This window comes from Pseudomonas sp. MEJ108, assembly GCF_030208985.1.
Lineage (GTDB): Bacteria > Pseudomonadota > Gammaproteobacteria > Pseudomonadales > Pseudomonadaceae > Aquipseudomonas > Aquipseudomonas fragariae.
In genome coordinates, this window is sequence record NZ_JARVSW010000035.1 from 57672 (window position 1) to 114966 (window position 57295).

The 57295-nt window shown below is 60.6% G+C and carries 50 protein-coding genes (1 of these 50 running past the window's edge); 20 read left to right on the forward strand and 30 right to left on the reverse strand.

What is annotated here, in order from left to right:
• The 6 genes from QRN50_RS16780 to QRN50_RS16805 all read left to right on the forward strand — a co-directional run.
• A protein-coding gene (locus QRN50_RS16780; RefSeq protein WP_004417204.1) for a sugar ABC transporter substrate-binding protein crosses the window boundary here: on the forward strand, positions 1-262 show its end. Its footprint begins 674 nt before the window's first position; the window shows 262 of its 936 coding nt (coding positions 675-936); its start codon lies beyond the left edge, outside the window; it ends in the stop codon at positions 260-262.
• A gap of 69 nt (positions 263-331) precedes the next feature.
• Positions 332-1909 (forward strand): sugar ABC transporter ATP-binding protein, encoded by a 1578-nt coding sequence (locus QRN50_RS16785; protein ID WP_024638396.1) that lies wholly within the window; start codon positions 332-334, stop codon positions 1907-1909.
• 47 nt (positions 1910-1956) lie between these two features.
• Positions 1957-2982: an ABC transporter permease gene (locus tag QRN50_RS16790; protein ID WP_003370536.1), complete on the forward strand. Its 1026-nt coding sequence runs from the start codon at positions 1957-1959 to the stop codon at positions 2980-2982.
• A 302-nt stretch (positions 2983-3284) separates the two neighbouring features.
• Positions 3285-3689, forward strand: coding sequence for a TraR/DksA family transcriptional regulator (locus QRN50_RS16795; protein ID WP_002554078.1), 405 nt, complete (start codon positions 3285-3287; stop codon positions 3687-3689).
• Between the two features lie 576 nt (positions 3690-4265).
• Positions 4266-5486, forward strand: a complete 1221-nt coding sequence (locus QRN50_RS16800; RefSeq protein ID WP_412548556.1) for a methyl-accepting chemotaxis protein — start codon at positions 4266-4268, stop codon at positions 5484-5486.
• Between the two features lie 280 nt (positions 5487-5766).
• The gene (locus QRN50_RS16805) at positions 5767-7251 is read left to right on the forward strand and encodes a phospholipase effector Tle1 domain-containing protein (protein WP_054091460.1); all 1485 of its coding nucleotides are present in this window, start codon (positions 5767-5769) and stop codon (positions 7249-7251) included.
• Between the two features lie 19 nt (positions 7252-7270).
• On the opposite strand, the gene QRN50_RS16810 is transcribed toward QRN50_RS16805, so the two are convergent.
• Complete coding sequence (locus QRN50_RS16810) at positions 7271-7510, reverse strand: DUF2789 domain-containing protein (RefSeq protein WP_003397146.1); 240 nt, start codon at positions 7508-7510, stop codon at positions 7271-7273.
• Positions 7511-7953: 443 nt separating this feature from the next.
• Between QRN50_RS16810 and QRN50_RS16815 the strand changes: the two genes are divergently transcribed.
• Entirely contained in the window at positions 7954-8421 is a 468-nt protein-coding gene (locus tag QRN50_RS16815) for a hypothetical protein (RefSeq protein ID WP_003397144.1), read from the forward strand.
• An 18-nt stretch (positions 8422-8439) separates the two neighbouring features.
• Here QRN50_RS16815 and QRN50_RS16820 read toward each other — a convergent pair whose 3' ends face one another.
• The 7 genes from QRN50_RS16820 to QRN50_RS16850 form a co-directional block, all read right to left on the reverse strand.
• Positions 8440-8820, reverse strand: a complete 381-nt coding sequence (locus QRN50_RS16820; RefSeq protein WP_003397131.1) for a Na+/H+ antiporter subunit G — start codon at positions 8818-8820, stop codon at positions 8440-8442.
• Positions 8817-9095 carry a K+/H+ antiporter subunit F gene (locus QRN50_RS16825; RefSeq protein ID WP_002554071.1) on the reverse strand — a complete coding sequence of 93 codons (279 nt, stop codon included), beginning with the start codon at positions 9093-9095 and terminating at the stop codon, positions 8817-8819. The genes QRN50_RS16820 and QRN50_RS16825 overlap by 4 nt, the downstream gene beginning before the upstream one ends.
• Complete coding sequence (locus QRN50_RS16830) at positions 9092-9580, reverse strand: Na+/H+ antiporter subunit E (protein ID WP_003397128.1); 489 nt, start codon at positions 9578-9580, stop codon at positions 9092-9094. Before QRN50_RS16830 ends, QRN50_RS16825 begins: the two co-directional genes overlap by 4 nt.
• Positions 9577-11262, reverse strand: coding sequence for a monovalent cation/H+ antiporter subunit D (locus tag QRN50_RS16835; RefSeq protein ID WP_003397125.1), 1686 nt, complete (start codon positions 11260-11262; stop codon positions 9577-9579). The genes QRN50_RS16830 and QRN50_RS16835 overlap by 4 nt, the downstream gene beginning before the upstream one ends.
• On the reverse strand, positions 11259-11603 hold the full coding sequence (locus tag QRN50_RS16840; protein WP_003397123.1) for a Na+/H+ antiporter subunit C: 345 nt from the start codon (positions 11601-11603) through the stop codon (positions 11259-11261). The genes QRN50_RS16835 and QRN50_RS16840 overlap by 4 nt, the downstream gene beginning before the upstream one ends.
• On the reverse strand, positions 11603-14521 hold the full coding sequence (locus QRN50_RS16845) for a monovalent cation/H+ antiporter subunit A (protein ID WP_096126616.1): 2919 nt from the start codon (positions 14519-14521) through the stop codon (positions 11603-11605). Before QRN50_RS16845 ends, QRN50_RS16840 begins: the two co-directional genes overlap by 1 nt.
• 194 nt (positions 14522-14715) lie before the next feature.
• On the reverse strand, positions 14716-15651 hold the full coding sequence (locus QRN50_RS16850) for a DMT family transporter (RefSeq protein WP_096126617.1): 936 nt from the start codon (positions 15649-15651) through the stop codon (positions 14716-14718).
• Positions 15652-15762: 111 nt separating this feature from the next.
• Here QRN50_RS16850 and QRN50_RS16855 point away from each other — a divergent pair, with 111 nt between their 5' ends.
• Positions 15763-16332, forward strand: a complete 570-nt coding sequence (locus tag QRN50_RS16855) for a helix-turn-helix domain-containing protein (RefSeq protein ID WP_011268307.1) — start codon at positions 15763-15765, stop codon at positions 16330-16332.
• Between the two features lie 42 nt (positions 16333-16374).
• The gene (locus QRN50_RS16860; protein ID WP_024641112.1) at positions 16375-17778 is read left to right on the forward strand and encodes an FAD/NAD(P)-binding protein; all 1404 of its coding nucleotides are present in this window, start codon (positions 16375-16377) and stop codon (positions 17776-17778) included.
• A 257-nt stretch (positions 17779-18035) separates the two neighbouring features.
• Here QRN50_RS16860 and QRN50_RS16865 read toward each other — a convergent pair whose 3' ends face one another.
• Positions 18036-19142: a sigma-54 interaction domain-containing protein gene (locus QRN50_RS16865; protein ID WP_003407646.1), complete on the reverse strand. Its 1107-nt coding sequence runs from the start codon at positions 19140-19142 to the stop codon at positions 18036-18038.
• On the reverse strand, positions 19142-20281 hold the full coding sequence (gene ssuD, locus QRN50_RS16870; RefSeq protein WP_011268305.1) for an FMNH2-dependent alkanesulfonate monooxygenase: 1140 nt from the start codon (positions 20279-20281) through the stop codon (positions 19142-19144). The genes QRN50_RS16865 and ssuD overlap by 1 nt, the downstream gene beginning before the upstream one ends.
• A 387-nt stretch (positions 20282-20668) precedes the next feature.
• On the opposite strand from ssuD, the gene ku reads away from it, so the two are divergent.
• Both ku and ligD read left to right on the forward strand, forming a co-directional pair.
• Positions 20669-21574 carry a non-homologous end joining protein Ku gene (ku, locus tag QRN50_RS16875; RefSeq protein ID WP_011268304.1) on the forward strand — a complete coding sequence of 302 codons (906 nt, stop codon included), beginning with the start codon at positions 20669-20671 and terminating at the stop codon, positions 21572-21574.
• 20 nt (positions 21575-21594) lie between these two features.
• Entirely contained in the window at positions 21595-24195 is a 2601-nt protein-coding gene (gene ligD / locus QRN50_RS16880) for a DNA ligase D (protein ID WP_096126618.1), read from the forward strand.
• Between the two features lie 86 nt (positions 24196-24281).
• On the opposite strand, the gene pssA is transcribed toward ligD, so the two are convergent.
• Entirely contained in the window at positions 24282-25625 is a 1344-nt protein-coding gene (pssA, locus tag QRN50_RS16885; protein ID WP_096126619.1) for a CDP-diacylglycerol--serine O-phosphatidyltransferase, read from the reverse strand.
• Between the two features lie 292 nt (positions 25626-25917).
• Here pssA and QRN50_RS16890 point away from each other — a divergent pair, with 292 nt between their 5' ends.
• On the forward strand, positions 25918-28104 hold the full coding sequence (locus QRN50_RS16890; protein WP_096126620.1) for a TonB-dependent receptor: 2187 nt from the start codon (positions 25918-25920) through the stop codon (positions 28102-28104).
• A 38-nt stretch (positions 28105-28142) separates the two neighbouring features.
• Here the strand turns inward: QRN50_RS16890 and QRN50_RS16895 are convergent, their stop codons facing one another.
• Positions 28143-29285, reverse strand: coding sequence for a glycerophosphodiester phosphodiesterase (locus QRN50_RS16895; protein WP_003407635.1), 1143 nt, complete (start codon positions 29283-29285; stop codon positions 28143-28145).
• Positions 29286-29555: 270 nt separating this feature from the next.
• Between QRN50_RS16895 and QRN50_RS16900 the strand changes: the two genes are divergently transcribed.
• The 3 genes from QRN50_RS16900 to QRN50_RS16910 all read left to right on the forward strand — a co-directional run bounded on the left by QRN50_RS16900 (position 29556) and on the right by QRN50_RS16910 (position 31643).
• Complete coding sequence (locus QRN50_RS16900) at positions 29556-30488, forward strand: 2-hydroxyacid dehydrogenase (protein WP_096126621.1); 933 nt, start codon at positions 29556-29558, stop codon at positions 30486-30488.
• A gap of 109 nt (positions 30489-30597) precedes the next feature.
• Positions 30598-31320, forward strand: coding sequence for a CTP synthase C-terminal region-related (seleno)protein (locus QRN50_RS16905; RefSeq protein ID WP_096126622.1), 723 nt, complete (start codon positions 30598-30600; stop codon positions 31318-31320).
• The gene (locus tag QRN50_RS16910; protein ID WP_096126623.1) at positions 31317-31643 is read left to right on the forward strand and encodes an antibiotic biosynthesis monooxygenase family protein; all 327 of its coding nucleotides are present in this window, start codon (positions 31317-31319) and stop codon (positions 31641-31643) included. The genes QRN50_RS16905 and QRN50_RS16910 overlap by 4 nt, the downstream gene beginning before the upstream one ends.
• Positions 31644-31647: 4 nt before the next feature.
• On the opposite strand, the gene QRN50_RS16915 is transcribed toward QRN50_RS16910, so the two are convergent.
• From QRN50_RS16915 to QRN50_RS16925, 3 genes are all read right to left on the reverse strand, one after another.
• A complete protein-coding gene (locus QRN50_RS16915) occupies positions 31648-33066 on the reverse strand; it encodes a short-chain fatty acid transporter (protein ID WP_003407630.1) in 1419 nt (472 codons plus the stop codon).
• 234 nt (positions 33067-33300) lie between these two features.
• Entirely contained in the window at positions 33301-33957 is a 657-nt protein-coding gene (locus tag QRN50_RS16920) for a CoA transferase subunit B (RefSeq protein WP_003315741.1), read from the reverse strand.
• Positions 33958-33999: 42 nt separating this feature from the next.
• Complete coding sequence (locus tag QRN50_RS16925; RefSeq protein ID WP_003407626.1) at positions 34000-34701, reverse strand: CoA transferase subunit A; 702 nt, start codon at positions 34699-34701, stop codon at positions 34000-34002.
• Between the two features lie 129 nt (positions 34702-34830).
• Between QRN50_RS16925 and QRN50_RS16930 the strand changes: the two genes are divergently transcribed.
• From QRN50_RS16930 to QRN50_RS16940, 3 genes are all read left to right on the forward strand, one after another.
• The gene (locus QRN50_RS16930; RefSeq protein WP_003407625.1) at positions 34831-35721 is read left to right on the forward strand and encodes a LysR family transcriptional regulator; all 891 of its coding nucleotides are present in this window, start codon (positions 34831-34833) and stop codon (positions 35719-35721) included.
• An 89-nt stretch (positions 35722-35810) separates the two neighbouring features.
• Positions 35811-36092: a hypothetical protein gene (locus QRN50_RS16935; protein ID WP_024652159.1), complete on the forward strand. Its 282-nt coding sequence runs from the start codon at positions 35811-35813 to the stop codon at positions 36090-36092.
• A 124-nt stretch (positions 36093-36216) separates the two neighbouring features.
• Positions 36217-36825 (forward strand): LysE family translocator, encoded by a 609-nt coding sequence (locus QRN50_RS16940; RefSeq protein WP_011268298.1) that lies wholly within the window; start codon positions 36217-36219, stop codon positions 36823-36825.
• Positions 36826-36844: 19 nt separating this feature from the next.
• Here QRN50_RS16940 and ssuE read toward each other — a convergent pair whose 3' ends face one another.
• The 13 genes from ssuE to QRN50_RS17005 all read right to left on the reverse strand — a co-directional run bounded on the left by ssuE (position 36845) and on the right by QRN50_RS17005 (position 51876).
• Positions 36845-37426, reverse strand: coding sequence for an NADPH-dependent FMN reductase (ssuE, locus tag QRN50_RS16945; RefSeq protein ID WP_096126624.1), 582 nt, complete (start codon positions 37424-37426; stop codon positions 36845-36847).
• 250 nt (positions 37427-37676) lie between these two features.
• Entirely contained in the window at positions 37677-38765 is a 1089-nt protein-coding gene (locus QRN50_RS16950) for a polysaccharide biosynthesis/export family protein (RefSeq protein ID WP_024652160.1), read from the reverse strand.
• An 80-nt stretch (positions 38766-38845) separates the two neighbouring features.
• Positions 38846-40255 carry an undecaprenyl-phosphate glucose phosphotransferase gene (locus QRN50_RS16955; RefSeq protein WP_096126625.1) on the reverse strand — a complete coding sequence of 470 codons (1410 nt, stop codon included), beginning with the start codon at positions 40253-40255 and terminating at the stop codon, positions 38846-38848.
• Between the two features lie 13 nt (positions 40256-40268).
• Positions 40269-41498: a glycosyltransferase family 4 protein gene (locus QRN50_RS16960; RefSeq protein WP_096126626.1), complete on the reverse strand. Its 1230-nt coding sequence runs from the start codon at positions 41496-41498 to the stop codon at positions 40269-40271.
• A gap of 73 nt (positions 41499-41571) precedes the next feature.
• Positions 41572-42687, reverse strand: a complete 1116-nt coding sequence (locus QRN50_RS16965; protein ID WP_003407613.1) for a glycosyltransferase family 4 protein — start codon at positions 42685-42687, stop codon at positions 41572-41574.
• Between the two features lie 104 nt (positions 42688-42791).
• The gene (locus tag QRN50_RS16970) at positions 42792-43997 is read right to left on the reverse strand and encodes a glycosyltransferase family 4 protein (RefSeq protein ID WP_096126627.1); all 1206 of its coding nucleotides are present in this window, start codon (positions 43995-43997) and stop codon (positions 42792-42794) included.
• The gene (locus QRN50_RS16975) at positions 43994-44995 is read right to left on the reverse strand and encodes a glycosyltransferase (RefSeq protein WP_054091958.1); all 1002 of its coding nucleotides are present in this window, start codon (positions 44993-44995) and stop codon (positions 43994-43996) included. The genes QRN50_RS16970 and QRN50_RS16975 overlap by 4 nt, the downstream gene beginning before the upstream one ends.
• Before the next feature lie 85 nt (positions 44996-45080).
• Positions 45081-45593: a transcription/translation regulatory transformer protein RfaH gene (gene rfaH, locus QRN50_RS16980; RefSeq protein WP_096126628.1), complete on the reverse strand. Its 513-nt coding sequence runs from the start codon at positions 45591-45593 to the stop codon at positions 45081-45083.
• A 52-nt stretch (positions 45594-45645) separates the two neighbouring features.
• Positions 45646-47853 carry a polysaccharide biosynthesis tyrosine autokinase gene (locus QRN50_RS16985; protein ID WP_060406676.1) on the reverse strand — a complete coding sequence of 736 codons (2208 nt, stop codon included), beginning with the start codon at positions 47851-47853 and terminating at the stop codon, positions 45646-45648.
• The gene (locus tag QRN50_RS16990) at positions 47854-48306 is read right to left on the reverse strand and encodes a low molecular weight protein-tyrosine-phosphatase (protein ID WP_011268288.1); all 453 of its coding nucleotides are present in this window, start codon (positions 48304-48306) and stop codon (positions 47854-47856) included.
• Complete coding sequence (locus QRN50_RS16995) at positions 48296-49231, reverse strand: glycosyltransferase family 2 protein (RefSeq protein WP_024638417.1); 936 nt, start codon at positions 49229-49231, stop codon at positions 48296-48298. Before QRN50_RS16995 ends, QRN50_RS16990 begins: the two co-directional genes overlap by 11 nt.
• Before the next feature lie 3 nt (positions 49232-49234).
• Positions 49235-50749, reverse strand: coding sequence for a lipopolysaccharide biosynthesis protein (locus QRN50_RS17000; RefSeq protein ID WP_011268286.1), 1515 nt, complete (start codon positions 50747-50749; stop codon positions 49235-49237).
• Between the two features lie 5 nt (positions 50750-50754).
• Positions 50755-51876 (reverse strand): DegT/DnrJ/EryC1/StrS family aminotransferase, encoded by a 1122-nt coding sequence (locus QRN50_RS17005; protein WP_024642978.1) that lies wholly within the window; start codon positions 51874-51876, stop codon positions 50755-50757.
• A gap of 669 nt (positions 51877-52545) precedes the next feature.
• Here QRN50_RS17005 and QRN50_RS17010 point away from each other — a divergent pair.
• On the forward strand, positions 52546-53736 hold the full coding sequence (locus tag QRN50_RS17010) for a cysteine desulfurase family protein (protein ID WP_024638419.1): 1191 nt from the start codon (positions 52546-52548) through the stop codon (positions 53734-53736).
• A gap of 57 nt (positions 53737-53793) precedes the next feature.
• Positions 53794-55602: an aminopeptidase P family protein gene (locus QRN50_RS17015; protein WP_096126629.1), complete on the forward strand. Its 1809-nt coding sequence runs from the start codon at positions 53794-53796 to the stop codon at positions 55600-55602.
• Between the two features lie 24 nt (positions 55603-55626).
• Here QRN50_RS17015 and QRN50_RS17020 read toward each other — a convergent pair whose 3' ends face one another.
• Together QRN50_RS17020 and rhtA are read right to left on the reverse strand one after the other, a co-directional pair.
• Positions 55627-55941, reverse strand: a complete 315-nt coding sequence (locus QRN50_RS17020) for a hypothetical protein (protein WP_003315720.1) — start codon at positions 55939-55941, stop codon at positions 55627-55629.
• A gap of 166 nt (positions 55942-56107) precedes the next feature.
• The gene (rhtA, locus tag QRN50_RS17025) at positions 56108-56995 is read right to left on the reverse strand and encodes a threonine/homoserine exporter RhtA (RefSeq protein WP_011268284.1); all 888 of its coding nucleotides are present in this window, start codon (positions 56993-56995) and stop codon (positions 56108-56110) included.
• Positions 56996-57295: the final 300 nt, after the last annotated feature.

Here is a 57295-nt window from a genome sequence, read left to right on the forward strand (position 1 = left end):
CATTGGCGCGGCGATGGCGCTGAAGCAGGCAGGCGTCGGCAAAGGCAGTGTTTTCGTCGCTGGTGTCGACGGTACGCCGGACGGGCTCAACGCCGTGACCAAGGGCGATCTGGCCGTATCGGTCTATCAGGATGCGAAAGGACAGGCCGACGGGGCGATCGATGCCGCAGTGAAACTGGCCAGGAAGGAAAAGGTCGAGCCCCAGGCGATCATCATTCCTTATCGCCTGATCACGCCTGAAAACGTCGCCACCTTCAAATAACAACGATCGCCAGGCGCGGGAGGGCCTGCAAATGCTCTCCCGCAGCCTGCCGCTTGAGGAGTTGTGATCATGTTCGGTTCTGCTACTGCCAATCCACCCGCGCAACGCGATCTGCCGTCCGGCGACGGGGGTAGTGAGGCGCCTGATGACCAGGCCCCGTATCTGCTGGAAATCAGCCATGTCAGCAAGGGCTTTCCTGGCGTCATTGCGCTCAATGATGTGCAACTGCGCGTTCGCCCTGGCAGCGTGCTGGCGCTGATGGGTGAGAACGGAGCCGGAAAATCGACCCTGATGAAAATCATCGCGGGCATCTATCAGCCGGACGCAGGCGAAATCCGCCTGCGTGGCAAGCCGGTCCGCTTCGATACGCCTCTTTCAGCGTTGCAGGCAGGTATCGCCATGATTCATCAGGAACTTAACCTGATGCCGTTCATGAGTATTGCCGAAAACATCTGGATCGGTCGCGAGCAGCTCAACGGCCTGCACATGGTCGACCACCGCGAGATGCACCGCTGCACTGCCGAACTGCTGGAGCGCCTGCGCATTAAACTCGACCCAGAGGAACTGGTCGGCACGCTGAGCATTGCCGAGCGGCAGATGGTGGAGATCGCCAAGGCCGTGTCATACAACTCGGACGTGCTGATCATGGACGAACCGACCTCGGCGATCACCGAAACCGAAGTCGCTCACCTGTTTTCGATCATCAGCGACCTGCGTGCCCAGGGCAAAGGCATCATTTACATCACCCACAAGATGAACGAAGTCTTCGAAATCGCCGACGAAGTGGCGGTGTTCCGCGACGGCGCCTACATCGGTCTGCAGCGCGCTGAAAGCATGGACGGCGACAGCCTGATCACCATGATGGTCGGCCGTGAACTGACCCAGCTGTTTCCCGAGCGGGAAAAACCGGCAGGCGACGTACTGCTGTCCGTCAACCAGCTGAGCCTGAACGGCATTTTCAAGGATGTGAGCTTCGACCTGCGTGCCGGGGAGGTGCTTGGCATTGCCGGGCTGATGGGGTCCGGGCGCACCAATGTGGCCGAGACCCTGTTCGGCATAACTCCCAGCGACAGCGGCGAGGTACGCTTCGATGGCAAGACGGTGCACATCGGCGATCCACATCAGGCCATCGAACTGGGGTTTGCGCTGCTCACGGAGGACCGCAAACTGACCGGCCTTTTTCCATGCCTGTCGGTGATGGAAAACATGGAGATGGCCGTGTTGGCCAACTATGCCGGCAACGGTTTCGTGCAACAGAAGGCCTTGCGCGCACTGTGCGAAGACATGTGCAAAAAGCTTCGGGTCAAGACGCCGTCGCTGGAGCAGTGCATCGACACATTATCCGGCGGCAACCAGCAGAAGGCGCTGTTGGCGCGCTGGCTGATGACCAACCCCAGGGTGCTGATTCTGGATGAGCCCACACGCGGTATCGACGTGGGCGCCAAGGTAGAAATCTACCGCCTGATCTCCCTGCTGGCCAGTGAAGGCATGGCGGTCATCATGATTTCCTCGGAGCTGCCGGAGGTTCTCGGCATGAGTGACCGGGTCATGGTCATGCACGAAGGCGAAATGATGGGCATCCTCGATCGTGGCGAAGCGACCCAGGAAAAAGTCATGCATCTGGCCTCCGGCCACAAGGTTCATTGAGTTCGCACTACAGGGCTCGGTAGAAGAAGAACAAGAGGGTAACGAACATGAGCGACGCGATTCTGCAAAATAAACCAGCCATGACGCCGACCAGAAGCAAACGGCGGCTGCCCACCGAACTGAGCATCTTTCTGGTACTGATCGGCATCGGCCTGATCTTTGAGCTGTTCGGCTGGATCGTCCGCGATCAGAGCTTCCTGCTCAACTCCCAGCGTCTGGTACTGATGATCCTGCAGGTGTCGATCATCGGCTTGCTGGCCATCGGCGTGACTCAGGTGATCATCACCACCGGCATTGATCTCTCGTCCGGCTCGGTGCTTGCGCTTTCAGCGATGATTGCCGCGAGCCTGGCACAAACTTCCGACTTCTCCCGGGCGGTGTTCCCGTCGCTGACCGACCTGCCGGTATGGATTCCGGTCGTCGTCGGTCTCGGGGTCGGGCTGCTGGCCGGTGCCATCAACGGCAGCATCATTGCCATAACCGGCATTCCTCCCTTCATTGCCACGCTGGGCATGATGGTCTCTGCGCGCGGTCTGGCACGTTTCTATACCGAAGGCCAGCCGGTCAGCATGCTCTCCGACTCGTACACGGCCATCGGCCAGGGCGCGATGCCCGTGATCATCTTCCTGGTGGTGGCGGTCATTTTTCACATCGCCCTGCGTTACACCAAGTACGGCAAGTACACCTACGCCATTGGCGGTAACATGCAGGCTGCACGTACTTCGGGCATCAACGTCAAGCGCCATCTGGTGATTGTCTACAGCATCGCCGGGCTGCTGGCCGGGCTGGCGGGGGTGGTCGCCTCGGCGCGGGCGGCAACCGGACAGGCCGGGATGGGCATGTCCTACGAGCTGGACGCCATCGCCGCTGCGGTCATCGGTGGCACCAGCCTTTCCGGTGGGGTGGGGCGGATCACCGGTACAGTGATCGGTGCGCTGATCCTCGGCGTGATGGCCAGCGGCTTCACCTTTGTCGGCGTGGACGCTTATGTGCAGGACATTATCAAAGGCCTGATCATTGTCGTGGCCGTGGTAATCGATCAATATCGCAACAAGCGCAAGACCAAGCGCTGATTCAATCATCTGCATCAGAGGGCCTTTTCAGGCCCTTTTGTGCGTTGGATGTTGCAGGAACCGATTCGTTGTCAATGGGTCAGAGCCTCATCAAGCAACCTGCTGGCCAGGTCTTTCGCCCGCATTTCAAGGGTTTTACGGCAATTGTTGTACAAAAACCCTTCAATTGTGTTGCCGAGCCCGCTAGCCGGCCTTAGACTGCCGCCCCTCGTAAATTGAGTGCCAGGTGGCGCTTGGAGATTATTGGTTTGTACGGCAACGTCAGGCCGCTCCTCAATGCACGTTTTTTTATAGAGAAATAAATGACAAAGGAAAAGTTGCTGGCCATGCCGGCCGATGACTACATGAACGCCGAGCAGCACGCTTTCTTCGTCGAGCTGTTGCAGGGCATGAAGGTCGAGATCCACGAGCGTATCGAGCAGAGCCGCATTGCGATCGAGAGCCTGGACACGCCTGCCGACCCGGCTGACGCTGCTTCGGTCGAAGAAGAGCGTCACTGGCTGGTCAACGTGATCGATCGCGACCAGCGCATGCTGCCACAGTTGGAAATGGCCCTTTCGCGCATTGCCGATGACACCTTCGGCTGGTGCGACGACAGCGGCGAGCCAATCGGCCTCAAGCGCCTGCTGATCAGCCCGACCACCAAGTATTGCATCGAGGCGCAAGAGCGCCACGAGCAGATCGACAAGCACCAGCGCCAGGCCTGATACGCAGGCAGCCGCGACTGAGTGACCAGACCGGGAGGCAAGCAATTGCCTCCCGGTTTTGTTGTGCCCGGAATTTGTCGAAAACACTTTGATCGCCACCGCTCGGTCGCTACGACCAACAGCGCATGGCACAAGGCCGTTATCTGGCGTTTAATAGCGTCATAACGACAATGACAGACGGGGTGACGCAACATGGCCGAGAACCTATCCATGGCAGCCGGATTGCCGCTGGCCGATACGCCCGACGCTGCATCCAGGTGGTGGGTGCCGGCGGTGCAAAGCGTTGTCCTGTGCCTGCTGTTCGGCGCCATGAGTGTTGCGGGCCTGTCGCTGTATGTTGTCGTTCCTCTGGCCTTGCTGGTGGTCTGGTTGCCGCGCCTGGTGCGCAGCCGGCCAACGCTGCCGCAACGCGCGTTGGCTGACAGCGATATCGCCTTGCTGACCCGCGACCTGTCGCGCACTACCAGTCATAACGCGCTGTCCGCGGCCCAGGTGGCATTTTCGGTCGGGCACCTGGCTGGCAAGGTGCAGTCGCAACTGGGTGCTGCCGAACAGATCGTCAGCAGTGCCGAGCAGATGATCGCCACCGAACAACAGACGGCCCAGTTGAGTCAACAGGCGTTGGTTGCCGCCAGCGAGGCGCGGCAGCGCAGCGAATCGGGCAGCGGCGTGCTGAATGAGTCCATCGAACGCATGCACCGCCTGAGCAAGCGTGCCGTCGGCAGCCGCGAGTTGATCGAGGCGCTGAGCCAGCGCAGCGAAGAGATCCAGCGTGTGACGCTGGTCATTCAGTCGATTGCCAGCCAGACCAACCTGCTGGCGCTCAATGCCGCCATCGAAGCGGCGCGGGCTGGCGAGCACGGACGCGGTTTCGCCGTGGTTGCCGACGAAGTCCGTGGTCTCGCTGGCCGCACTGCCAGCGCCACAGGCGAGGTAGGGCAGATGGTCGCGGATATTCAGCAGCGCACCGCCCAGGTCGTGGAGCAGATTCGCGAGCTGTCGTCCGATCTGGATATGGGGGTCGAGCAGATCGAGCTGACCGGCGAGCACCTGGGCAATATCGCCCGGCTTGCGGTCGAGCTGGAAAGCCAGGTTGGCGAAATCGCTCAGGGCGCGCGGAGTAATCAGGATCAGTTGGCGAGCCTGTTCGACGCTGTCGAGCATATGCGCAGTGATCTTGCCGTCAGCGATGAGCAGACCCGGCAACTGGCCAGGTCCGCAGTACAAATGGAGGGGCAGGCCGAGACCATCAGCCAGCGTCTGGCGCAGGTTGGTCTGGATGAATACCACCAGCGCATTTATGACCTGGCCCGTGAAGGCGCGCGAATGATCAGCGAAAAGTTCGAGGCCGATATCGAACAGGGGCGGGTCAGCCTTGATGACCTGTTTGATCGTAACTACAAACCCGTCGCCAATACGTCGCCCACTCGGTTTACGACGCGTTTCGACCGTTACACCGATCAGGTATTGCCAGCACTGCAGGAACCGCTACTGTCTCGCCATGAAGGTCTGGTATTTGCCATCGCCTGTACCCAGCAGGGCTATGTGCCGACGCACAACAATGCCTTCAGTCAGCCCTTGACGGGCGACGCGACGTTGGATAACGCGCGCAATCGAAGCAAGCGCAAGTTCGATGATCGCACCGGCATTCGCTGTGGCAGCCACCAACAGCCGGTCCTGCTGCAAACCTACACGCGAGACACCGGCGAACTGATGCACGACCTGTCCGTGCCGATCATGGTCAACGGGCGACACTGGGGTGGTCTGCGCCTTGGGTACAGGCCGCAAGGCCGCTGATGTGTAAGCGATCATTCAGGTCGGTAAGCCCGGCAAGGGAGCTGGCCTTTTAGTTGGTCTTTTTAACGCAAGAACGCATCAAAAAAGTTATCGCTGCGTGTGTGTAGGTTTCTATTCATAAATAATAAATTCATGGCTACAGATGTTGTAGGAGTTGTCTGAAAAGACGCAACATGACTTGACTGCTCACTGTCTTTAAGCAAGCTGTTTAAATCAACGTTATTTACGTTTTGATTTAAGTGCGGCCTTTTCTTGGCTTGCCTCTAAGGACGGAAAAGTTATGAGCGATAAACGGAGTTTTCAACAGTCAGCAGTCCTTTCAGATGTGGTCACGCGGCGCGTGACGGCGCGAGTAGGCATTTTCTTCGACGGTACGGGAAATAATCGCTTCAATAGTCAGATCGGGGCCGACTGCCAGGCATTGATCGAGATCAATGAGGGGCAGCACATTAAAGCGTGTGCGGGTCGTCATGTTCAGCCTGGCAGTAGTTACAATAATGATCCGAGCAATATAGCCAGACTGGTCGATATCTACCGCCTGCAACCTGTTGCCGAAAATGACGGTGACGGCCTGAAGGTGTATTACCCGATCTATGTAAGCGGGGCCGGCACTACTTCCGGTGGACGTGATTCGGTATGGCCGGGGCAGAGTTTCGGTCGCGGGGCAACCGGTGTGATCTCCAAAGTGGAAAACGCATTCAAAAAGCTGGCGTCGGTATTGAAGGCGTTCCCCCGCGACAACCCCGATTGTGTGCTGGACGCGCTGGAACTGGACGTGTTCGGCTTCAGTCGAGGTGCAGCGTCGGCCAGGCATCTGGTCAATGAAATTCTCAAGCAGCGTTCGGGCATGCTCGAGCCGATACTCGAAAGCCGCAAGGTCAGGTTGAGCGACCGTTTCAGCTGGAGCAACGGCAGCGTACGGCTCAAGGTTATCGGTCTGTTCGACACCGTTGCAGCCATAGGCAGCTTCAAGGACATGGGCAATACCCGCGATGCGAGCAACAGGAGGGTCAATCTGTACCTGCCTCCAGGGTGCGCGCAGCAGGTGTTGCATCTGGTGGCCCGCGATGAATCCCGGCGCAACTTTGCGTTGAACAGCGTCCTGCCAGTGTGGCCCCGGGAAATCGTTCTGCCCGGTGCACATTCCGATATCGGTGGTGGTTATCCTCCACAGATGGAAGAAAACGTACTGCTCACGCGCCCTCGCGGCAGTGTGGTCAGCCGTGGCAGCCCGTACGAGGCGGCACCGAGCTGGAAGGAGGCACAGGCTGAATTAAGCCGAATGAATCGCGATCACTGGATCGACCCGCTCGATAGCCAGGCCTGGCTGAGGGTTCAGGCATGCGAGAGCAAGTGTTATCCGTGCAGGAAAAGTTTGAATGGCATGAGTACGGTCGTTGCCGCAGTGGGCATGAGCCGTCAGGTGTTTGGCCACCTGTCGAGGGTGTCGTTACTGATCATGCACACACTGGCGTGTGACGAGGGCGTGCCTTTCGACCCGGTGCCACAAGCACCTGAATTCCAGCTTCCTCCCGAGCTTGAGAACATTTCTACCCGGTTGATTGATTATGCGCGAGGCGGGTCTTACCTGCTGGACAGCCATGAAGAGGCATTACTGCGCTGGCGCTACATCCATCAGTCTGCGCACTGGAATGCAGTCGTCGGCAGAGTGGGTACTTTTGGCGACGCTGTTTTCGTCCACGCACCACAGCCAGGCGGCCGGATATTGCATCCCAATATCGGCCAGCCCGGTTATCCGCAATAGGTATCAACGCCCGAGTGGCTCACTCGGGCTTTTTGTGAAGGCGCACGTTGAGTTCGTCGACCACCATCGCCCATTCGGCATCTTCGTGCAGCTGTTCCTTGAGAAAGTCAGACTGACGCGGCGTCCAGAACTCTGCGTCGATCAGTTTGACGTCGTCGGGCAGAGGATGGCTGGCGATAAACTTTTCGATGCTCTCATCATCGGAGTCAAGCCCCAACTGTTCGAACAGGTCTTTGATGGTAGTTGTAGTCTGTTCCATGTCATCTCCTCGCCGGGGGGTATCCCCGTATTCATCAGTTCTTATGGGAGTGGTGGGTACGTGCAAGAGTTCGATGCATTTGGCTGTGCAGGAAAAGATGGCTTTTTCTACAGTGGATATAAATGCTATGTTTCCGCTATCGCAGGATGCACCCAACGCAGGCTGGAACCCGTCCAGCCTTTGCGCCGTGCCCGGGCTGGCCGCTATTTTCAGGGCCCCAGCGCTTGCGCGACACTGCTGTGTACAAAAGGTATATATCCCGTAGCAGCCATGAGCCGGTAGAATCCGCCACCCGCCTGCACAAGGTGTGCGGCGGCGCTGTCTGCGTTTCTGCGTGCAGCATGCCGGACAATCTCCGGCCACATGAAGCGGTCTATGGATGAATCACTTTCTCGACTGCCCTGACATCAGGCAGCCTCATTTCATGTTTGAGGGTTTGTACTTTGGCTGTAAGTAATCTGGATACCCACGCCTTGTTCGTGCTCGGCGACCTCCGCGCACAATTGGTCAAGCAGTTCCAATCCCGTTTTGTCTACATCACCGAGCAATCAGCCGAAGGCATTTATATCGCTGAAATCGACACCGAAAGCGCCTTGGTCGTCGACGACAAACCTCGCCTTGAGCTAAAGGTGGGCGACCATTTTCGCGCGTCTGTCCTGCCCAGCCGCGAGGGCGGCAAGCTTGAATTGAAATTTCGTGAAATCAAGACCACCGTGTACGGGCTGGGTGAATATGCCTTCATCGATATTCCCGAGGGCCACGGTATCGTGTTCAAGGAAGGTCAGACCGTCTTCATGGTCTTCGCTGCGAAAGAGCAACTGCAGATCGGCATGAGCAAGCTTCTCAAAGGCGCCGTCGGCAAGGCCGCCAAATGGCGCAAGGGCGAGCTGACATTCAAGGCCAGCGAGTAACACTGGCCGGGCATCGACTCAGCCGCCTGCTGATTCTCCATTGCCGTTACCACTGCTGACCTCCGCGGGCACGTCGTCACCGGCCATACGCTTGCGGAACAGCGCGGTGCGCGCCAGCAGCAGAGTGGTCACCGGTACCGTGATCGCCAGCAATACCGGGATCAGCCAGGCGTGGATCACCGGTTCCGACTTCAGCGCCGAGAAGTAGATGATCGACGCCAGCGCAACGCACCAGGCACCCAGCGTCGACGCCAGGGCGGGCGGGTGCATGCGCTGGAAAAAGTCCTTGAGGCGCAGCAGCCCGAGCGCGCCGGTCAAGGCGAACAGGCTGCTGGCGATCAGCAGCCCGGCGGTCAGTATTTCCACCCAGAAGGGCACTGTATTCGGCAGTCCGATCATTCGATCACTTCTCCGCGCAGCAGGAACTTGGCCAGAGCGAACGAGCCGACGAAGCCGAACAGGGCAATCAGCATGGCCGCTTCGAAGTACGTGTCACTGGCGTAGCGAATGCCAAGCACCAGCATCATCAGCATGGCAATGATGTACAGATAATCCAGCGCCAGTACCCGGTCCTGGGCCGAAGGTCCCTTGAGCAGGCGCAGCAGGGTGATCACCATCGCCAGGGCGAAGATCAGCAGGCTGATCAGGATGGCGTTGTCGAGCAGTGCACTCATTGAAAGATCTCCATCAACGGTCGCTCATAGGTGGTTTTGAAGTGCTCGATGAATTGCGCTTCGTCCTCCAGATCGAAGACATGCATCAGCAGCACGCTGCGATCCAGTGCCAGCTCCGACCACACCGTTCCCGGCACTACCGTGGTGACCATCGCCAGCGCGGCGAGGCCGTGGGCGTCGTGCAGGTCCAGTGGAATGCGCACGAAAGCCGAGCGTGGCGGACGGCTTTCGAGCCGCCAGACGCTCAGGCCGACCTGCACGTTGGAGACCACCACGTCGCGTCCCACCCGCCATAGAAACTTCAGGATCGTGCCGGGTTTGCGAATACGTACCGGCAGCGGGCGCAAGGGGGCCATCAATATTGGGGCGAGAAACCCCAGCACCGCGCCCAGCAGCAGGTGACCGGGGCTGATCGACAGATTCAATACCAACCACAACAGCCAGAGTGCCAACGAGAGCAGCGGGGCGGGAAACAGGCGCTTCATGGCTGCTCCTCCGGATCTGCTTGCTGGCTGGTGGGGCCGGGTATCGGGCGTGTGGCGAGCACTGACTGCACATACTGTTTGGGCTCATGCAGCGCTGCGGCGGTGTCCTGGGTGTAGCGCAACAAGGGTTCGGCCTTGAAGGTCAGCGCGATGCACAGACCCAGAAGAATGATGATCGGCAGGCATTCGTTGCGACGCAGCATCGGCGAAGGGCGCTCGTGTGGCGTCCAGAAACGTTGCGTGCCGAGCCTTGAAAAAGCGATCAGCGACGCCAGCCCGGAAAAGATCAGCAGGCCGATCAGCATCCATGCCTGAGTGGAAAGCGCCTCATCCTTCGCGACGTCCAGCCCCAGCGGGTTCATCAGCGCGCTGATCAAGGTGAGCTTGCCGATGAACCCAGAGAGCGGCGGCATGCCGATGATCAGCAAGGCGCAGGCGATAAAACTCAGGCCCAGAAAAGCCATGGTCATGGGAATGACCTGACCGACCACGACCTTCTGTTCGTCGTCCAGGTTGGCACCGGGCGGCGGATGCAGGGACTCCAGGGTACGAGGCAATTGATCCACGTCGTATTCCAGAGGGATCTCGTTGGCCGAGCGGGAGCGTTCGATCAGTTCGCCCAGCAGGAACATGGCGCTCAATGCCAGCGTCGAGCTGACCATATAGAACAGCGCGCCCGAGGTCAGGCTCGGTTGGGCGAAGCCGACGGCGGACAGCAGAATGCCCGCTGACACCAGTATGCTCAGGCTGGCGAGGCGTTCCAGGCGCTGGGCGGCGATGATGGCGATGGCCGCGGTGAAAATCGTCGCCATGCCGCCGTAGATCAGCCAGTCGCCGCCGAAGAATGCCGACGCACCGGCCTGACCGGAAAACAGCAGGGTCCACAGGCGCAGCAGGGTATAGACACCCACTTTGGTCATGATCGCAAACATTGCCGCCACCGGCGCGCTGGCTGCCGAGTAGGCGGGAACCAGCCAGAAGTTCAGCGGCCACATACCGGCCTTGGCCAGGAACGCCGTGGCCAGAATCGCAGCTCCGGCATGCAGCAGGCCCAGATCGGACTCCGCCACCTGCGGGATCTTGATGGCCAGATCGGCAAAGTTCAGCGTGCCGGTCACCCCGTAAATCAACGCAGCACCAATCAGAAACAACGACGAAGCCAGCAGGTTGATCGAAATGTAATGCAGCCCCGTCGACACCCTTGCCCGGCCAGAGCCATGCAACATCAAGCCGTAGGACGCTGCGAGCAGTACTTCGAAGAACACGAACAGGTTGAACAGGTCAGCGGTCAGGAACGCACCGTACAGCCCCATGAGCTGGATCTGGAACAGCGCGTGGAAGCTGGCACCGGCCCTGTCCCAGCGAGCCAGCGCGAACAGCAGGGCGCAGACCCCGACGATCCCGGTCAGCACCAGCATCATCGCTGAGAGGTGGTCCACCACCAGCACGATGCCGAACGGCACGCCCCAGTTGCCCGGCAGGTAGACACCGATCGAGCCGCTGCTGCCGCTGTGTTGTACCCAGAGAAACAGCACCACGGAAATGCCCAGCCCGAGGATGCTGGAAAACAGATTGATACGGCCCTTGAGCGGCCGGTGCTTTTCACCCAGCCAGAGCATCAGCCCGGCGGTCAGCAGCGGCAGCAGGATGGGCGCGATGATCAGTTGGTTCATCCAGCTCATGCCTTGGGCTCCCGGCCATCTACGTGGTCGGTGCCGGTCAGGCCTCTGGAGGCGAGCAAGACCACCAGAAACAGCGCGGTCATGGCGAAGCTGATGACGATTGCGGTGAGCACCAGCGCCTGTGGCAACGGGTCAGTGTAATTGAGCAGGTCCTGAGGAATACCATCCTTGATGATTGGCTCTCTGCCGATGAACAGGCTGCCCATGCTGAAGATGAAAAGGTTGACCCCGTACGACAGCAGGCACAGACCCATGATCACCTGAAAGGTACGTGGCCTGAGGAGCAGCCAGACGCCCGAGGCGGCCAGTACACCGATGGCGATTGCAATGACTTCTTCCATCAGAGGATTCCTTGCGGGTTGGCGACAGGCTTGGGCAACTGCGTCGGCCGATGGCTGCGCACCGACTGGTGCGCCAGTGCGGTAAGAATCAACAGCGTCGAGCCGACCACCACGGCGTACACGCCGACATCGAAGAACAGCGCGCTGGCGATGTGAATGTCACCCAGGATCGGCAAATCGACATGGGCGGTGTGGGTGGTCATGAACGGATAACCCAGCAGCATCGAGCCCGCGCCGGTCAGCACCGCGCATAACAGGCCTGTGCCCATCCAGCGTAGCGGGCGCAGGCTCATTTGCGCCTCGACCCACTGGGTGCCTGCCACCATGTATTGCAGGATGAACGCCACCGACATCACCAGCCCGGCGACAAACCCGCCGCCGGGCTGGTTGTGGCCGCGGACGAACAGGTACATCGAGATGATGAAGGCAATCGGCAGCAGCAATCGAACCAGCGCTGCCGGAACCATCATGAAGCCGAGCGCGGTATCGCTGGCGCTGCGCGGGTTGACCAGATCCGTCACCACGTCACGGGCCAGCAGGCGCTGCTGGGCGGGCAGCAGAATGCTTTCCTTCGGTGGACGGAAGCGTCGCAACAGGGCGAACACTGTCATGGCGACTGCCGCCAGCACGGTGATTTCGCCAAACGTATCGAAGCCGCGGAAATCCACCAGCATCACGTTGACCACGTTGGTGCCGCCGCCCTGGGGCAGCGCGCGACTCAGGTAGAAGGACGAGATGGCGTTGGGCGTCTGGCGGGTCAGCATGGCGTAGGAGAGTATCGCCATGCCCAGCCCCACGAGCACTGCCAGGCCGAAGTCGCGTATGCGCCGGGTACGGGCACGCAGGCGTGCGCTGAGCGGGGCGACGTCTTCATTGCGTCGTGGCAGCCAGCGCAGACCGAGCAGGATCAGCACGGTGGTCACCACCTCCACGACCAGTTGCGTCAGCGCCAGATCAGGGGCCGAGAACCAGACGAAGGTGATGCAGGTCATCAGCCCGCAGACGCTGACCATGACCAGTGCCGCCAAACGGTGATATTTACCTTGCCAGGCCGCACCTATGGCGCAGGCAATCGCGATCAGCCACAGCGTGACAAACACCCCGGAACCCGGAATCTTCGGTCGGTCGCCCCAGGTCAGGCCGCTGAAATACATCGGAATGAAACCGCCCAGTACCGCCGCGAGCACCAGCAGAAACAGTTGTGGCTGCAGGCGGCGAGTGCTGACCTTGCGTTCGAAACGGCGTGCCCAGTGCATCATCACTACCTGACTGCGCTCGAAAAAGCGCTTGCCATTGAGGCGTCCCACCAGCGGCGGGGCGGTGATGCGCTCGTGCTTGAGCGGCTTGCGCAGCAACAGGTACAGAATGATACCGCCCGCCATCGCCACCAGGCTCATGACCATCGGCAGGTTCCAGCCGTGCCAGATCGCCAGGCTGTACTCGGGCAGTGTTCCACCGACAACGGGGCGCGCAGCGGCGGCGAGCAGGGGAGCGACCGATTGCGCCGGGAAAATCCCCACCACCAGACACGTCAGCACCAGCAGTTCGACCGGCGCACGCATCCAGCGCGGCGGTTCGTGGGGCAAGTGGGGCAGATCCTTGGCCGCCGGACCGAAAAACACATCGACAGTGAAGCGCAGCGAATAGGCAACGCTGAAGATCCCGGCGATGGTCGCAATCACCGGCAAGGCAATCTCGACCCAGGCAGTGGCGGAAATGAACACGGTTTCGGCAAAGAACATTTCCTTGGACAGAAAGCCGTTGAGCAGCGGCACGCCGGCCATCGAGGCGCTGGCGACCATCGCCAGCGTCGCGGTGTAGGGCAGCAGCCTTATCAGGCCACTGAGACGGCGGATATCGCGGGTCCCGCTCTCGTGGTCGATGATGCCGGCGGCCATGAACAGCGACGCCTTGAAGGTCGCGTGGTTGAGAATATGGAACACCGCGGCCACCGCAGCCAGCGGGCTGTTGAGGCCGAGCAGCAGGGTGATCAGGCCCAGGTGGCTGATGGTCGAGTAGGCGAGCAGCCCCTTGAGATCGTTCTGGAAGATCGCCGCGTAGGCGCCGAGAATCAGCGTGTAGGCACCCGCGCCACTGACGATCCAGAACCATTGCTCGGTGCCGGATAGCGCCGGCCACATGCGCGCCATGAGAAAGACCCCGGCCTTGACCATGGTTGCCGAGTGCAGATACGCCGACACCGGCGTGGGCGCGGCCATCGCGTGCGGCAGCCAGAAATGGAACGGGAACTGGGCGCTTTTGGTCAGTGCGCCGATCAGAATCAGGGTCAGTAACACCGGGTACAGGGCGTGCGCACGAATCGCGTCGCCGGAGGCCAGAACACGGTCAAGATCATAACTGCCGGCCACATGGCCGAGGATCATCATGCCTGCCAGCAGCGCCAGACCGCCCGCGCCGGTAACCATCAGCGCCATGTAAGCGCCGCGTCGGGCATCGGCCCGATGGTGCCAATAGCCGATCAGCAGGAACGAGAAAAGACTGGTCAGCTCCCAGAAAAATACGATCTGAATCAGATTGCCGGACATCACCAGACCGAGCATGGCACCCATGAAGGCCAGGAAAAACGCAAAGAAGCGCGGCACCGGGTCGTCCGGCGACATGTAATAGCGGGCATACAGCGAAACCAGCGCACCGATGCCCAGTACCAGCATCGAGAACAGCCAGGCGAAGCCATCGATACGCAGAACGAAGTTCATGCCCAGGCTTGGCAGCCAGAAATACTCTTCACGAATCACGCCGCCGTCGGCGATCTGCGGGAACCACAAGGCCATCTGCACAGCGCCGATGAGGGCGATCAGACCGGCCAGAAATGATTCCGCGTTACGCGCGTTGTGCGGCAAAAAGGCCGCCAGACAGCTGCCGATGAAAGGCAGAAGCAGTAGAACTATCAGGGACATAGGCTTCTAATCTGCAGGGGAATGTCAAGCATCATACGTGCCAGACACTCCGATACCAAAGGGACGGTTTCCGAAATTTCCTACAAAAAGTGTCTGCTTTTTTAATTCAGTAAATAATTGCTTCTAATACAACGAAAGGTCGTTGACGCAGTTTCGAGGAAACAAGGTGCTTCATGGCTGGCAATACCCGCTGTTCATTCAGCTTTGCGCGCGCCTTGTTGTCCTTCCTCTTCGTCGACAGTGTTGTGTTCATCAGGCGCAGAACGCCGTTTCATTTCGCTGACGATCACCCCGGCCACGATCAATGCCGCACCCAGCAGGGCGATGCCCGGCAAACGCTCGCCGGCGAGTCTTCCGACAATTCCGGCCCAGACCGGTTCACCGGCATAAATCACCGTGGCGCGGGTCGGCGAAACACTTTTCTGTGCCCAGTTCATGGCGATCTGGATCGCCGCACTCATGGTCCCAAGCCCCACAGCGCTGAGCACCAGCAACCAGGAAAACTCCGGCAAGTGTTCCTGGTTGGGCACGATCATCAGAAATGCCAGCGCCGATGCGGTGGCCAGTTGCACCACGGTGACTCGACGCACATCGACCTCACCGGCATAGGCACTGATCATGATGATCTCGGCGGCGATGGCCACCGTGCTGATCAGTGTCACGATCTCGCCGGAACTGAGTTGCAGGGACGCTCCCTGCGGCCCTGCCACCAGCATCAGCCCGGTGAAGGCGAGGATGATGCCCAATGTTGGCATCAATCCTGGTCGCCGGCCCAATACCAGCCATTGCAACAACGGCACGCAGGGCACGTAAAGTGCCGTGATGAACGCCGACTGACTACTGGGGATGGTCTGCAGTCCGATCGTCTGCAGGCCGTAGCCGAGCATGATCGCGGTGCCGATGAAGACACCGGCCTTGAGTTCGAGAAAGGTAAGACCGCGCAGCACCTGCATTGAAAACAGCGCTACGATAAGCGCTGCGGCGGCAAAGCGCAGACCGACGAAGAACATCGGCCCGCTGACAGTCATCGCATGCTGGACCAGCAGAAAGGTGCCTCCCCAGAGCATGGTGATCAGAATCAGTACGGCTTCTGCCTTGCTGATGCGGGGTATGCGGCTGATAGACTTCATGTCAGCTCCGGATTCCTGTTAATTGCCATGTGCGCGATGAGAGGCTGAACACCCTGACAGTGTCCCTGGGCTGGGCAGTATAATGCGCAACGGTTTGATGTGAGCACCAGCATGCACAAAGAAAATTCCCAGCGCCCTCCGGTGCTGCAGCACGTCAGCCAGAACGTGCGGCGTCTGCGTAACAGTGCGGACCTCAGCCAGACGGCGCTGGCGGAAAAGTCCGGAGTCAGCCGACGCATGCTGGTCGCTATCGAGGCCGGCGAGAAAAACGTCAGCCTGGCGACCCTGGACCGCGTGGCCGAAGCCCTGGAAGTGGCGTTCAGCGACCTGATCCAGGCGCCCGAAAATCGCGATTACAGCCGCATCAACGAGCTGGCATGGGCCGGTACGATTGCCGGCAGCAAAGCGGTGTTGCTGGCCAGGGCCGTTGCCCGGCGCGAGGTGGAGTTGTGGGAATTCTGTCTGCAGCCTGGGGACGCCTATGTCTCGGAGGCCGATCCCGATGGCTGGAGTGAACAGGTCTACGTCGTCGAAGGGCATCTGACGTTGCGCTTTGCCGACCCTGCGGCCATGCAGCAGGTAGGGGCGGGCGAGTTCTTCATGTTCCCCAGCAATCAGCCGCACCGCTACTGCAACGACGCCGATGTGCCCCTGCGCTTCGTGCGTAACGTCGTGCTCTGACCTTCCCATTCTTTTACAGCCACCCCAGCGAGGCACTGTTCGATGATCGAAGATTCCCACCAGACGGCTGACATTCTGATCATCGGCGGCGGTCTGAGCGGGACCATGCTGGCGGCGCAACTGCTGCGCAGACCGGGCCGGCGCCGAATCCTGATCATCGAAACCCGCAGCGAACTCGGCAGGGGCGAGGCCTACAGTGCGACGGAGCCGGGCCATACACTCAATGGCAACGCTGCACGGATGAGCGTCGATCCGGACAACCCGGATGACCTCACCCAGTGGCTGACTGACTATCTGGCTGCCGGGGGCTGGCCTGAAGCCGCCGAGCAGAGGGTCCCGGTCGCCGAGCTGTTTCCGCCGCGCGGTGTGTTCGGGCTTTATGTCCAGCAGCGACTGCGTGAAGCCCGAAGCGCTGCTGAAGCCTTTGGCTCGACCGCCGTGCATGTGCCCGGCGAGGCAGTGGACCTGCAGGTCGATGCAGATGGCGTGAGTGTCTCGCTGGCTGACGGTCGTAAGGTGCATGGCAGCCGGGCTGTGCTGGCGACCGGCATGTACGCGGCTTCACGCACCCCGCGACGTGATTCGAACGAGCTGAACACGGCAGCACTGGACCCCTGGGATGTGGCGGTGATGAGAAAGCTCGATCCGCAGTCGAGGGTGCTGATCATCGGCTCGGGGCTGACCATGGTCGATGCGCTGGTTTCGCTGGAAACGGCCGGACATCGTGGGCCCATCCAGATATTTTCCCGGCACGGCCTGTTGCCGCATGTCCGGCGTCAGCCGCCGGAATGGTCTGATTTTCTCGCTCAGGACCCGAGTATCCGCAGCACTCGGCAACTGGTGCGCAAAGTGCGCGAACAGTGCGAGCTGGCCATCGAGAGCGGCATTGACTGGCAGGCCCCGCTGGACACCGTGCGCGCCAACGTCGGCAGGCTGTGGAATCAGGCCAGCGATCAACAGCGCCGCCAGTTCGTCCGTCATGTAAGGCCTTGGTGGGAGAGCCACCACCATCGCTCCCCGCCACCGAGCGCTGCGCTGCTGGCGCGGCTGATCAGGCAAGGGCGGTTGAGCATTGACGCGGCCTCGTTGCAGGGCGTGGCCAGCCTGCCCTCAGGTCAGGTACAGATCAGCGTGCGTCGGCGCGGTGAGAGTCAGCCGACGCAGATCAGCGGCGATGCGCTGATCAACTCCACCGGCATCGAGTACGACTGGCGACGCGTGGATCGCCCGTTGCCCCGGCAGTTGCTGGCACGCGGGCTGATCCAGCCCGGCCCGCTGGCACTCGGCATCGCTGCCGACGCTGCGGGCGCAGTACTTGACGCACACGGTCAGTACTCGGCACGCCTGTTCGCCATGGGCCCGCCATTGCGCGGCATGTGGTGGGAAAGCACCGCAGTAACCGACGTGGCGATCCAGGCCAAGGCGCTGGCGATACATTTGTCGTAAGGCGCCGCCTGCTCAGAAGAGGACGCAGAGCGTCCGGAAAGGCATACCCACGCGGAGCATGGGTACGATAGTGTTCTCGCGAGCACCTCTCGTTCCTCACGCTCCGGCGTGGGAATGCCGTTCATGGCGCTCTGCGTCAGCTCTTGGCGCAGCGCCGCGGAGCATGGGCACGATGGTGTTCTTCCGGACAGCTATCGTTCCTCACGCTCCAGCGTGGGAATGCCGTTCGTGACGCTCCGCGTCATCGGTCTGCGCCTTCACACCGACAGGTGCAGCATGCGGTCGCCCTGGACATTTTCACCCGGCCTGCGTTTGTTGACCGCCAGCTCGCCAATCTTGATCAGACGTGTGCGCGTCACGTTGCGGGTCAGGCCCAGCAGGCTGGCCGTGTGCACCTGGTTGTGGTGGCAGAAGCGATAGGCGGTTCTGAGCAACGTATCTTCGACCTTCTCGTGCAAGGCACCGGCCTGTTCTTCAAACAGTTTCTGAAACGCCCGGTTGAGCAGTTGCTCGGCGGATTCGTCAGGCGGGTTGTGTTCATCCTGACGCTCGATTCTAAGGTTCGACATGCGCAGGTCATCACGCTGAATGACACCTTCACGGCACACCAGCAGGGTGTGATGGATGACGTTTTCCAGCTCGCGAATATTGCCTGGCCAGCTGTAGGTCTTGAGCTTGTGCTCGGCTTCGGGGCTGATCCGCACCGGACCATGCCGCAGCCGCTGGCTGTAGACCTCTATGAAGTGCCGGGCCAGGGGCAGGATATCGCCCGGCCGCTCGCGCAGCGGGCTCAATTCCAGATTAACCACGTCGAGCCGGTAGTAAAGGTCCTCGCGGAAATGCCCGGCGTTGATGGCCTTTTCCAGTTGCACGTTGGTGGCTGCGAGCACCCTTACATCAATGGGCACACTCTTTCGCGAGCCCAGACGCACCACTTCACGCTCCTGAAGCACGCGCAGCAATTTGACCTGCAAGGTCATGGGCAGGTCGCCGATCTCATCGAGAAACAGCGTGCCGCCGTTGGCCTCTTCAAACCAGCCGGCCTTGGCGCTGATCGCTCCGGTGAACGCGCCTTTTTCGTGGCCGAACAACTCCGCCTCGATCAGGTTCTCGGAGAACGCGCCGCAGTTGACCGCCACGAACGGTTTGTCGCGGCGGGCGCTCAGTTCGTGGACGTGGCGAGCAACCAGTTCCTTGCCGGTGCCGGTCTCGCCGATGATCAGCACACTGGCATCGCTGGGCGCAACCTGGCGTACGTGAGCGAGCAGGGCTCGCGACTTGGGGTCTTCGAACACCTGCGCAGTGGCCCTGATCGAGGTGGCCAGCGCAGGCGAGTGGGGTAAGGTCAGCAGTTGCCCGGACATCACTTGGCCTGCGGGGGCAGATCGTTGGCGATCATTTCGCCGAACGGGCCCGTCAGGTTGGTGATGCCGCGCCCGGCGAGGCTGGCGTAAGGCTCAGGCAGCAGCGGGAAGACCAGTTCGGCGAAGCGGTAGGCTTCTTCAAGATGCGGATAACCCGAGAAAATGAAGCTCTCGATGCCCAGGTCGGCGTATTCCTTGATGCGTGCCGCGACCTCTTCGGGATTGCCGACCAGCGCCGTTCCTGCACCGCCGCGCACCAGGCCGACACCGGCCCACAGGTTGGGCGCGATCTCCAGGTTGTCGCGGCGCCCGTCGTGCAGCGCGGCCATGCGCCGCTGACCTTCGGAATCAAAACGCGAAAAGGACTTCTGCGCTGCAGCAATGGTGTCATCGCTGATGTGTTCGATCAGCGTGCTGGCAGCTTTCCAGGCTTCTTCGCTGGTTTCGCGCACGATCACGTGCAGGCGAATGCCGAACTTCACGGTGCGTCCCTTGCGCGCTGCCCGTTCACGTACATCGGCGAGCTTCTGCGCTACGGCTGCCGGAGGCTCGCCCCAGGTCAGGTACACGTCCACCTGATCGGCCGCAAGGTCATGCGCCGCGTCGGAGGAACCACCGAAGTACAGCGGCGGGTAGGGTTGTTGAATCGGCGGGTAAAGCGCCTTGGCGTTCTGCACGCGCAAGTGCTTGCCTTCGAAGTCGACCGCTTCGCCCTGCAGGACGCGGCGCCAGATTTTCAGAAATTCGTCGGTAACTTCATAGCGCTCACTGTGGTCGAGAAAGCTGCCATCGCCACGGTTTTCGTCCGGGTCGCCACCGGTCACCACGTTGATCAGCAGCCGGCCGCCGGAAAGACGATCCAGCGTGGCGGCCATGCGTGCCGAGACGGTCGGCGAGATGATCCCGGGGCGGATCGCCACCAGATACCTCAGGCGCTCGGTCAGCGGCACCAGCGCCGAGGCGATGACCCACGAATCCTCGCAGGAGCGACCGGTGGGGATCAATACACCGTAATAACCCAGATCATCGGCGGCCTGCGCCACCTGTTTCAAATAGTTGAGGGTGACGGGACGTGCGCCCTTTGTCGTGCCCAGATAATGGCCGTCGCCGTGAGTCGGAAGAAACCAGAAAACGTTCATGACAAATCCTTGGAAGTAATCAGCCAGGTGAAAGCTGACGGGACCCGCTGTCGGTTGGCAGACACCTCACCAACAGCGTTCGGGGTGGGGCCATTTATAGAACGTCTTTTTTATTCCGCAAAAGAACGTTAAACCATATTTTTAGACCCTAAATGCATATAAGGGCCGGGCAAATTTGCATAACCTCGCGCAGCCCTTGCACTACGAGGCTTTGACGGAGGTACGACCCGGATCCCTATCCCGGCTATCAGGAGCCAAAACGTTGACAGTTGATTCTTCAGGATAAAAAACTCGTTCAGCACAGCGGGTTTCCCGGCGCTCGTCAGGCGGCCGAAACTTTTCTCCGACCGGCCCTGTCACCTTTCCAGGACCAACAGGAGTCAGACCATGGCAAGGGCAATCTGGAAGGGCGCAATCAGCTTCGGGCTGGTGCATATACCGGTCGCGTTGGTTTCGGCGACAACGTCGACCAGCGTCGACTTCGACTGGCTCGACAAACGCAGCATGGACCCGGTCGGCTACAAGCGAATCAACAAGGTCACCGGCAAGGAAGTCACCAGCGAAAACATCGTCAAGGGCGTGGCATACGAGAAGGATCGCTATGTGGTACTCAGTGAGGAGGAAATTCGTTCCGCGCACCCCAAATCGACGCAGACCATCGACATATTCGCCTTCGTCGACAGCCAGCAGATCCCTTTGCAGAACATCGACACGCCTTATTTCCTGACGCCCGACAAGCGCGGCGAGAAAGTCTATGCGTTATTGCGCGAAACCCTGGTCGATACTAAAAAGGTCGCGCTGGCTAACGTCGTGCTGCATACCCGCGAACACCTGGCGGCGGTCATGCCGCTGGAGTCGGCGCTGGTGATGGTGATCCTGCGCTGGCCTGCCGACGTGCGTGAACTGGACACACTGGAACTGAGCGACGCGGTGACCGACGCCAAGTTGAACAAGAGCGAACGTGACATGGCCAAGCGTCTGGTCAAGGACATGAGCGCTGACTGGCAGCCTGAGCAGTATCGCGACACCTTTCAGGACAAGATCATGCACCTGGTCAAGACCAAGGCAGACGAAGGCGAGATCGAGGATGTCGAGACCGATCCGGCCGAGGAAGAACGCAAGAGTGCCGATGTCATCGACCTCACCGACCTGCTGCGACGCAGTCTGGCGGGCAAGGGCGGGGCCGGTAAAGCCAAGACGAGCAAGCCTGCGGCGAAGGAAAAACCGGCCGACAAGGACGGTGCCAGGCCCAAGCGGCCGGCCGCACGCAAGAAAACCAGCAAAGCCTCTTGAGCCCTACGGAGTGACCGGTGATGGCCAAGCCCGCCAGTGAATACACCCGCAAGCGCAATTTCGCCATCACCTCCGAGCCTGCGGAGAGCAAGCGTAAGGGCAAAGGCAAGTCGCAGCCTGGCGCGCTCGGTTTCGTGATCCAGAAGCATGACGCACGGAACCTGCACTACGACTTTCGACTGGAGCTGGAGGGCACGCTCAAGAGCTGGGCCGTGCCCAAAGGTCCGAGCCTGGACCCCACGCAAAAGCGTCTGGCAGTGCATGTCGAAGACCATCCGCTGGACTACGCCGGCTTCGAGGGCAGTATCCCGCAGGGGCAGTACGGTGGCGGCGATGTGATTGTCTGGGACCGGGGTGTCTGGCAGCCGCACGGTGATCCGCAAAAGACCTACGAGGAAGGCAAACTCAAGTTCACCCTGGTCGGCGAGAAACTCAGCGGTGACTGGGCGCTGGTGCGTACCCGGCTCAAGGGCAGCGGCAGCAAGGAACAGTGGCTGCTGATCAAGGAAAAGGATGACGTCGCGCGACCTGCTGCCGAGTACGACATCACCCATGAGCAGCCGCAAAGCGTGATCAGTGGAGCTCATGTCGGCAAGCAACGCGGCACCTCGAAAAAGTCCGGGGCCAGCGCCGCCAAAGCCAAGGCCGCGGCACCCGCCGCAGCAAAAGCGTCAATGCCCGCTGCAAAGCCGGCGCGCAGGAAGGCGAAATCGGCTTTCCTGAACACGCTTGTGCCGCAACTGGCGACGCTGGTGGAGGCGCCGCCAGCCGGTGACTGGCTGTACGAAATCAAATTCGATGGCTACCGCATGCTGACTCGTATTCAGGGCGACGATGTGCGGCTGTTCACCCGCAACGGGCATGACTGGACCGAGCGGCTGCCGGAGCTGGTCAAGGCGCTCAAGGGCATGAAACTGCGTGACAGTTGGTTCGACGGCGAAGTGGTGGTTCTCGATGAGCAAGGGCTGCCCGACTTCCAGGGCTTGCAGAATGCCTTCGACGCGGGGAACAGCAAGGACATTCTGTATTACCTGTTCGACATGCCGTTTCTGAGCGCGGAGGACCTGCGTGAAGTGCCGCTTGAGCAGCGTCGGGATGCCTTGAAACAAGTTCTCGACGCACAGAAAAGTCGCCTGTTGCGTTACTCGGATGCCTTTCAGGCAGGCCATCAGGACATTGTCGCGAGTGCTGCGGCAATGGGCCTGGAAGGGGTGATCGGCAAGCGTGCCGGCAGTGCCTACGTCAGCAAGCGCAATGCCGACTGGATCAAACTCAAATGTCGCTTGCGACAGGAATTCGTGGTCGTCGGCTACACGGCGCCGCAGGGCAGCCGATCGGCGTTCGGGGCCTTGTTGCTTGCGGTCAATGCCGGTGAGGACGGGTTGATCTACGCCGGGCGGGTCGGCACCGGATTCACTGAAGTGAGCCTTGAGCAACTGCATAAACAGCTGAAGAAGTTGCAGCGCAAGGATTCACCGTTGGCCAATAAGCTCTCCGCGTCCCAGGCGCGTGGCGTGCAGTGGGTGGCGCCGCAACTGGTCTGCGAAGCCGAGTTCGCCCAGTGGACCCGCGAAGGCATCGTGCGCCAGGCTGCCTTTGTCGGGCTGCGCAGCGACAAGCCCGCCAAGGACGTGGTGCGTGAAGACGCTCAGCCTGCCAAAGTGGCCAGCCAGCCCCCAACCACAACGGCAGCGCCCAAGGCACGCAAAAAGGCCGCGCAGGGAAAGGTTGATGTAGCGGGCACCGGCATCAGTCATCCGGACCGCGTCATCGACAGCAAGTCCGGCACCAGCAAGATCGAACTGGCGCAGTTTTACCAGTCCATCGCCGACTGGATTCTGCCCTACCTGAACAAGCGTCCCGTGGCTCTGCTGCGCTGTCCGGAGGGCATAGACGGTGAGCAGTTTTTCCAGAAGCATGCCGAACATCTGGCGATCCCGCACATCAGGCAACTGGATCGTGCCCTGGACCCCGGGCATGCCGCGCTGATGGAAATAGATTCGGTGCCGGCACTGGTCGGTGCTGCGCAAATGGGCGCCATCGAGCTGCATACCTGGGGCGCGACGCGTGACAGAATCGAAACGCCGGACCATTTCGTGCTGGACCTTGATCCCGATCCGGCACTGCCCTGGCGCAGCATGATCGAGGCCACGCAAATGGTGCTCGCCGTGCTGGAAGAACTGGGGCTGGAGGCTTTCCTCAAGACCAGCGGTGGCAAGGGCATGCACATCATTGTGCCGTTGGCGCGCCAGGCAGACTGGGACACGGTAAAGGCGTTCGCCAAGGCCATCGCCGAGTTTGCCAGCCGTCAGCTGCCGGAACGCTTCACCGCCACCATGGGGCCGAAAAACCGCGTCGGAAAAATCTTCATCGATTACCTGCGCAACAGCCGCGGCGGCAGCACCGTAACCGCCTACTCAGTACGCGCCCGGCCCGGGTTGCCGGTCTCGGTGCCGATCGCGCTGGATGAGCTGGCGGGTCTGAAGTCTTCGGCACAGTGGGACATCACCAACCTTGAGCAGCGTTTGAAGCGGCTCAAGGACGACCCGTGGGCCGGTTACAGCAACCGGCGCAAAATCACGCAGAAGATGTGGAAGCAACTGGGTGCGAAACGGCCTTGAGGCAAGGCCACTGTCCGGGTTTTGCAAGGGGATACGTGGGCCGGCACGCCTGATCATAGCTCGCATGCCGGCCGCACGTTGAGTGCTCAGAGAATCCGGTACAGCAGTCGCTCGACCCGCACGCGGCTGACACGCTTGAGAAACTTGCGCACGCCTTCGGGGTAGTTGGCCAGTGTGTCGAGCTCGTCATACTGGTTGACGCGCTGCGTGTTGCGCATCAAATGCGCGATTTCCGCTTCCCGTGGCTCGCTCCACTGGCCCTTCGGATCGTCGATCAGCAAGGCGTTTTCCAGGTCCAGATTGAAGGCGCGAGGGTTCAGGTTGTTGCCGGTCAGCAGGGTGTAGCGCTGGTCGACCCAGATGCCCTTGAGGTGGAAGGTGTTATCGCCGTGTTTCCACAGGTGCACATTGAGGCGATGCTGGGCGATTGCCTTCTGATGCTTGTGGGCAAAGCGCCGCAGGCTGATCTCATAGAGATAGGGCAGGGCCGAGATCACCTTGAACGGCTCATCCGGATCGATGAAGAAGTCGTTGGCGGTCTTGTCGCCAATGATGATGTCGACCTGCACGCCGCGCTTGAGCGCCCGATTGATTTCGCGAGTGACGGCCACCGGCAGGTTGAAGTATGGCGTGCAGATGGTCAGCTGAATCTTGCTCGACGCGATCAGATCGCAGATGGCGCGGTTGAGATTGTTGCGCGGGCCGACGCCAAGCAGCGGAACCACGCGCATGTCGCCGTTTTCCTTTTCGCCCGCCGAGGTGTCGTAGGCGGCGCGTTTCAGGTCGCCACGAAACGCGCGGATCTCGCTGCGCAAACTGCGTGAGCTGGGCGGCGATTGCAGATCGAGGCGGTGCACGGCCGGCGAGGAGAGTATTTCCCGCTGCACCAGATTCTGGAAAGCGTCGGCCAGTGCTGCGTTTTCGATCAGGTGATAACGGTCCAGACGGTATTTATCGAGTTTGTGCAGGTAGACGTTGTTGATGCTGGCGCCGCTGTAGATCACGCAGTCGTCGACCACACTGCCCTTGAGGTGCAACACCCCGAACAGTTCGCGGGTCTGCACCGGCACGCCGTAGATCGGCACTTCTTGATCGTATTCGAGGTTCTGCGCCTGGTACCAGGTCGAGTTGCCGGGCTGGCGTCCGGCACCGATCAGGCCGCGTTGCGCGCGGAACCAGTCGACCAGCACCACCACATCCAGCTCCGGCCTCGCGGATTTGGCAGCGTACAGCGCGTCGAGAATCTCCTGGCCGGCTTCATCCTGTTGCAGGTACAGCGCGATGATGTAGATGCGCCGGGTGGCCGAAGCGATCTTTTCCAGCAGGCAGCGTCGATAGTCGGCGGCAGAAGGAACAATGGAGATTGCATCGCTCTGCAGGGCAAAACCGCGAAGTGCTGCCAGGGTCGAGCGTCGGAAAGTGGACTGCATAGGCCTCTCGATGGGAAAACCAATAGCCTGTGAGCTTACACGACAGTCGCCCTCCTGTGGCTGTCGCCAACCTGTTTCAAGGCATTGCGGAACGCCACGGGTCGCCATTCGCGCTGATTTTTAACGCCGGGCGCGGGAACGACCCGCGTGGCGTTGCTCGCCTCTCACTTTTCATGCGTAAACAAATGATAATCATTACCAGTAACATCTGATATCATTTCGCATCCACCCGATCGGTGATGTCCAGGACGGTTACTTCCGATCTCGTTCAACTTGTCTGCAGGACCTATTGATGAACTCCCCATCGTTCCCGATGCGCCTCACGTTGCTCGCGTTTTGCTGTTCCATTGGATCTCCGGCCTGGGCCGCTGCAGAGGCTGCCGGTCGGCAGGACGGCCCTGTGGTGTTGGGCGAGACCGACATCAGTGCCGACAAGGCCGATCCTCACGCGCTACCGCCGGTTTATGCTGGCGGGCAGGTGGCGCGCGGCGGGCAACTGGGTGTTCTGGGTAATGCCGACATCATGGACGTGCCGTTCACCATGAGCAGTTACACCGAACAGTTGATCGAGGACCAACAGGCCGAAACCGTCGGCGACGTATTGCTCAATGATGCATCGGTGCGTCAGTCGAGTGGCTATGCCAACGCCTCGAGCATCTTCGTCATTCGCGGCCTCAAGCTGACCACCGACGATATTTCCTACAACGGTCTCTACGGCGTACTGCCGCGCCAGATCATATCGACCGATGCGCTGGAACGCGTTGAAGTGTTCAAGGGTCCCAACGCCTTCATCAACGGCGTGACCCCGACCGGCTCCGGGATTGGCGGCGGCGTGAACCTGCAGCCCAAGCGCGCGCAGGATACGCCGACGCGTCGTTTCACCACCGACATCAGCAGCGACGGTCGGGTCGGCGAGCATCTCGACCTGGGGCAGCGCTTTGGCGAAGGCAATCGCTTTGGCGCGCGTCTCAACCTGTCGCAGCGCGAAGGCGAGACCGGCGTCGAGGATGAAGAGCATCGCAGCAAGCTGTTCGCGCTGGGGCTTGATTACCGAGGTGACAACTTCCGTCTGTCCGGCGATTTTGCCTACCAGAAGCAGCGCATCAACCAGAGCCGCAATACGGTGTTTGTCGACAGCGCCCTGACCAGCGTGCCGCATGCTCCGGACTCGGATACCAATTACGCGCCGAACTGGACCTGGACCGAAACCGAAGACACCTTCGGCATGAGCCGCGCCGAGTACGACCTCAACGAAGACTGGACGCTGTATGCCGCAGTGGGCGCGAAGCACACTCGCGAGGTCGGCGTATATGGCTCGCCAACCGTCCACGATGCCGCAGGCAATACCACGGCCGCACCGTCCTTTATCCCGCATGATGAAGACAACAAGACGGCCATGGCCGGCATCAACGGCAAGCTGCAGACCGGCGCGGTCAGTCACAAGCTCAACTTCGGGCTGTCGGGCATCTGGACCGAACAGCGCAGTGCGTATCTGTTCGGCGGCACCTCCAGCAACAACCTTTACGAGCCTGTCTCCCAAGAGCGCCCGGCACTCGACAGTTTCACCGCAGGCGATCTGAACGATCCCGGCATTGTCGGCAAGAGCCGTATGCGCAGTGCGGCGTTCTCCGACACGCTGGGCTTTTTCGATGATCGCCTGTTGCTGACCGCAGGCCTGCGTCGCCAGCAACTGCGTGTTCAGGGGTATGAATACGGCAGCGGCCCGCGCAATGCGCTGTACGACGAAGCGATCACCACGCCGGTCTACGGGGTGGTATTCAAGCCCTGGCACTATGTGTCGTTCTACGCCAACCGCATCGAGGGCCTTGCCCAGGGGCCGACGGCTCCCGACACGGTGACCATCAACCCCGGTGAGGTCTTTGCGCCGGCGCGCTCCAAGCAGGTCGAGGCAGGCGTCAAGCTGGACATGGGCACGTTCGGCGCGAGCCTGGGCGTGTACCGCATCGAGCAACCGTCTGACGGCTACCAGGTTCTGGAAGGCACCGGGTCGCGTTATGTCCGTGATGGTCAGCAGCGCAACCGCGGCGTGGAGATGAACGTCTTTGGCCAGCCAGTCAGCGGCCTGCGTCTACTGGCCGGCCTGACCCTGATGGACACCGAGGTGAGCGGTACGGCCGGCGGCAGCAACGACGGCAATCGGGCCATTGGTGTGCCGACCTTCCAGTTCAACGCCGGTGCCGATTGGGATATTCCCGGCATCGAAGGCGCGGCCATCAATGCGCGCATGCTGCGCACCGGTGGGCAATATGTCGATGCTGCCAACAACCTGAGCATCCCGACCTGGAACCGCTTCGACCTGGGCGCACGCTATACCTTCAACGTCGCACAGAAGGACGTGACCCTGCGTGCCAACGTCGAGAACCTGATGAACAAGGATTATTGGGCATCAGCCAATGGCGGTTACCTGACTCAGGGCGAGCCGCGTACCCTCAAGCTGTCGGGCACTGTCGACTTCTGATTGACTGGCCGCATCGCAGGATGCGGCCAGCCGCTGAATCAGTAACCGTTGCGCTTCAGAATCGTTTCAATGCTTTCTTTCGCTGGCCGCCCGTAGAACTTCAACAGTTCGGCGGTGCGGTTGGTGAAGAAGCCGTCCGCGCCATCATGGCTGATGCGCTTGAAGTCCTCTGCGTCGTCCACCGTGTACGGATGGATCACCATGCCTTTCTCGTGGGTCAGGTTGTTCATCCAGGGTTTGACCAGGTCCATGTAGCTCTGGTCGCCACCCTTGGCCAGTTGCGACGAAGGGCCGGTGCCGATGGCGCCGTGGGCCTTGGCCCAGTCAATCCACTGCTCGAACTCCTGCGGTGATTTGACTTCCTGGGTCGCGTAATAGCTGGCCTTGTCCTTGGCCCCCGAGTCCTTGAACGCGACGCTGGATTTGGGCTCTATCGAGCCTTCGCCAATCCACAGCAGCATGACCTTGGGCACTTTCGGCATTTCTTTCTGCAGCAGTTCCAGGCTTTGCTTCTCGAACGTCTGCAGGACCACGCGTCCTGGCATGTGCGCGACGTTGACATGGCCGGCCGCTGCCGCAGGCCGCTGTTCGAGCCAGCCGCGTTTGGCCAGCAGTTTTTTCAGGTCGGCTTCGACACCTGGAAACTTGTTCGGCACCTTGGTCTCGATGTACAGCCCCGGCTTGTTGGCGCCGCCCTCGGCGATGTCGATGACCTCATCCAGCGTCAGGATCTGCAAGCCGTTGTAACTGTCGCGAGCCCTGTCCGGGTAAGCCTTGTTGAACCACGAACCGGCGTCCAGTTGCTTGAGCTCCGCCAGAGTGAACGTGCTGACCGGGTCTTTCACCCGTGTCGGGAACACTTGAGCAATGTTGGTGGTGCGTTCCAGCACGTCATCGTGCAGCGCTATCAGCACGCCGTCCTTGGTTCGCTGGATGTCCATTTCCAGGTAGTCCGCGCCCAGGTCCCGCGCCAGGGTGTAGGCCGGGGTGGTTTCTTCCGGTGCGTCGAACGAAGCACCGCGATGGGCGATCACGGCCGGCCAGGGCAGGCCGTATTTCTCGCTCAGCACCTTGCCTGGGGCGTCCGCCGCCGCTGCCATGCCTGACGACAGCATCAGGCCCGACATCACAGCCGCAGCCAATAGGGTCTTTTTCAACAGGGTGGTGGGAAATCCTTGCATGGGCGGGTGTTTCCTTGTTTTTTGAGAAAGCCTGTTTTATGAACAGCGTGCGCGCCAGCCCGAGCCGCTGGTTGCGTCACTGCACGCAACGATAGCGCACCTGGGTGATTGCCGGGTCAGCTTGCTCATGAGTCTGTCCGGCAAATGCGTCCACTTTATGAACGCCCGGCGTATTCGGGAAGGCTTTTTTCAGTTCCGGCGTCAGCGACGCTGCACAAGCGCGTCGAGTCGCGTTAAGGTCAGCGTTTTGCTGATCGAACGGGAGCGCGCATGACAACGGTATTGGTGCTGGTGGAAAACCTGGACACGTATTTGCCGATTCTTGAAAGCAGCAGTTTTCAGTTGATTCGCGCCCCGACGGCCGAACTGCGCGCCGCGGCGATTGCCACGCACGGGCAGCGCATCAGCGCGGTGGTGACACGCGGGCCGCTGGGATTTTTCGCTGAGGAAATGGATGCACTGCCGCAGCTGCGCATCATTTGCGTAAGCGGCGCCGGTTACGAGAAGGTCGATCTGCCTGCCGCGCAGGCGCGGGGCATCGTCGTCACCAATGGTGCAGGGGTCAACGCCGCCACGGTGGCCGATCATACGCTGGCGTTGCTGCTGTCTTTGGTGCGCGACATTCCGCAGGCCGATGCCTCGGTGCGCCGCAGCGAATGGCGCAAGGTGGTACGCCCGTCACTGGCAGGCAAGCGTCTGGGGATCGTCGGTCTGGGAGCGGTAGGGCTGGCGATTGCCAGGCGTGCAGCCGCTTTCGATATCGTCATCGGTTACCACAACCGCAAGCCGCGCAGCGACTGCGATTACACCTGGCATGCGACGGCGCAGGCACTGGCGGCCGCGTCGGATTTTCTGGTCATCGCCACGCCCGGTGGCAGCGGCACGCAGCACCTGATCGACGCCCGGGTGCTTGAAGCACTGGGCCCTGAGGGGTTTCTGGTCAACATTGCCCGCGCCAGCGTGGTGGATACCCAGGCGTTGGTCAGTGCACTGCAGCATGAGCAGATTGCCGGTGCTGCGCTGGACGTGTTCGACGATGAACCGACTGTGCCGGATGTGCTCAAGACGCTGGACAATGTGGTGCTGACACCGCACGTGGCAGGTCTGTCTCCCGAGGCTTCGAGAGACAGTGTGCAGAGGGTCAACGATAACCTGCTGGCGTTTTTCGCCGGGCAACCGGTGCTGACGCCTGTGACTGAATGAGCAACCGTGCACAGTTGCACGCGAGGCGTTGCTGTAACGCCCATTCTGCTGGTTTTGCTGCCTGTTTATAGTCCGCCCGGGCTGTACGACATCAAACAGGGAGCAGGGCATGGGCAAAGCAGATAACACACGCAACGGGATACGGATTGGTCTGGTCGGGGACTTCAGTGCGGATGTCCCCGCGCATCAGGCCATTCCATTGGCCTTGCACAGGGCGGCGGCGGAGGTGCAGGTAGCGGTTGATATCGAATGGCTGCCGACCCCGCAGATCGGCAGCGGTGCGCACCTCGCGGAGTTCGACGGCCTGTGGTGCGTCCCGGCCAGCCCTTATCGGGACATGCAGGGCGCGCTGACCGCCATCCGTTTCGCTCGCGAGCATCGGGTGCCGTTTTTGGGGACGTGCGGCGGCTTTCAGCACGCGTTGCTCGAGTACGCCCGCAACCAGCTGGAATGGGCAGACGCCGAGCATGGCGAAACTGCGCCGGACGCGGCAAACGTGATTATCGAGCCACTCAGTTGCTCGCTGGTTGAATCGGTGGCAGCGATCCAGTTGCACCCCGACACGCTGATTGCCCACGCCTATGGCAGGCTCGACATCGACGAGCGCTACCACTGCCGCTACGGCCTGCGCCGCGAGCTGGAGTCGGCGCTGTTCGGCGAGCACCTGAAGGTCAGTGGGCGCGGTCCCGAGGGCGAAGTGCGCTGTATGGAGTTGCAGGGGCACCCGTTCTACGTCGCCACACTGTTCCAGCCGGAGCGTGCTGCTTTGCAGGGCCAGACGCCGCCTGTGGTGGCCGCGTTCGTCCGCGCCTGCATGAGCAACCCGGCATGATGGCCGCCCGGTTTGCCACGCCTTACTTCGCCGTGGTGTTTACCTCGCTGCGTACGCCTGACGATGATCAGGCGTATGCAGAGGCGGCGCAGCGCATGGTCAGCCTGGCCCGACAACAGCCCGACTTTCTGGGTGTGGAGTCGGCGCGCGGTGACGACGGCCTGGGCATCACCGTGTCCTACTGGAGCGATGAGGCCGCGATTCTCGCCTGGAAACAGCAGGCCGATCATGCCCAGGTCCGCGAGCAGGGACGTTCACGCTGGTATCAGGCGTTTACCACGCGAATCTGCCGGGTCGAGCGTGACTACGCGTTCGACGCATAGGCATTCAGGGCATTACCGGTGGCACATAGGCCAGCGTGGTGCCCAGTGCCCAGAGCAGAAACAGCACCAGCGGCGTGTGGACCAGCAGCTGCACGAACGAGAAGCCGATCAGGTCACGCGCCTTCAGGCCCAGCACACCCAGCAGCGGCAGCATGTAGAACGGGTTTATCAGGTTGGGCAAGGCTTCGGCTGCATTGTAGATCTGTACTGCCCAGCCGAGGTGGTACTGCAGGTCGTTGGCGACCTGCATCACGTAGGGCGCTTCGATAATCCACTTGCCGCCGCCTGACGGAATGAAAAAGCCCAATATGGCTGAATAGACCCCCATCAGAATCGCGTAAGTATCGTGGGAAGCAATGCTGGTGAAGAACGTCGAGATGTAATGCGCCAGGGTTTGCGCATCGCCGCCCTTGACCGTGGTCAGTAGCGCGGCGATCGAACCGTACAGAGGGAATTGAATCAGCACGCCGGTGGTGGTGGGCACCGCCCGCGCGACGGCGTCGAGAAAACTGCGCGGCCGCCAGTGCAGCAGGGCACCGAGCATGATGAACAGGAAGTTGTAGGTATTGAGCCCGGAAATCGCTGTGATCACCGGTTTGCTCGAAAACTCGTTGAACAGCCAGCCAACCCCCAGCAGCACCATGAGGATGATCAGCAGCGGGCTGTATTCCAGCCATTCCCCGGGCCGTGTGCGGGGCGGCAGCGGCGGCAGGTTGAAGGCCGGGTCGACACCGCAGGCCTTGGCGTCGCGGGCGCTGTTCGGGCCGGGCGCGGTGGCGTAGGCAACGATCAGTGAGATGACCACCAGCGCGGCGAGCATGACCCCGGATTGCCAGAGAAAGATGGTTTCGGTGAACGGGATCACCCCGGTAATCGCCAGGATCGACGGCGGCAGACTGGCCGGGTTGGCCTGCAATTGCGCGGCCGAAGACGACAGCCCCAGCGCCCAGACCGCGCCCAGGCCCAGATAGGCCGCGGCGCCAGCTGCACGGTAATCCATGCGCAGGTCAGTGCGGCGGGCGAGGGCGCGCACCAGTAGGCCGCCGAACACCAGCGACAGGCCCCAGTTGAGCAGCGAAGCGAGCATGGAAATCAGCGCCACCCAGGCCACCGCCGAACGGCCGTTGCGCGGTACCCGGGCCAGGCGGTCGATCAGGCGTACCGCAGGCGGTGAGCTGGCGACTACGTAACCGCCGATGACCACGAAGGCCATTTGCATGGTGAACGGAATCAGGCTCCAGAACCCGTCACCGAACGCCTTGGCGGCCTCGACCGGACGTGCGCCGATGGCCAGCGTCGCCAGCGTGACGATGACCACCGCCAGTGCGGCAAATACCCATGAATCGGGAAACCAGCGTTCAGCCCACGCAGCACAGCGCAAGGCAAATCGGGCGGAGCGGCTTTCTTCTATGTTGGCGGCCATCAGGGGCACCTCTTTTTGTAATTATTATCGGGGAGTGACTTCAACAGCCGACTATTGCAGACGCAGAGCATTCAGAACGGCGTTCCCACTCTGGTGAACTGACCCCAAAAGTTGGGCGGTTGACTCTCGTTCCCATGCTCCGCGTGGGAATGCAGTTCGTGACGCTCCGCGTCACACCGTTACGCAGGCCACACGGGCGTGTGGCAACGAGAGACGCATCAAGGATGTCCGCACTCAGAAACTCATCTCGATCACGTCATCCGGCACGATCAGCTTGCCTGCGGTTTTGGCCACGATTTCTTCCACGCTGACCCCCGGCGCGCGTTCGCGGAGGATGAACGCGCCGTTTTCGATTTCCAGGTAGGCCAGATCAGTCAGCACCTTGCGGATGCAGCCTGCGCCGGTCAGTGGCAGGCTACAACGGGTGAGCAGCTTGGATTCGCCGTCCTTCGACGCATGGGTCATGGTGACGATGATGTTGTCAGCGCCCGCCACCAGGTCCATCGCGCCACCCATGCCCTTGATCAGCTTGCCGGGGATCATCCACGAAGCGATGTTGCCCTCGATATCCACCTCGAAGGCGCCGAGCACTGTCAGGTCGACATGGCCGCCGCGGATCATGGCAAAGGATTCGGCCGACGAGAAAATGGAGGCGCCAATGCGCGCGGTGACCGTCTGCTTGCCGGCATTGATCATGTCCGCGTCGATGGTGTCTTCGGTCGGGAAGGCGCCCATGCCCAGCAGGCCGTTTTCCGACTGGAGCATGACGTCGATGTCATCGGGTACATAGTTGGCCACCAGGGTCGGAATGCCGATGCCAAGGTTCACGTAATAACCGTCCTTGAGTTCACGGGCGACGCGTTGAGCCATTTGTTCGCGGGAAAGTGCCATCGTCTGAAGCCTCTTTATGGTTGTAGGGCCAAGGCTGCGCTGTCAGGATTTTCTGACGGTGCGCTGTTCGATGCGCTTTTCGAAAGTGCCCTGAATGACCCGGTCGACGTAGATGCCAGGGGTGTGGATCTGGGTCGGCAGCAGCACGCCGGGCTCGACGATTTCTTCGACCTCGACCACAGTGATCCGTCCGGCGGTGGCCACCACCGGGTTGAAGTTCTGTGCGGTATGACGATAGATGACATTGCCGAAGTGGTCGGCTTTCCAGCCCTTGATCAAGGCGAAGTCACCGGTGATGGCCTCTTCCAGAATCACGTTGCGGCCGTTGAACTGGCGGGTTTCCTTGCCTTCGGCGACCGGCGTTCCGTAACCGGTGGCGGTATAGAACGCCGGAATGCCCGCGCCGCCGGCGCGCAGTTTCTCCGCCAGAGTGCCTTGTGGCGTGAGTTCGACTTCCAGCTCGCCGCTGAGCAACTGCTTTTCGAACAAGGCATTCTCGCCGACGTAGGACGAAATCATTTTCCGGATCTGCCGGTCTTCAAGCAGGATACCGAGTCCGAAGCCGTCAACGCCGCAGTTGTTGGAGACCACGGTCAGGCCCTTGATGCCCATGCGCCTGATCTGCGCGATGAGGTTTTCCGGGATGCCGCACAGGCCGAAGCCGCCGCAGAGTACCGTCATGTCGTCGGTCAGCCCGGCGAGGGCTTCTTCGTAGGTCGCTACTCGTTTATCGAGTCCAGCCATGATGATCCGCCTTTTATAGTTGTTGACCGACAGTCGCGCTGCCGGAGGATCGGGTGACCTGCATCTTCTCTCGGTGCGACTGATTTGTTAATTTTGTTTTTCTGATCAATTCATAAGAAAAGCAAATATATGAACGTCAAGCAGCTTCGTGCTTTTCTGGCCGTCGCGCAGTACCTGAGCTTCGCTCAGGCCGGCGAGCGACTCAACGTGTCGCAACCGGCCTTGAGCCTGACGATCAAGAGCCTTGAGGAGGACCTCGGCGGACAGTTGTTGACGCGCACCACGCGCAACGTCGGTCTGACGCCCGAGGGCGAAACCCTGTTGCCGCTGGCGCGCCAGTTGCTGGCCGACTGGGACAACACCGAAGAACTGCTGCGCCAGCGTTTTACGTTGCAAATGGGCAGGGTGTCGGTGGCCGCCATGCCGTCGTTTGCCGGCAATCTGCTGCCCGCGGCCTTGAAGGTGTTTCGCGGGCGCTACCCGCGCGTCAATGTGGCGGTGCATGACGTGATCAATGAGCAAGTGCTGGAAATGGTTCGCCATCGCCGTGTCGAACTGGGTATCGGCTTTGAGCCCGAGTCGAACAGTGCCCTGTCGTTCACCCCGTTCTATATGGACCGCTTCGTCGCCGTGGTGCCCCGGGAGTCGCCGCTGGCCGAGCGGCGTGAGGTTACCTGGGCAGAACTGCTGCGTGAAGATTTCATCGCCCTGCAACGCCCGTCGGCAGTGCGTTTGCTGCTGGAACAGGCCATCGAGCCGCGCCACGGCAAGCTGGCGGTCGCGTTCGAGAGCCATCAGTTGTCGACCATCGGGCGCATGGTTGCCAATGGCCTGGGCGTCAGCGCGGTGCCGTCACTGTGCATCGGGCAGATGCAGGAACTGGGGGCCTGCTGCGTGGCGCTGGTGGAGCCGCTTATCGAGCGGCGTATCGGCCTGATGATGCTCGCCGATCACAAGCTTTCAACTGCGGCTCAGGCGTTGCGCGAGGTGTTGATCGAGAATGCTCGCAACAGTCGATAGCGACTATCACGGCGGATGATTTTTGCTGTGTCAGGGGCAGGCGTAACCTTGCTTCATTCCTGAAATGAAGCCCCCACCGGAGGCCCCCGATGAACCGTATGCTTGCCCTTGCGCTTGTCCTGACATTCACTGTTGCGCTGGTTTCCGGCTGCTCCACTCACCATGCTGTCGAGCAGCGGCCGTTCAGCGCTGAAGAAAGCCATCAGTTGGCCCTTGAAGACCTCAACCGTCGCGGCCTGTCATTTGATGAGTACCAGGCGCGCAAGGCGCAATTGATGGCAGATCCGCAGATCCAGCAGGCGCGGGACTTCGATGAAAAAGGCGAAACGAGCGTCGATCTGGGTGTCACCGGTCAGCAGCCACAAGGTTAACAGTCTGATTGAAAAGTGCTTTGCGTAAAAACTGTACTGCAGTAATTGGCTGTCAACTGTCCGTGTGTTTCCTGCACCGCCTTCGATAGGGTGAGTACCTGACTCACTAACCCGGACAGGCAGCATGGTTCTCTCTTTCGATTTGCTTCTGGCATTCACACTCTTCGCGTTCGTCACCTCCATTACTCCCGGCCCCAACAACATGATGCTGCTGGCCTCGGGCGTGAATTTCGGTTTCAGTCGCACCCTGCCGCACATGCTGGGTATCAGTGTCGGTTTTTTCGTTCTGGTGCTGGCTGTCGGCTTCGGTCTGGGCAGTGTGTTCAAGGCCTGGCCGGTTCTCTATACGATCCTGCGCTACGTGGGCGCTGCCTATCTGCTGTACCTGGCCTGGAAAATCGCCACCTCGGGGCCGGCCTCCGATAGCCTCGACAGCGAGGGCAAGCCGCTGAGTTTCATGAGCGCCGCGCTCTTTCAATGGGTCAATCCCAAGGCCTGGATCATGGCGATCGGCGCGATCAGCACGTACACCCCCATGCAGGGCTACTTCTACAACGTGGTGGTGATTTCGGCAGTGTTTGCGCTGATCAACCTGCCCAGCGTGGGCGTCTGGGCAGGCTTTGGCAGTTTGCTGCGCAATGTGCTGCGCGATCCGCTCGGGTTACGTATTTTCAACGGCGTCATGGCAGCGCTGTTGGTGGCCTCGCTGTATCCGTTGTTTATCGAACATTGATTCCGGGGATATTCCGGGGCTACAACGCCAGCTGCAAATGTCCGCCAGCCTGCTTGTGACGCGCCAGCAAGCGGCGTTGCAGGCCGTGATGGAAATGCTCCAGCCCTTCATGCAGGCGCTCGGTGAGAATTTCGTCCAGCGTACCGCCTAGTTCGTTGTCGTCGTAGCTGACCTGGGTATCGATAGCGAAGATGCCGTGCAGCACTTCCTGCGACTTGAGCGCCGACAGCACCGGTTTGAGCGCGTAATCCACGGCCAGCATGTGCGCGATACTGCCGCCGGTGGCCAGCGGCAAGACCACTTTGCCATGCAGCGCGCGCTCGGGTAGCAAGTCGAGCAGGGTTTTCAGTGCGCCGGAAAATGACGCCTTGTACACCGGCGTACCAATCAGCAGGCCATCGGCCTGGCTGACCGCTTCGATCAATTCCAGCACCTGCGGGCTGTCGAAACGGGCAAAAAGCAGGTCCTCTGCATTAAAGTCGCGTATGCGCAATGTGGTGACTTCAACGCCGTGACTCTGCAGCCAGCGGCCGGCGTGGGCCAGCACAACGCCGGAACGGGATTTGGGGGAGGGACTGCCTGAAAGTGAAACGACGCGCATGTGGGATGTCCTTGCGATAAGCGTAAATGTGCAAAGCAGCTTATGTGCCAGCCTTCTTGTGTGTCTGGCTATGGCCCGCAGCCGTTGGGCGTGCGTGTGTTTCCTGCTGCGGGTGCGGGTTCGCCGCGCTGATGCAAAAGTCGTCAACTGTTGAACAGCTGTTGCTCCGGCAACAGTCTGACGCGGTGCGACGGGCAAAAAAAATCCCTGCACAACGGCGTGCAGGGAGATCGGCGAATGGCCGCCCGGGTCAGTTGCGAAAGGCCGCACCGGTCTGTATCACGCTGGCCGAGCCGAGCAACTGGCTGATGAAGCGGCTCCAGCGGGTGATATCGGCGGGGCCGACGAATACCACGTCCTGCGCCTTGAGTTCGAACTGTCCCGCCAGCAGGTAGGCGGTGGGCTTTTTGGCATTGAGGTGGTAGACGGTGGAGGGCGCCTGGGCAAAGTTTTCCGCACCGCGTATGACGTACACCGCATCGCCGTCTGCGCTGTCCGGGCTGAGGCCGCCGGAGTTTCCCAACGCTTCGAGCAGGGTCAGGCGCGTGGTGCCGAACGAGATCACCTGAGGGTTACGGACCTCGCCCAGCACGTAGATCTTGTTTCGCGAATTGCTGTTGAGGTGCAGGTAATCGCCGTCCTTCAGGAAGATCCGGCTCAGTTGCGAATCGCGGCGATTCAGCGAGTCGATGTCGATCAGATAGTCCTTGCCCTCGCGGCGCAGGGTCAGCCCGGCCAGGTTGGCATCGGTCAGGTCGACACCGGCGACACTCACCGCCTGCACCAGGCTCAACGGAATATTGGTAATCGGTTGCGGGCCGGGAACCTTGAAAGAGCCGGACAGCAGTATTCGCTGGCTGTTGTAGCGCAGCACTTTGACGTCGACCTTGACCTCGGTGTATTGCGGCGCCAGGCCCATGCGTAACTGCTCACGAACCTCGCTGACCGTTCTGCCACTCGCGCGGATTCTGCCTACATAGGGGAAGTAGAGCGTGCCGTCATTGAGCACTTCCCGGGTGTTGGCATCCAGCTGGTCCTGTGAGCCCGGCGCGGTCAGTTCGGGGTGTTCGAACACGGTGACCAGCAAGGTATCGCCAGCACCGATCACGTATTCCGGAGTCCTGTAGTCGAGCAGCACCTGCGGCAGGGCCTTGGCCTCTGCGGTGGCGCGCAATTGCTGTTGCTGCAGGGTTTTCGGGGTGACCTCGATCAACTGTGCCCGGGGTTCGTCCGGCGTGTCGAGGGTGACGTCATCCGGCGTCATATGTTGCCCCGGCGCGAATGCACAGCCTTGCAGCGCCAGGCTGACCAGCAGTAACGCAGTAAAGCTTCGATTCATGACGTTTTTCCTTTCATGGCATTGCTCCTTTCGTGTTGCGTACCGAGGGTGTTCGGTGGGTGCTCAGGTCAGCGCTGGCATCAGAAGGCGTTCTTGTTGACGAACCCCTTGAGCAGCGTCAGCAGAATGATTTTCAGGTCCAGCCAGATCGACCAGTGCTCGATGTATTCCAGGTCGAATTCGACACGCATGCGCATCTTGTCCAGTGTGTCGGTTTCGCCGCGCCAGCCGTTGATCTGCGCCCAGCCGGTGATGCCCGGCTTGACCTTGTGGCGCAACATGTAGCCGCTGACCTGCCTGCGGTACTGTTCGTTGTGGGCAATGGCATGGGGGCGTGGGCCGACGATGGACATGTCGCCGAGCAGCACGTTGAAGAACTGCGGCAGCTCATCCAGCGAAGTCCGGCGTAAAAAGCGGCCCAGCGGTGTCACCCGTGCATCGTTGCGCGTCGCCTGCAGCACCACATCGGTGTTTGCCTGGACGCTCATGCTGCGGAATTTCCAGACCATGATCGAGCGACCGTCCAGCCCGTAGCGGCGCTGGCGGAACAGCACCGGCCCGGCGGAGGTGAGCTTGATGGCTGCCGCGATGATCAGCAGCGGCACAGCGATCAGCAACAGAATCAGGCTCGACAGCACGATGTCTTCGGCGCGTTTGGCCAGGCTCCAGGCGCCGTCCATGGGCGAGTCGAAAATGCTGATGCTGGCCAGGCCGTTGATGCTTTCGCTGCGCGCATGCAGCAGGTCGAACATGAACACATCCGGAATCAGGTACACCGAGGCGGTGGTGTCGCTCAGGCCGGTAATCAACTCGCGCAGTTGCGGTTCGGCGCTGAAGGCGAGGGTGATGTACACCTTGTCGATGCGGCCTGCGCGGGCATCGTCGATCAACTGCTGCAGGTCACCCAGTACTCGCGGGCGGCGCTTGTGTGCCTGCAGATTCATCTGCTGCGGGTGCGCGTCGTAGAAGCCGAGCAGGATCAGGCCCATCCAGGGCGCCAGGGCGATGGACCGGGCCAGCCGCTCACCGACCTGCCCGGTGCCGACGATGGCCACCCGGCGCGTGTTGAAGCCACGCCGACGCAGGGTGTGCAGGGCCAGACGGATCAGCAGCCGGTAGCCGCACAGCACGGCGAGTGCCAGCGCGAACCAGCTCATCTGGCCGTTATCGGGCAATTGCGTCTGGTTGAGCAGCAGGCTGTTCAGCGACAGCAGAGTGATGAAGGTCATCGCCCAGTAACTGAAGACCTTGGTCAGCTCGCGCAGAATGCGCTCGCCACGCCATGAGCCATACAACTGGTGATACTCGCTGACCCAGTGAAACACCAGAACCGCGAGGAAAATGTGCGACCAGGCCTCTGTGCTGTCGGTGACCGTCAGCCCGGTTTGCCAGTAACCGATCAGCACGATGACAGCCAGGTCCAGCAAGCGGTGGGCGAGCGAAAGCGCTGACTGGTGGGCGCGCAGAATGCCGCGGACTGAAGTACGCATGGGAAGGGCTCGCTCAGACGATTTTCAGGGGGACGACACGGTTCGGCAGCTCGCTGCCGAGGCCGGGTGATGCCTGGGCGACCCGTTGCGACTGAGGCGGGCGCGCCAGATGAACCCCGTGTGAGAGGGCCAGACGGTCTTCGACGAAGGCTTTGATTTCCTGCTCGAAACGCGCGACCGAAAACCGCTCGGCATTGGCCCGGCAGGCCTCGGGAGAAATGCGCGATTGCGCCGCTTCGAATTCGCCGATGGCGGCGATCAGTGACGCTACCGTTTGCTCTCGGTAGAACACGCCGGTCGGCTGCGGGTGATCCAGGCCGCGCACGGTCTCCATGACGCCGCCCTTGGCGAAGGCGATGACCGGCGTACCGCAAGCCTGGGCCTCGACCGGGCTGATGCCGAAATCCTCCTCGGCGGCGAAGACAAACGCCCTGGCGCTGCGCATATGCTCGAGCAGCACGCTGCCTGGCTGAAAACCCAGCAACGTCACGTTGCTCACTTGGCTGGCAATGGCCTGCGCCTTGGGCAGGTCCGGTCCGTCGCCGATCATGATCAGGCGTTTGTCAGGCATGGCGGCAAAGGCTTCGACGATCATCGGCATGCGTTTGTAAGGCACCATTCGCGAGGCACAGAGATAGAAGTCCCCGCGCGCGCCCTGGGCGGTGAAGCCGAGCGTGTCCACCGGCGGGTAGATGACGGTGGAGTCGCGACGATAGGCCTTGATGATGCGCGCGCCGATAAACCCGGAGTTGGCAATGAAGGCGTCCACGCCGGTCGATGTGCGCTGATCCCACAGGCGCATGTAATGCAGGATCAGGCGTGCCAGACCGCCCTTGGCTCCCTTGTTCAGCCCTGATTCCTGGAGGTACTGGTGCTGCAAGTCCCAGGCATAGCGGATCGGCGAGTGCACATAGCTGATGTGCAGTTGGTCCGGGCCGCACAGCACGCCCTTGGCCACCGCATGGCTGCTGCTGATGATCAGGTCATAGCCGGACAGATCCAGTTGCTCGATGGCCAGCGGCATCAGCGGCAGGTAGCGCGAATAGTGTTTGCGCGCGCCGGGCAGCTTCTGGATGAACGTCGTTCTGGCGACCTTGCCATGCAGGTGCGCGCGGTCCTGATCGCTGAGGAAGTCGATGACCGCAAACAGGTCCGCAGCGGGCCAGACGTTGATCAGTGACGCGAGCACGCGCTCGGCGCCGGCGTAACTCACCAGCCAGTCGTGGACGATAGCGATTCTCATGGGCGTTCCTTGCTGTAATGGCCCGCGCTACTGCGGACGCGACGGCGCGCATCCTGGCGTTGCTGTTGTGGGTTCAGGGTTTGCCGCTGGGCGAGTCGGCAGCGACGTGCAGCTTGCTTTGCTGCACGGGGTCAGACGCCAGCAACGTATCGATGCGCTGGGAAAGGCGTTGCGCGGAAAGCTCCCAGGAAAAGCGCTGCACGTTTTGCAGGCCCTGGACGCGCAACGCCTTGCGCAAAGGCGCATCCAGCAGAATGCGCTGCATGGCTGCGGCCATGTGGCTGACGTCCAGCGGGTCGAAATACAGCGCACTGCCCTGCAGAACTTCGGGGATCGATGCGGCATTGGCCGCCAGCACCGGGCAGCCGCAGGCCTGGGCTTCGAGCGGCGGGATGCCGAAGCCCTCGTAAAGCGACGGGAACACGAACGCGGTCGCGCCCTGGTATTGCGCGATCAGCTCGGCGTCACTGAGGCGTCCCAGAAAACGGATACGCGGGTCACGGCAGGCGAGGTGTTGCAGGTTCGGGTCGGCGAACAGCGCGCTGGCTGCGCCGACAATGTGCAGCTGCAGATCCGTGTGGCCACGCAGGCTGAGAAAGGCCTGAATCATGCGTCTGAAATTCTTGTGCACGGCCGGCGAAGACACGGCCAACAGGTATTTCGGACGATTCACAGCGGTCGGCCCCGGTATGAAATCGTCGCTGACCGCAGCGGGGACGACGAGCACCTTGTCCTCGGCGTAGCCATAGAACGAGGATATTTCTCTGCGCGAGAAGCTGCTGCCGGTGATCAGCGTTCTGGCGCGCGCCAGCAGGATCGGGGTGATGGTCCGATAGGCCAGCCGGAACAGCCGGGTGTAACTTTGCGGGTAGCGCACATAGTTGATGTCGTGGTGAGTCGCAATCTGGTTGCCATACAGCATGGGCCCGGTGTTGCTGATCGAGATCAGCAGCGGACTGCCCCGACGTTTCAGGTACAGCGGCAGGTCGATCTGCTCCCACGCATGCCCGGTGGAGCGCCCGATGCAGTGCGCCTCCAGTGCGCTGGCGCAGTCATGCAGTCTGATGTTGTGCGGGGCAACGAATACCAGATCGTCGCGCAGTCGCTTCAGCGCTCGGCACATCTGCTCTGCGTAGCGCTGTACACCACTGATGTCCTGGGTAAGAAACCGTGCATTGATGAAAATCATCTTGAGCGTCCTGCTGATGAAAGTGGGCTGGCGGGTGCCACACCGTGTCCTTGATGTCGTCAAAGGGGGCAATTGCGCCCGTTCGCCGTGTTTTGTGCCAGGTGCTACGTGCTGCGGTCCTGCAAGGTCTGGGCGAAGATGCTTTCGTACTGGTCCAGCATCAGGTCCAGGTTCATCAACGACGCGACGCTGCTGCGTGCCTGGCTGCCGAGGCGTGCCAGCAGTTCGGGCTGCTGATGCAGCCTGAGCATCGCCAGCCCCAGTGAATCGGGGTCATCGGGGCTGCACAGCAAGCCATTGAGCGGTTCCTGAATGATTTCCGTGAGCCCGCCCATGCGGCTGGCGATGACCGGCAGCGAGTGCGCGCACGCTTCGACCGCGACCATGCCGAATGGCTCATTCCACAGGGAAGGCACAATCGCCACGTCGATCTGGCGATAGAAATGCTCGGGCCTCTGAAAACCGACGAAGCTGATGTCGGGGGACGTGACCATGGCCCTGAAGCGCTTTTCGTCGGATGGCTGTCCGCGCCCGGCAATCTGCAGGGTGGCTTTGAACGGCAGGTGCTGGAACTGCTTGATCAACCACTCCAGCCCCTTGTTGGTCGACAGTGTGCCCAGGTAACCGAAGCGCAACGGCGCGGTATCGACAGGCGCTCCGGGTTGCTCGCGAGGCGCTGGCGTAAACGGGCTGGCGTTATGCACCACATACCCTCTCGCGCCCTTGAAATAACCCTGCGCCTGCAGCGTGTCGAGCATGAAGCGGCTGACACCGACCACCGCGCTGACCTGTTCCGACTGTTGTGCATGATGGCTGCGCAACCGTGTGCACGTCGTGCACTGGCGCTGACAGCTTTTGCCTTTTCTGAACATCGTGCTTGCCGGGCAGAGCAGGTAGAAGTCATGCAGCACCTGCACGATCGGGCAATCGGCCTGGGTGATCTGGTCCCATGCCGAGACCGACCAGCCTGTCAGGTTATGGCACACCACCAGTTCCGGCTGCTCCAGTTCCATCACGCGCTCCACGTACTCGCGCATGTCCGCGTTGTAGCGATCACGCCAGTGCCAGGCAAACCGCGCCAGTCGTCCTGGGCGCTGGGCCATGAAGTGCCAGTAGCGGTTGAGCAGGCCGGCCCGATAGACCTTCACCCGATTGACCTCCGCCAGCTGCAAGCCAGGCTGGTCGGTGGTGGCCAGTACCGCGACGCTGTGCCCACGCTGCTGCAAGCCCTCGACGGTACGTTGCAGAATGATTTCTGCGCCGCCGCCGATATCGGGTGCGTAGAGGCTGTTGATGAAAAGGATTTTCATAGCGGGTAGGCCCTGTTCAGGCCCAGCCTGCCGTCTTCGCCCTCGCGAATGGCGTCGTTGAGCAGGTCCAGACGCTGGGCCGCGCCATAGCGCCAGGCATACAGGTTCAGCAGGCAGAGAAAGACCCGGCGATTGAGCCGATAGCTGAGTGTGGAAGCTGCCCAGACATGCCTGTCGAACCAGGCCTGATTGCGCGCTGCGTAGTAAGCGCGCAGATCCGATCCGCCCAGCAGGTAGCTTTCATAGACATTGCGGGTCCGCGCCTTGATGTTCCAGGAGTCTTCCAGATCGTCCAGCCGCGCGTCGGGCACCAGAAACAGCTTTCCGCCGCCGTCGGTGATGCGCCAGGTGTATTCGCTGTCATCGCTGTACAGCTTGAGAGCATCCAGTGGCAGGCCGATCTTTTCGTAAAGGCTGCGATGGGCAAGCAGCCCGCCGTAAGTGGCAAAGGGCAGTTGCACGCGCTGTGGCATCAGCCGGGTCGCGTCGGGCTGGCCCCAGGGCAGACGCCGCCAGATCTTGTACGGCAATTGAGCGATGTGAAAACCGAAGAAGCTTGAGCGCCGCTGGATCGCGTATTGCAGCGGTACACCTGCGGCGATGTCGGCTTGGTGGGTGGGGCGAAAACCGAGCACCGCGCAGTTGTCCTGGCCCTCGACTGTTTGTCGTTCCCACAAGGATCGATGCAATACCTCGATGGCCTGCGCGGTCGGTGCGTTGTCATCGTCCATCAGCCATATGCAGTCGTCTCCGGCTTGCAGCGCGGCCTTGATGCCTACCGAATAGCCATTCGCCGAGCCTGTGTTGTGCGCCAGCCAGATCACCTCAACCCGATCAGGCCACTCATCGCACAGCGCTTGCAGCGGCGCGGTGGAAGCATTGCTGACAACGATCACACGGCCGATCAGCGGGCTTTCCAGCGAGCGGCTGATCAGGGTGTGCAAATAGCTGAAACGGTCACCATAGGTGAGCGTCACCAGGGTGGTCTGGCGCGGCATGGTGTGGTTCCGAGGCTGGTGGAGTAGGCATGCGACACATGTTTTCAGGCACACGTCGTGCGGCAGGTTTCTGCGGATTCCAGTGCTAGGCGCGGGCTTCGATTCGCGACAGGCTGCTGATGGGAAGCACCACTTTTTGCTGGCGATGCAACATATTGAGCAGAATAACCGCCCGCTGCGTGCCGTCTTTGCTCAGAAAAATGGCCTCGACGTCACCCCAACTGGCATGCGTAATCAGCACGGTGTCGCCTTGGGCAAACTGAGTTTTCGGTGCGGGCGTGGCCAGTCGTTGGCGGATCTGCTCGATCAGATGATCCCGAACCGGCACCGGATGACCACCGAAGGTCACGATGCGCGAGACGCCGCGGGTGGAGCGAATCGGGTACCAGTTGTCTTGCACCTGATCCATGTGAATGAACAGATAGCCGGGGAACAAGGGCTCGCCGGCCTGAACCCTGGTACCGGTTTTTTTTGCATCGGCCTGTAACGGTCGATAGCACTCGAACTGCTGACGCCGCAAATGTTCTTCGGCGCGGGCTTCCTGCCGTGGTTTGGTCTGGATCAGGTACCAGCGGACATCCTGGTCGGAGTGGGACATGATTAATTCCTTTTAAATGAAACAGCTCGGTCAGCGGCAGGCAGCGTCCCTTCTATCGGGGCGCGGGGTGGTAGTTGTAGCCGTAGGCGGCGCAGTCGTAGTCGGACGTTGTGGCCTTGCGCACCACCGCGTTGAAAATGGCGCCCTTGATCAGGATTCCGTTCTGACCCAGACGGCGTTTGCTGGCTTCGATTTCCTGAACGGTGGTCATGCCAAAGCGCGCCACCAGCAGGCAAGTGCCCGCCTGACGGCCGACCAGCGTCGCGTCGGTCACGGCCAGAATGGGCGGGGTGTCGATCAGAATCAGGTCATACAGCGGCGACAGTTCGGCAAGCATCTTGTGGAAGTTGTCATGCATCAGCAGTTCCGAGGGGTTGGGCGCGGCGAAACCACAGGAGATGAAATCCAGATGCCGGACACGGGTGGTGTTGATGACCTCGGTACAGCGCAAACGCGCCGCCAGTGTGTCGGACAGCCCGTGTTTGGGTTGTAGCCCGAAGAGGCGATGCAGATAGCCTTTGCGCATGTCGGCATCGATCAGCAGGACCCGTTTGCCGGTCTGGGCAATGATGGTCGCCAGATTGCTCGATACAAACGATTTGCCGGCACCCGGTGTCGGGCTGGATATCATCAGCACGTTGTTGCGTGCTTCAAGCATGGCGAAGTGCAGGCTTGTGCGCAGGCTGCGCAATGATTCAATCGCCAGCTCGGCGGGCGCCGCGATGCTCAGCAACTTCGACTCCTTGCCGGCATGGTCGCGCTTGTCCAGATGCTCCTGTTGACGAGAGTGGGGCAGCGACGCGTAGACCGGCATACCCAGATTTTCGATGATCTCGGCGCTTTCGACGCCGCGGTAGAACGCCTGGCGCACGAATACCATGGTCATCGCGACCAGCGCGCCGAGCAGCGTGGCGATCAGCACAATCAGCGTCTTCATCGGTTTCACGGGCCTTTCGACATTGGTGTCGGCGTTGTCAATGACCCGTACGTTGCCGATGTTGCCGGCGCGCAAAATGTCCTGCTCCTGGCTTTTGTTGAGCATCAGCGTGTAGGTCTGGCTGATGACCTGCATATCGCGGGTCAGACGCAACAACTCCTGCTGGGTCATGGGCAGCGCGTCGATTTTTTTCAGCAGGCCCTGGCGCTGTTGTTCCAGCTGGTTTATCTGGCTCATCAGACTGCGATAGGTCGGGTGTTCACGGGTATACAGCCGTTCCAGTTCGACGCGTTTGAGTTTCAGCTCAGACAGCATCGAGTCGAGACTGACCACCTGGTCAAGCACCCCCTTGGTTTCGATACTCAGGTCCACCGATCGGGCGCTGGTCTGGAAGGTATTCAGTGCGGTTTCCGATTCCTCGAGCTGCTTGCGCACGGCCGGTAACTGCGAGCGCAGGAACTGCAGCCGTTGGGCAGCTTCAGCCGAACTGCGCTCGACGTTCTGACGTACGTACAGATGGCTGACCTCATCGAGAATCCGGTTGGCCCTTTGTGCGTCCTGGTCCTCGATCGACAGATAGATGATGCCCGAGTCCCTGCCGGCCTCGGCGATCTTCAGGCGGTTCTGATAGATCAGCGCGGTGCTGAGTGTGCGCTGTCTGGAGACAGTGAAGTCGGTACCGGGCCGGGCCTGCAGCGTAGCGACCTGAATCTTGATGCCGTGGCCTTCGACCACGCGATTGATCGCACCACCGAGCAGCAGAGTGTGTTCGCTATCGTAGAGCGTGAACTGGCCGGGTTTGCCTGCGGTCAGGGTGAGTTTTTCACCCAGCAGGTGCTCAGGCACTTCCAGTTGGAACACCTCTATTTTTTCGCCGCCCCACGCATATTGGGTCAGGCCGAACAAAGGCTGCGCCAGTTCACCGTCGCGTGCGGGCTTGAAGGTGCGATACAGATACGGACCGATCACAGGAAACAAATCAGGTGTCTGGAGCCTATTGAGCTGCAGATCGTCGACGACCTTGCCCAGCAGTGCGCGGGACTTGATCAGCTCGATCTCGGTGGTCGCCTGCGACACCGAGAGTGGCTTGGCACTGACCTCCGGCGTGCCCTCGATGCCGATTTTCCGGGGCTCTATCTGAATCATGGCGGTGGCCTGATACACCGGCGTGGCCAGAATGGCATAGCCCAGGCCGATCAGAAAAAACACGCCGACGGTCCACAGGATCAGGGCTTTGTGATCGAACAGCATGCGCAGGACCGTTGCCAGATCAATCCGGGAGTCCGGTTGGAAATTCAGGGAAGGATGGTTAATGGCGGTCATTTATCCTGTTGCTCCTGACTGAAAATGGGGAAGCCAGTCGTCAATGCAGCGTGAGAGCTGCGCGTAGGTCTGTTCGAAGGCCGACGCGGGTCGTCGGTAAGGGTCGGTGATGTCGAGCGGGTCCTGCCATTTACCGATCAGAAAGGCTTTGCCGCGCACTTCGGGGGCAAGGTCGAGGACGTCGGAAAAATGCGCCTGCTCCATCAGCAGGATCAGGTCGGCCTGGCGCAGCAGCTCGCGACTCATCTGGCGAGCGGCATGCCGCTGAGGCTGCACCCGGTGCGACTGCAGAACCGCATGTGCTGTCGGGTCGATCGACGAACCCGATAACGCAGCGATGCCTGCCGACTGAATACGTACCTGTGTGGCTTTCAGGCGTTGATGCAGCATCGCGACGGCCATCGGGCTGCGGCAGACGTTGCCCACGCACACCACCAGCACACTACTGAACATGAGCTTTGCCGGTGGCTGGCAACAGGCGCCTGGCCAGGTTGCCGATCACGTTGCCTGCCACTTTGCACAGCGTCTGCAACTTGTGGCGGGGGGCGAGTGCCGCCAGCGACAGGCACACCGTCTGCATCAGGAAATACTGGTACAGCGGCTGATTGCCGAGGCGGTTGTAATAGTTGGCCAGGCTTGAGCAGGTCTGCAGGTTCATATGCAACTTGCGTTTGTCACTGCGCATCGAGAACACCCCTCCAGGGTGCATCCGATAAGCGGCCGGCTTGATCCCGGCCATGAACTTGCCCTTGCCGTAGGCCCCCAGCAACGACCACCAGCACATATCGTTCAACGGCGCGCTGCACAGGCTCAATTCGGGTGGCATCTGGCTGAACACATTGCGAAAGCAGACGGTCAGGGTCGACAGGCGTCTTGCCTGTTGCAACTCCAGTGCCGAGGCATCGGCGCGCAGATGGCCTTGCAACTGCACGCCATACTGGCCGTGCTCATCGAAGACGAACGCGTCATGATAGGTGATGACGTAATCCGCATGAGCTTCGAGAAAGTCCACTTGCTGCTGCAGCTTTCGCGGATCGGTCCAATAGTCGTCGGCTTCGCAGTAGGCGATGTAGCGACCGCGTGCATCGCCAAACAGGCCCGGGACGCACGCTCTGCCCTGACTGTACTGATTGACCTGCTGATAGAAGGCCCGAATGATCGTCGGATGCCGCTCGGCGTAGTGCGCAATGATGCGCGCGGTGGCGTCTGTGGAGGCGTCGTCGTTGATCAGGATTTCGTACCTGAAATCGGTCTGCTGTGCCAAAAGCCCGTCCAGCGCCTGAGCGATGAAGGCCTCCTGGTTGTAGGCAGGGCATATGATGCTCAGCAGCGGCGGTGCCAGACAGGTTTCGTCGGTATTTTTTACAGTGTCGTCCATGGCTCAAGTACTCGGTTTACTGAACAGAACATAGAGTTTCGATGCCAGCGGCCTGTGACTCGCCGCCACCAGCGTCAGCGTGACAAGGCCGCTGAGTGCGAGTGCCAGAAGCAGGCTGGTACGGCTTTCACCGGCAATCAGATTGAAGACGGGGGCGCTGACCACCAGGCCTGCGGCGGTCATCGCGCTGATACGCAGGATGTCGCTCAACCACTGGCGGTGAAGACCGGGCGCCAGATGTCGATGCACGATGACTGGCCATATCGCGAAGGACGTCGCACGCAGAAAAAACCACGCCAACGCCGCGCCGTACACGCCTTGGTAATGGATCGCCAGAATCATCACCGGCACGCTGACCAGCGTCGAAATCAGGCTGTACCACAGGTGCAAATGCATCCGGCCGTAGGTGTATTGCAAATAGAACTGAAAGGCACTGGCGGCCATGATGGCGCTGCCCAGTGCATACCAGCCCAGCACCGGACGACTCCAGCGTGCAGCGACCGGATCGCCGGTCCAGGCGAGGATCAATGGCTCTGCATACAGGGCAATGACCGCAGCCAGCGGGAACAGAAAGGTACAGGCGAGACGATTGGCGGCCAGAAACAAGGCGTGCATCTCGTCGCGCCGCCCCTCGGCCATCAACACGGTCAGGCGCGGCAGCAGCGTCTGAACCAGCGGGTTGGTCAGCATCACGATGCCGGTGGCGATCAACGCCACCAGTGAGAAGTATCCGTACTGGTCCAGCGGCAACAGATTCGACAGAAGTGCCTTGTCCACCTGGGTCAGCACAATCCACAGCACAGCGCTCAGCGACAGGCTGGCGGCAAAGGGCAGCAGCGGCTTGATCAATGGCCAGTCCAGGCCGGTCAGCCAATGTGGCGCAGGCATCTGCCCGCGGGCCTTGCCAGCAAACAGCAGGGTTTCGATCAGCCCCACCGCGAGTTGAAATTCAAAGAAGTCCTGCGGGTCCCGGGAAAACTGACTGACCAGCACCAGGCCGCCGAAATAGCGCAACGTAGCGATCGACACATTGGCTGCGTTGAGCCAGCCATGTTGTTCAAGGCCCTGAATGCCGCTTTTGTACAGTGTCGAATACAGACGCAGGGCAATGATGATGCCCATCAAGGTGATGCAATGCGTCAGCGTGTCAGGTTGTAACGTGTTCGCGTTCAGCCAGTGCGCAGCGATCCAGGGGCTGGCGACACAGACCAGCAGGGCGCTGAACATGGCCATCGGCAGAAAGATCAGTTCGAACGAGCGCAACAGACGGCCCAGATAGTGTTTGCTTGCAGGAGTGTCTCGCCCGTGCGCCACGGCACGCACCAGGCTGGGCGACAGACCGGCATCCAGCAATTGCAGCCAGGCTTGCAGCAGGGTGAAGAAACCGATCAGGCCGTACGCTTCGGCACCCAGGTGGCCCAGATAGAACGGCATGATCAGAATGCCGATCAGCAGCACATAAGCCTGCCCGCCGTAATTCAGAAGGGTGTTGCGGATGAGGGAATGTTTGCCTGGCATGATCGTCAGCAGACCCGCGCAACGGTGCAAGCCCGGTAGTCAGCTTCAGTCACAGTGCAGGCTTCGATCAGGGTGCGGATCACCAGGTCCTGCTCGCTTCTCAGCAGGCCTGGATAGATCGGCAGGCACAGCACTCGTTCGCTCAACGCTCTGGAGACCGGCTGGCCGGGTTGAGGCTGCAGGTATTCAAGGGTGTCCAGCGAGGGGTAGAAGTAACGGCGGGGGTTGATCTTGTGCTGGTTGAGTGCTGTGCGCACGCTCAACAGTTGTTGCTCGTCGCGCAGGGCCACAGGGTAATAGCTGTGATTCAACTGGCTGTCGGCCTGCGGTGTCTGCAGATCCAGATAGTCTTGCAGCGATGAGGTGTAGTGATCGGCTATCTCTGCGCGCTGTTCGAGAATGCTGTCGATATTGTCGAGAACGCACAGCCCCATGGCGGCGGAGAACTCGTTGAGCTTGGCGTTAATGCCGATCCCATCGATCCGGTCGACGCCGGAAATGCCGAAGTTGCACATCAGATGGGCCTGTCTGGCCAGTTCGTCATCGTTGGTGATGATCGCGCCACCTTCAATGGTGTGAAACAGTTTGGTGGCGTGAAAACTCAGGGTGCTGATATCGCCATGATTGAGCACCGACTGGCCGGCGTGACGCACGGCGAATGCGTGTGCGCCGTCATAGACGACCTTGAGCTTGTGCTCGCGGGCTATGTGCTCAATGGCTTGCACGTCACAAGGATTGCCAAACACGTGGGTGGCGACGATCGCAGTGGTGTCTTCGGCAATACTGTTTTCGATGTGTTTGGGCGAGATGTTCCAGGTGTGAGCATCGATATCGGCAAAGATGGGCCGGATACCTTCCCACTGCAGCGAGCTGCTGGTCGCGACAAAACTGAATGGCGTGGTCACTGCGCTGCCACTCAGGCCGAGAGCCCGATAGGCCACTTGCAGAGCCAGGGTGCCGTTGTTGGTCAGAATAATGTGCCTGACACCCAGGTAGTCCTTGAGTCGATCCGTCAGTTCCCTGGCCAGCGGACCGTGATTGGTCAGCCAGCCACGTGCGTAGATGCCTTCGACGTAGCGTTTGAACTGGTCGATATCACCCAGATACGTCTTGGTCACGTTAATCATCGAAGCCTCCATGTTTCTTTGAATCAGCGCGTTGCCAAGCGGGTGACCGGGCATCTGTCGCAGAGGTACGTTGATTGCCGGGCACGCTACCGCCGAATCGTGTCGATCCAGTCAGGGCACTGCTTACACAGAATCAACGCGTAAGCGTCGAGTGGGTCGCATTGCAACAGGCAACGCTACCGCCACACCGAACGCATTCAGCATTTTAAAAAGGAAGTGAGAGTCAACAGACATCCGCCAGCGCCTGATAAGCGCCGTGGAAATAACTGACAGAGTGAGACGGAACAACAGTCAACTTCGGCTGATTATTCCGACGCCATGCTCTGCGGCATGTGCGTAAAACCGGAATGTGCCTGACGGTCCTATATATCGGTGGCGGCAGGGTATCTGTCAAATTATTTCGTCAGGTTTCTGTTAGATTTTTGATAAATGGTAGGGCAGTGAATCTAACGTACTGATTTATATGTATGTCAAAAAAATATCATCCGCCGATGTGTATTTAATGACACAACCGACCGCTTCTCTCAGACGTCAAGAGATAAACAGATTTTTTACGACAGTACCTTTTTATATATTCTATTTTTGTCTATATAAATTCTAATTGATAATTTTTGGTTCTATTTGATTTCGTGCATGATCCTCTTCATGGTCTGTGAACGAGGAACGCGCATGAACGAGCCAGTGCTGTATTTTGATTACGCCGCCACCACGCCTGTGGACGAGCGCGTTATCAGCGTGATGGTCGATTGCCTGGGGGCGTCGGGCAACTTCGGCAACCCTGCCTCCAGCTCCCATTCGTTCGGCCAAAAGGCCCGCCTTGCAGTGGAACTTGCCCGTGAGCAGGTTGCGCATCTGGTGGGTGCGCAAGCCTCGCAGATCATCTGGACTTCCGGCGCGACCGAGTCCAGCAATCTGGCACTCAAGGGGGTGGCTCAGGAACGTGCCAAGCGGCAAGCCGCCGTCGGAGGCAGACCTGGTCATATCATCACCAGCCTGATCGAGCACAAGGCTACCCTCGACACTGCTCGTCAACTTGAGGAACAGGGCGTCGATGTCACCTGGCTGGCGCCGGACAGCGAGGGTCTGATCAGTGCCGATGCAGTCAGTGCAGCCTTGCGTGACGATACCTTTCTGGTCTCGCTGATGCTGGTCAATAACGAGCTGGGTACCGTCAACGACATCGCCGAAATCGGCAGGCGCGTACGTGGGCACGGGGCGCTGCTGCATGTCGACGCTGCACAGGGCGCTGGCAAGCTGCCGATCGACCTCAGCCAGCTCGCGGTGGATTTGATGTCGCTCTCGGCACACAAGATCTACGGGCCCAAAGGCATTGGCGCCTTGTATGTCGGCCCGCGTGCGCAGCAGCGTGTTCTCGCCCAGATTCACGGGGGAGGGCACGAATGCGGCCTGCGCTCCGGGACGCTGGCGACGCATCAGATCGCCGGAATGGGCGCGGCTTTTGCCCTGGCGGCAGAAGTGCTTGAAGAGGAGGCGGTTGAAATACAGCGCTTGAGCGATCTTCTTTGTGATCGCCTGGCCGAGATCCCCGGCGTGTGTATAAACGGCAGTCCCACGCAGCGGATTGCCCACACACTCAGTTTTACTTTTACCCATAACGATCTGGACGTCGCCGCGCTGGGTGAGAGCCTCGCCTTTTCGTCCACCTCCGCCTGCAACTCGGCGAAAAACCTGCCGTCGCATGTCCTGCTCGCCCTGGGACTGAGCCCGCAGGCCGCCAGCCAGACCATACGCCTGAGTCTGGGGCGCTTCACTCGCGAGCAGGACATAGCGCGCGCAGCTGACTTGATTCGCGCCTCTTTGATTGAGCCAGCGTTCTGGGCGGTTGCTCAGGCTCGGTGAGTGCTCCATTATCTGAACCAATGAAAGCAGTCAATTTCCGGGTCAGCAGGAGAGTCAATGAGCACGCAATCCAATGCCAGTTCAGACGTGGCAGAACGTTTGGCGCAAACCCGCGCCTTGATGAGCAGGGAGCGCATCGATGCCTATCTGGTGCCGTCAGCGGATCCGCACCTCTCCGAATACCTGCCCGGCTATTGGCAGGGGCGCCAGTGGCTGTCGGGTTTTCACGGCTCGGTCGGTACACTGATCATCACCCAGGATTTTGCCGGCATATGGGCTGACAGCCGCTACTGGGAACAGGCCACCAAAGAGCTGGCCGGCAGTGGCATCGAGCTGGTGAAACTGGTGCCCGGCCAGCAAGGTCCGCTCGAATGGCTGGCAGACGAGGCCAAGGCCGAGAGCGTGGTGGCCGTTGATGGGGCGGTTCTCGCCGTTGCTTCTTCGCGAACCCTGGCAAGCAAGCTCTATGAACGTGGCGCGCGGCTGCGAACCGACATCGACCTGCTCACCGAGCTGTGGCAGGACCGCCCCGCGTTGCCGTCTCACCCGATTTACGAGCATTTGCCTCCCCAGGCGTCACTGGACCGTAGCGCAAAACTTGCGCGGGTTCGTCAGATCATCGCCGAGCGAAAGGCTGACTGGCACTTCATTGCAACGCTGGACGACATCGCCTGGCTGTTCAATCTGCGTGGCGCAGACGTTTCCTACAATCCGGTGTTCATCGCATTTGCCTTGATCGGTCCGCAAAGCGTCACGCTGTTCGTGGACTCGAAGAAAGTGCCGGACCCGGTAAGTGCGCGCCTGGAGCGCGACGGCATCAACCTCATGGAGTACACGCAGATTGGCGCCGCCTTGCGCGAGCTGCCGAAGGACGCGCGACTGCTGGTCGATCCGGCCCGGGTTACCTGCGGGCTGCTCGATTACCTGGACAGTGAAGTCACGCTGGTTGAAGGGCTTAACCCGAGCACGTTACTGAAGTCGCAAAAAACCGAAGCCGATACGGCCCACATCCGTCAGGCAATGGAGCAGGACGGCGCAGCGCTTTGCGAGTTCTTCGCCTGGCTGGACAGTGCGCTGGGGCGAGAGCCTGTCAGCGAACTGACCATTGATGAAAAGCTCACGCAGGCACGCGAGCGGCGTCCGGGCTATGTCTCGCCGAGCTTTGCCACCATTGCAGGCTTCAACGCCAATGGCGCGATGCCACATTACCGCGCGACCGAGGCGGAGCATGCGCGGATAGAAGGTGATGGGCTGCTGCTGATCGATTCGGGCGGCCAGTACCTTGGCGGTACCACCGACATCACGCGCATGGTGGCGATCGGAACACCGAGTGCCGAACAGAAGCAGGACTGTACGCGCGTCCTCAAGGGTGTGATCGCGCTGTCGCGTGCTCATTTTCCCAAGGGCATTCTGTCGCCGCTGCTGGACGCAATTGCCCGAGCGCCTATCTGGAGTGAGGGTGTCAATTACGGCCACGGCACCGGGCATGGTGTGGGGTATTTCCTGAATGTGCACGAGGGGCCGCAGGTCATTGCCTATCAGGCGCCGGCAACGCCGCAGACGGCCATGCTGCCGGGCATGATCACGTCCATCGAGCCGGGTACGTACCGTCCTGGACGCTGGGGGGTGCGTATCGAAAACCTGGTGATCAATCAGGAAGCCGGCAAAACCGAGTTCGGCGAGTTTCTGCGCTTTGAAACCCTTACGCTGTGTCCGATCGACACCCGTTGCCTTGAGGTGTCGATGTTGAACGCAGAAGAGCGCGCCTGGCTGAACGACTACCATGTGCAGGTTCTGAAGCGGTTGAGCCCACTGCTGCAGGGCACTGCGCTGTTGTGGCTGCAGGCCCGCACGATCCCCGTCTGATCAAGGCTCTGCGTTGCCGCGGGCTTAGTCCTGCGGCGACGGATCGGCCAGAGGTGCAGCTTTCCTGCACACGATGATCATGCTGCGGCTGGTGTAGCCCGCCGGGTTCAGGCCGAACGGATAGTCTTCGGGCTCCTCGGTGGCATCGCCGGACTTCGCGATCACCTTGAAAGTCCTCGACGCGCAGGAGTTGGTAGCCAGTTCGTAGCATTTTGCCCAGGACGATGTGAGGCCTGAGCAGTTGATGTGGATGCCTCGCTTGCTTTGCGTGACGGGTTTGGACGTGGCTGCACAACCTGCCACAGCCAGTATGGCCAATACGACAAAAATGTATTTCATTCCTTTCCTTAGCGGGCCATTGCTGATCGCGATCCATCCGATTGACTGGACCATGAGTCTTTTGAACTGTAACGCATAGCCACCGAAGATAAATCGGTCAGGTACAAACATGGCGCATGCGCGTTACAAATGCTAGTGCCATATGGCTTCTTGCTGCGTGGTAAGTTCAGTCGGCCGGCACCAGTTGAGGTTTGCTGTTTGCCGAGCCAAGGGTTGCACCGATGGACGCGAAGATGATTGCGCCGATCGCCAGCCATTGAGTCAGTGAAAGGCTTTCATGAAGAAACATCAGGCCTGAAAGCGCAGCGAAGACGGGTTCCAGGCTTGCCAGTGTGCCAAATGTACGCGCCGACATGCGCGTCAGGGCAATCATCTCCAGGCTATAGGGCAGGGCAGTCGAGAGGATGGCGACACCCAATGCTGCGGGTATCAGTGAAATATCCAGTAACGCAGAGCCTGCGTGTATCACGCCTATCGGCCCTATAAAGAGCGCGGCAATCACGACGCCGAGCGCTGCTGTCTGCACACCGTTGTCGGCGCCGGCCTTGTGACCGAACACGATGTACGCGGCCCAGCACACACCGGCGCCCAAGGCGTAGCCGGCACCGAGCAGATCAATTGCGGCAGATGAGGTCCCCAGAGGGATCAACAGCAGCAAGCCAATGACTGCCAGAGTCACCCAGAGAAAATCGATGGGCTTGCGGGAGGACAGCAAAGCCACCGCCAGCGGACCGGTGAACTCAAGGGCTACTGCAATTCCCAGGGGTACTGTCTGCAACGACATATAGAAGAGAAGGTTCATGCAGCCCAGCGCAACGCCGTAGATCACCACAGTGCGTAACGACTTTGCAGTCAGATTCGCCCGCCACGGGCGCAGGACGGCAACCAGGATAAGGCTGGCGAATACCAGCCTGAGTGTTGTGGTGCCTTGCGCGCCCACGACAGGGAAAAGACTCTTTGCCAGCGACGCGCCGCTTTGAATGGAGACCATGGCGATCATCAGCAGTCCCAGAGGGAACAGGGCAGAGGCTATGTTGCGGGATTTCTCAGACATTTCAGATGTACATCCTGGGTGTGATCCGGGCACAGGTAATGGCGCATGATGCGGAATAATCAATGAATGGGCAATATATTGCGCAAGGTGTGCGTGCTCTTCTATATAGGTAATCACGAAACGGTCAATTTCGGCGATTTTGAAATTAACGGTTGACGCCCTCGGTGAGGTGTCTATAATCCGCCCCACTTCCGGCGCAGACGGAAACGAAAAAGCCTTGTAGATCAATAGTTTACAAGGATTTGGAGTGAAGAGTCAGCGAGGAAGGAGGTCGGGTCTGGAGTGATCGACAGCGGTGAG

Coding starts and splice junctions, on each gene's coding strand:
- QRN50_RS17010 (WP_024638419.1), top strand. CDS start 52,546: ATGAACGAGCCAGTGCTGTATTTTGATTACGCCGCCACCACGCCTGTG.
- QRN50_RS16795 (WP_002554078.1), top strand. CDS start 3,285: ATGACAAAGGAAAAGTTGCTGGCCATGCCGGCCGATGACTACATGAAC.
- QRN50_RS16955 (WP_096126625.1), bottom strand. CDS start 40,255: ATGCGTACTTCAGTCCGCGGCATTCTGCGCGCCCACCAGTCAGCGCTT.
- QRN50_RS16895 (WP_003407635.1), bottom strand. CDS start 29,285: ATGCAAGGATTTCCCACCACCCTGTTGAAAAAGACCCTATTGGCTGCG.
- QRN50_RS16995 (WP_024638417.1), bottom strand. CDS start 49,231: ATGGACGACACTGTAAAAAATACCGACGAAACCTGTCTGGCACCGCCG.
- ssuD (WP_011268305.1), bottom strand. CDS start 20,281: ATGAACGTTTTCTGGTTTCTTCCGACTCACGGCGACGGCCATTATCTG.
- rhtA (WP_011268284.1), bottom strand. CDS start 56,995: ATGTCTGAGAAATCCCGCAACATAGCCTCTGCCCTGTTCCCTCTGGGA.
- QRN50_RS16810 (WP_003397146.1), bottom strand. CDS start 7,510: ATGGAACAGACTACAACTACCATCAAAGACCTGTTCGAACAGTTGGGG.
- QRN50_RS16900 (WP_096126621.1), top strand. CDS start 29,556: ATGACAACGGTATTGGTGCTGGTGGAAAACCTGGACACGTATTTGCCG.
- QRN50_RS16840 (WP_003397123.1), bottom strand. CDS start 11,603: ATGGAAGAAGTCATTGCAATCGCCATCGGTGTACTGGCCGCCTCGGGC.
- QRN50_RS16790 (WP_003370536.1), top strand. CDS start 1,957: ATGAGCGACGCGATTCTGCAAAATAAACCAGCCATGACGCCGACCAGA.
- QRN50_RS16920 (WP_003315741.1), bottom strand. CDS start 33,957: ATGGCACTTTCCCGCGAACAAATGGCTCAACGCGTCGCCCGTGAACTC.
- QRN50_RS16835 (WP_003397125.1), bottom strand. CDS start 11,262: ATGAGCTGGATGAACCAACTGATCATCGCGCCCATCCTGCTGCCGCTG.
- QRN50_RS16910 (WP_096126623.1), top strand. CDS start 31,317: ATGATGGCCGCCCGGTTTGCCACGCCTTACTTCGCCGTGGTGTTTACC.
- QRN50_RS16905 (WP_096126622.1), top strand. CDS start 30,598: ATGGGCAAAGCAGATAACACACGCAACGGGATACGGATTGGTCTGGTC.
- QRN50_RS16820 (WP_003397131.1), bottom strand. CDS start 8,820: ATGATCGGACTGCCGAATACAGTGCCCTTCTGGGTGGAAATACTGACC.
- QRN50_RS16930 (WP_003407625.1), top strand. CDS start 34,831: ATGAACGTCAAGCAGCTTCGTGCTTTTCTGGCCGTCGCGCAGTACCTG.
- QRN50_RS16855 (WP_011268307.1), top strand. CDS start 15,763: ATGCACAAAGAAAATTCCCAGCGCCCTCCGGTGCTGCAGCACGTCAGC.
- QRN50_RS17020 (WP_003315720.1), bottom strand. CDS start 55,941: ATGAAATACATTTTTGTCGTATTGGCCATACTGGCTGTGGCAGGTTGT.
- QRN50_RS17005 (WP_024642978.1), bottom strand. CDS start 51,876: ATGATTAACGTGACCAAGACGTATCTGGGTGATATCGACCAGTTCAAA.
- pssA (WP_096126619.1), bottom strand. CDS start 25,625: ATGCAGTCCACTTTCCGACGCTCGACCCTGGCAGCACTTCGCGGTTTT.
- QRN50_RS16925 (WP_003407626.1), bottom strand. CDS start 34,701: ATGGCTGGACTCGATAAACGAGTAGCGACCTACGAAGAAGCCCTCGCC.
- QRN50_RS16935 (WP_024652159.1), top strand. CDS start 35,811: ATGAACCGTATGCTTGCCCTTGCGCTTGTCCTGACATTCACTGTTGCG.
- ku (WP_011268304.1), top strand. CDS start 20,669: ATGGCAAGGGCAATCTGGAAGGGCGCAATCAGCTTCGGGCTGGTGCAT.
- QRN50_RS16975 (WP_054091958.1), bottom strand. CDS start 44,995: ATGCCGCGCCAGACCACCCTGGTGACGCTCACCTATGGTGACCGTTTC.
- ligD (WP_096126618.1), top strand. CDS start 21,595: ATGGCCAAGCCCGCCAGTGAATACACCCGCAAGCGCAATTTCGCCATC.
- QRN50_RS17015 (WP_096126629.1), top strand. CDS start 53,794: ATGAGCACGCAATCCAATGCCAGTTCAGACGTGGCAGAACGTTTGGCG.
- QRN50_RS16985 (WP_060406676.1), bottom strand. CDS start 47,853: ATGACCGCCATTAACCATCCTTCCCTGAATTTCCAACCGGACTCCCGG.
- QRN50_RS16865 (WP_003407646.1), bottom strand. CDS start 19,142: ATGTCCGGGCAACTGCTGACCTTACCCCACTCGCCTGCGCTGGCCACC.
- QRN50_RS16845 (WP_096126616.1), bottom strand. CDS start 14,521: ATGTCCCTGATAGTTCTACTGCTTCTGCCTTTCATCGGCAGCTGTCTG.
- QRN50_RS16965 (WP_003407613.1), bottom strand. CDS start 42,687: ATGATTTTCATCAATGCACGGTTTCTTACCCAGGACATCAGTGGTGTA.
- rfaH (WP_096126628.1), bottom strand. CDS start 45,593: ATGTCCCACTCCGACCAGGATGTCCGCTGGTACCTGATCCAGACCAAA.
- QRN50_RS16960 (WP_096126626.1), bottom strand. CDS start 41,498: ATGAGAATCGCTATCGTCCACGACTGGCTGGTGAGTTACGCCGGCGCC.
- QRN50_RS16950 (WP_024652160.1), bottom strand. CDS start 38,765: ATGAATCGAAGCTTTACTGCGTTACTGCTGGTCAGCCTGGCGCTGCAA.
- QRN50_RS16915 (WP_003407630.1), bottom strand. CDS start 33,066: ATGGCCGCCAACATAGAAGAAAGCCGCTCCGCCCGATTTGCCTTGCGC.
- QRN50_RS16890 (WP_096126620.1), top strand. CDS start 25,918: ATGAACTCCCCATCGTTCCCGATGCGCCTCACGTTGCTCGCGTTTTGC.
- QRN50_RS16830 (WP_003397128.1), bottom strand. CDS start 9,580: ATGAAGCGCCTGTTTCCCGCCCCGCTGCTCTCGTTGGCACTCTGGCTG.
- ssuE (WP_096126624.1), bottom strand. CDS start 37,426: ATGCGCGTCGTTTCACTTTCAGGCAGTCCCTCCCCCAAATCCCGTTCC.
- QRN50_RS16860 (WP_024641112.1), top strand. CDS start 16,375: ATGATCGAAGATTCCCACCAGACGGCTGACATTCTGATCATCGGCGGC.
- QRN50_RS16970 (WP_096126627.1), bottom strand. CDS start 43,997: ATGAAAATCCTTTTCATCAACAGCCTCTACGCACCCGATATCGGCGGC.
- QRN50_RS17000 (WP_011268286.1), bottom strand. CDS start 50,749: ATGCCAGGCAAACATTCCCTCATCCGCAACACCCTTCTGAATTACGGC.
- QRN50_RS16800 (WP_412548556.1), top strand. CDS start 4,266: ATGATCGCCACCGAACAACAGACGGCCCAGTTGAGTCAACAGGCGTTG.
- QRN50_RS16990 (WP_011268288.1), bottom strand. CDS start 48,306: ATGTTCAGTAGTGTGCTGGTGGTGTGCGTGGGCAACGTCTGCCGCAGC.
- QRN50_RS16805 (WP_054091460.1), top strand. CDS start 5,767: ATGAGCGATAAACGGAGTTTTCAACAGTCAGCAGTCCTTTCAGATGTG.
- QRN50_RS16940 (WP_011268298.1), top strand. CDS start 36,217: ATGGTTCTCTCTTTCGATTTGCTTCTGGCATTCACACTCTTCGCGTTC.
- QRN50_RS16825 (WP_002554071.1), bottom strand. CDS start 9,095: ATGAGTGCACTGCTCGACAACGCCATCCTGATCAGCCTGCTGATCTTC.
- QRN50_RS16785 (WP_024638396.1), top strand. CDS start 332: ATGTTCGGTTCTGCTACTGCCAATCCACCCGCGCAACGCGATCTGCCG.
- QRN50_RS16850 (WP_096126617.1), bottom strand. CDS start 15,651: ATGAAGTCTATCAGCCGCATACCCCGCATCAGCAAGGCAGAAGCCGTA.